The sequence below is a fragment of the Streptomyces sp. NPDC024555 genome (genome assembly GCF_055559335.1).
Genome location: NZ_JBVHKV010000005.1, coordinates 285,589 through 341,830 on the forward strand (window position 1 = coordinate 285,589; position 56,242 = coordinate 341,830).

Annotated in this window: 49 protein-coding genes and 1 riboswitch (1 of these 50 cut by a window edge); of the genes, 24 read left to right on the plus strand and 25 right to left on the minus strand. The window is 73.4% G+C overall.

Translation table 11 applies throughout. From position 1 onward, the window contains the following. A protein-coding gene (locus ACZ4FH_RS10875; protein WP_467303858.1) for a hypothetical protein crosses the window boundary here: on the plus strand, window positions 1–402 show its 3' portion. 57 nt of this gene lie to the left of the window's left edge; only the last 402 of its 459 coding nucleotides appear in the window; its start codon lies beyond the left edge, outside the window; it ends in the stop codon at window positions 400–402. Window positions 403–431: 29 nt separating this feature from the next. Here ACZ4FH_RS10875 and ACZ4FH_RS10880 read toward each other — a convergent pair whose 3' ends face one another. Then, window positions 432–2,507 (minus strand): SpoIIE family protein phosphatase, encoded by a 2,076-nt coding sequence (locus ACZ4FH_RS10880; RefSeq protein ID WP_467303859.1) that lies wholly within the window; start codon window positions 2,505–2,507, stop codon window positions 432–434. A gap of 282 nt (window positions 2,508–2,789) precedes the next feature. Between ACZ4FH_RS10880 and ACZ4FH_RS10885 the strand changes: the two genes are divergently transcribed. Continuing rightward, window positions 2,790–4,958, plus strand: coding sequence for a discoidin domain-containing protein (locus ACZ4FH_RS10885; protein ID WP_467303860.1), 2,169 nt, complete (start codon window positions 2,790–2,792; stop codon window positions 4,956–4,958). Between the two features lie 91 nt (window positions 4,959–5,049). Further along, the gene (locus tag ACZ4FH_RS10890) at window positions 5,050–5,568 is read left to right on the plus strand and encodes a mycothiol transferase (protein ID WP_467303861.1); all 519 of its coding nucleotides are present in this window, start codon (window positions 5,050–5,052) and stop codon (window positions 5,566–5,568) included. Here the strand turns inward: ACZ4FH_RS10890 and ACZ4FH_RS10895 are convergent, their stop codons facing one another. After that, a complete protein-coding gene (locus ACZ4FH_RS10895) occupies window positions 5,569–6,399 on the minus strand; it encodes an AraC family transcriptional regulator (RefSeq protein WP_467303862.1) in 831 nt (276 codons plus the stop codon). A gap of 96 nt (window positions 6,400–6,495) precedes the next feature. Here ACZ4FH_RS10895 and ACZ4FH_RS10900 point away from each other — a divergent pair, with 96 nt between their 5' ends. After that, complete coding sequence (locus ACZ4FH_RS10900) at window positions 6,496–6,927, plus strand: DUF2000 family protein (protein WP_467303863.1); 432 nt, start codon at window positions 6,496–6,498, stop codon at window positions 6,925–6,927. A gap of 27 nt (window positions 6,928–6,954) precedes the next feature. Here the strand turns inward: ACZ4FH_RS10900 and ACZ4FH_RS10905 are convergent, their stop codons facing one another. The 4 genes from ACZ4FH_RS10905 to ACZ4FH_RS10920 all read right to left on the minus strand — a co-directional run bounded on the left by ACZ4FH_RS10905 (window position 6,955) and on the right by ACZ4FH_RS10920 (window position 11,161). Beyond that, entirely contained in the window at window positions 6,955–7,989 is a 1,035-nt protein-coding gene (locus ACZ4FH_RS10905) for a polyprenyl synthetase family protein (protein ID WP_467303864.1), read from the minus strand. Further along, window positions 7,986–9,050, minus strand: coding sequence for a tetratricopeptide repeat protein (locus ACZ4FH_RS10910; RefSeq protein ID WP_467303865.1), 1,065 nt, complete (start codon window positions 9,048–9,050; stop codon window positions 7,986–7,988). The genes ACZ4FH_RS10905 and ACZ4FH_RS10910 overlap by 4 nt, the downstream gene beginning before the upstream one ends. Before the next feature lie 287 nt (window positions 9,051–9,337). Then, on the minus strand, window positions 9,338–10,618 hold the full coding sequence (locus tag ACZ4FH_RS10915) for a phosphoribosyltransferase family protein (RefSeq protein WP_467303866.1): 1,281 nt from the start codon (window positions 10,616–10,618) through the stop codon (window positions 9,338–9,340). A gap of 150 nt (window positions 10,619–10,768) precedes the next feature. Next, window positions 10,769–11,161, minus strand: coding sequence for a nuclear transport factor 2 family protein (locus tag ACZ4FH_RS10920; RefSeq protein ID WP_450887893.1), 393 nt, complete (start codon window positions 11,159–11,161; stop codon window positions 10,769–10,771). 70 nt (window positions 11,162–11,231) lie between these two features. Between ACZ4FH_RS10920 and ACZ4FH_RS10925 the strand changes: the two genes are divergently transcribed. After that, window positions 11,232–11,810: a PadR family transcriptional regulator gene (locus ACZ4FH_RS10925; RefSeq protein WP_467303867.1), complete on the plus strand. Its 579-nt coding sequence runs from the start codon at window positions 11,232–11,234 to the stop codon at window positions 11,808–11,810. 17 nt (window positions 11,811–11,827) lie between these two features. Here the strand turns inward: ACZ4FH_RS10925 and ACZ4FH_RS10930 are convergent, their stop codons facing one another. Both ACZ4FH_RS10930 and ACZ4FH_RS10935 read right to left on the minus strand, forming a co-directional pair. After that, complete coding sequence (locus ACZ4FH_RS10930; protein ID WP_467303868.1) at window positions 11,828–12,757, minus strand: DUF6807 domain-containing protein; 930 nt, start codon at window positions 12,755–12,757, stop codon at window positions 11,828–11,830. Then, entirely contained in the window at window positions 12,754–13,905 is a 1,152-nt protein-coding gene (locus tag ACZ4FH_RS10935) for a Gfo/Idh/MocA family protein (RefSeq protein WP_467303870.1), read from the minus strand. Before ACZ4FH_RS10935 ends, ACZ4FH_RS10930 begins: the two co-directional genes overlap by 4 nt. Window positions 13,906–14,148: 243 nt before the next feature. Between ACZ4FH_RS10935 and ACZ4FH_RS10940 the strand changes: the two genes are divergently transcribed. Then, the gene (locus ACZ4FH_RS10940) at window positions 14,149–15,444 is read left to right on the plus strand and encodes an alpha/beta fold hydrolase (protein WP_467303872.1); all 1,296 of its coding nucleotides are present in this window, start codon (window positions 14,149–14,151) and stop codon (window positions 15,442–15,444) included. A 48-nt stretch (window positions 15,445–15,492) separates the two neighbouring features. On the opposite strand, the gene ACZ4FH_RS10945 is transcribed toward ACZ4FH_RS10940, so the two are convergent. Next, window positions 15,493–16,065, minus strand: a complete 573-nt coding sequence (locus ACZ4FH_RS10945; protein ID WP_467303873.1) for a rhodanese-like domain-containing protein — start codon at window positions 16,063–16,065, stop codon at window positions 15,493–15,495. 167 nt (window positions 16,066–16,232) lie between these two features. Here ACZ4FH_RS10945 and ACZ4FH_RS10950 point away from each other — a divergent pair, with 167 nt between their 5' ends. From ACZ4FH_RS10950 to ACZ4FH_RS10960, 3 genes are all read left to right on the plus strand, one after another. Then, window positions 16,233–16,508, plus strand: a complete 276-nt coding sequence (locus ACZ4FH_RS10950) for a metal-sensitive transcriptional regulator (RefSeq protein WP_467303874.1) — start codon at window positions 16,233–16,235, stop codon at window positions 16,506–16,508. 89 nt (window positions 16,509–16,597) lie between these two features. Continuing rightward, entirely contained in the window at window positions 16,598–17,329 is a 732-nt protein-coding gene (locus ACZ4FH_RS10955) for a PIG-L deacetylase family protein (RefSeq protein WP_467303875.1), read from the plus strand. A 101-nt stretch (window positions 17,330–17,430) separates the two neighbouring features. Beyond that, window positions 17,431–18,264 (plus strand): enoyl-CoA hydratase/isomerase family protein, encoded by an 834-nt coding sequence (locus ACZ4FH_RS10960; protein WP_467303876.1) that lies wholly within the window; start codon window positions 17,431–17,433, stop codon window positions 18,262–18,264. A gap of 20 nt (window positions 18,265–18,284) precedes the next feature. On the opposite strand, the gene ACZ4FH_RS10965 is transcribed toward ACZ4FH_RS10960, so the two are convergent. Next, window positions 18,285–19,202, minus strand: a complete 918-nt coding sequence (locus ACZ4FH_RS10965) for an SDR family oxidoreductase (RefSeq protein ID WP_467303877.1) — start codon at window positions 19,200–19,202, stop codon at window positions 18,285–18,287. A 10-nt stretch (window positions 19,203–19,212) separates the two neighbouring features. Next, entirely contained in the window at window positions 19,213–19,359 is a 147-nt protein-coding gene (locus ACZ4FH_RS10970) for a hypothetical protein (RefSeq protein ID WP_467303878.1), read from the minus strand. Between the two features lie 10 nt (window positions 19,360–19,369). On the opposite strand from ACZ4FH_RS10970, the gene ACZ4FH_RS10975 reads away from it, so the two are divergent. The 8 genes from ACZ4FH_RS10975 (at window position 19,370) to ACZ4FH_RS11010 (ending at window position 29,658) form a co-directional block, all read left to right on the plus strand. Then, window positions 19,370–22,042 (plus strand): beta-N-acetylglucosaminidase domain-containing protein, encoded by a 2,673-nt coding sequence (locus ACZ4FH_RS10975; protein ID WP_467303879.1) that lies wholly within the window; start codon window positions 19,370–19,372, stop codon window positions 22,040–22,042. A gap of 173 nt (window positions 22,043–22,215) precedes the next feature. Further along, the gene (locus ACZ4FH_RS10980) at window positions 22,216–23,184 is read left to right on the plus strand and encodes an NADPH:quinone oxidoreductase family protein (protein WP_467303880.1); all 969 of its coding nucleotides are present in this window, start codon (window positions 22,216–22,218) and stop codon (window positions 23,182–23,184) included. Continuing rightward, a complete protein-coding gene (locus ACZ4FH_RS10985) occupies window positions 23,181–24,368 on the plus strand; it encodes an acyl-CoA dehydrogenase family protein (protein ID WP_467303882.1) in 1,188 nt (395 codons plus the stop codon). Before ACZ4FH_RS10980 ends, ACZ4FH_RS10985 begins: the two co-directional genes overlap by 4 nt. Continuing rightward, window positions 24,365–25,489, plus strand: coding sequence for an acyl-CoA dehydrogenase family protein (locus tag ACZ4FH_RS10990; RefSeq protein ID WP_467303884.1), 1,125 nt, complete (start codon window positions 24,365–24,367; stop codon window positions 25,487–25,489). The genes ACZ4FH_RS10985 and ACZ4FH_RS10990 overlap by 4 nt, the downstream gene beginning before the upstream one ends. A gap of 155 nt (window positions 25,490–25,644) precedes the next feature. Further along, window positions 25,645–26,529 carry a phosphatidylinositol-specific phospholipase C/glycerophosphodiester phosphodiesterase family protein gene (locus tag ACZ4FH_RS10995; protein WP_467303885.1) on the plus strand — a complete coding sequence of 295 codons (885 nt, stop codon included), beginning with the start codon at window positions 25,645–25,647 and terminating at the stop codon, window positions 26,527–26,529. A gap of 188 nt (window positions 26,530–26,717) precedes the next feature. Continuing rightward, entirely contained in the window at window positions 26,718–26,912 is a 195-nt protein-coding gene (locus ACZ4FH_RS11000) for a hypothetical protein (protein ID WP_383636109.1), read from the plus strand. A gap of 229 nt (window positions 26,913–27,141) precedes the next feature. Further along, entirely contained in the window at window positions 27,142–27,870 is a 729-nt protein-coding gene (locus tag ACZ4FH_RS11005; protein ID WP_467303886.1) for a hypothetical protein, read from the plus strand. A gap of 171 nt (window positions 27,871–28,041) precedes the next feature. Further along, window positions 28,042–29,658 carry a hypothetical protein gene (locus tag ACZ4FH_RS11010; RefSeq protein ID WP_467303888.1) on the plus strand — a complete coding sequence of 539 codons (1,617 nt, stop codon included), beginning with the start codon at window positions 28,042–28,044 and terminating at the stop codon, window positions 29,656–29,658. 85 nt (window positions 29,659–29,743) lie between these two features. Here the strand turns inward: ACZ4FH_RS11010 and ACZ4FH_RS11015 are convergent, their stop codons facing one another. Beyond that, a complete protein-coding gene (locus ACZ4FH_RS11015) occupies window positions 29,744–30,061 on the minus strand; it encodes a hypothetical protein (RefSeq protein WP_383636117.1) in 318 nt (105 codons plus the stop codon). Window positions 30,062–30,409: 348 nt separating this feature from the next. On the opposite strand from ACZ4FH_RS11015, the gene ACZ4FH_RS11020 reads away from it, so the two are divergent. After that, complete coding sequence (locus tag ACZ4FH_RS11020; RefSeq protein ID WP_467303890.1) at window positions 30,410–31,807, plus strand: APC family permease; 1,398 nt, start codon at window positions 30,410–30,412, stop codon at window positions 31,805–31,807. A 79-nt stretch (window positions 31,808–31,886) separates the two neighbouring features. Further along, window positions 31,887–32,711 carry a PepSY domain-containing protein gene (locus ACZ4FH_RS11025; RefSeq protein ID WP_467303892.1) on the plus strand — a complete coding sequence of 275 codons (825 nt, stop codon included), beginning with the start codon at window positions 31,887–31,889 and terminating at the stop codon, window positions 32,709–32,711. Between the two features lie 76 nt (window positions 32,712–32,787). On the opposite strand, the gene ACZ4FH_RS11030 is transcribed toward ACZ4FH_RS11025, so the two are convergent. The 3 genes from ACZ4FH_RS11030 to ACZ4FH_RS11040 form a co-directional block, all read right to left on the minus strand. Next, complete coding sequence (locus tag ACZ4FH_RS11030; RefSeq protein ID WP_467303894.1) at window positions 32,788–34,683, minus strand: ABC transporter ATP-binding protein; 1,896 nt, start codon at window positions 34,681–34,683, stop codon at window positions 32,788–32,790. A 91-nt stretch (window positions 34,684–34,774) separates the two neighbouring features. Beyond that, entirely contained in the window at window positions 34,775–36,235 is a 1,461-nt protein-coding gene (locus ACZ4FH_RS11035; protein ID WP_467303896.1) for an ATP-binding protein, read from the minus strand. Continuing rightward, entirely contained in the window at window positions 36,232–37,890 is a 1,659-nt protein-coding gene (locus ACZ4FH_RS11040; RefSeq protein ID WP_467303898.1) for an NAD(P)/FAD-dependent oxidoreductase, read from the minus strand. Before ACZ4FH_RS11040 ends, ACZ4FH_RS11035 begins: the two co-directional genes overlap by 4 nt. Window positions 37,891–38,077: 187 nt before the next feature. Here ACZ4FH_RS11040 and ACZ4FH_RS11045 point away from each other — a divergent pair, with 187 nt between their 5' ends. Further along, window positions 38,078–38,239, plus strand: a complete 162-nt coding sequence (locus ACZ4FH_RS11045; RefSeq protein WP_383636134.1) for a hypothetical protein — start codon at window positions 38,078–38,080, stop codon at window positions 38,237–38,239. A gap of 104 nt (window positions 38,240–38,343) precedes the next feature. Continuing rightward, window positions 38,344–40,218 carry an ATP-binding SpoIIE family protein phosphatase gene (locus ACZ4FH_RS11050; protein WP_467303899.1) on the plus strand — a complete coding sequence of 625 codons (1,875 nt, stop codon included), beginning with the start codon at window positions 38,344–38,346 and terminating at the stop codon, window positions 40,216–40,218. 19 nt (window positions 40,219–40,237) lie between these two features. Here the strand turns inward: ACZ4FH_RS11050 and ACZ4FH_RS11055 are convergent, their stop codons facing one another. From ACZ4FH_RS11055 to ACZ4FH_RS11070, 4 genes are read right to left on the minus strand one after another with little or no spacing between them, the layout of a single operon-like run. Further along, window positions 40,238–41,488, minus strand: a complete 1,251-nt coding sequence (locus ACZ4FH_RS11055) for a threonine/serine exporter family protein (RefSeq protein ID WP_467303900.1) — start codon at window positions 41,486–41,488, stop codon at window positions 40,238–40,240. Window positions 41,489–41,507: 19 nt separating this feature from the next. Beyond that, the gene (locus ACZ4FH_RS11060) at window positions 41,508–42,863 is read right to left on the minus strand and encodes a M20/M25/M40 family metallo-hydrolase (RefSeq protein ID WP_467303901.1); all 1,356 of its coding nucleotides are present in this window, start codon (window positions 42,861–42,863) and stop codon (window positions 41,508–41,510) included. Beyond that, window positions 42,863–43,300, minus strand: a complete 438-nt coding sequence (locus ACZ4FH_RS11065; protein ID WP_467303902.1) for a hypothetical protein — start codon at window positions 43,298–43,300, stop codon at window positions 42,863–42,865. The genes ACZ4FH_RS11060 and ACZ4FH_RS11065 overlap by 1 nt, the downstream gene beginning before the upstream one ends. Next, complete coding sequence (locus tag ACZ4FH_RS11070; RefSeq protein WP_467303903.1) at window positions 43,297–44,769, minus strand: APC family permease; 1,473 nt, start codon at window positions 44,767–44,769, stop codon at window positions 43,297–43,299. Before ACZ4FH_RS11070 ends, ACZ4FH_RS11065 begins: the two co-directional genes overlap by 4 nt. 304 nt (window positions 44,770–45,073) lie before the next feature. Here ACZ4FH_RS11070 and ACZ4FH_RS11075 point away from each other — a divergent pair, with 304 nt between their 5' ends. Then, a complete protein-coding gene (locus ACZ4FH_RS11075; protein ID WP_467303904.1) occupies window positions 45,074–47,473 on the plus strand; it encodes a glycoside hydrolase family 9 protein in 2,400 nt (799 codons plus the stop codon). Between the two features lie 133 nt (window positions 47,474–47,606). Next, the gene (gene manD, locus ACZ4FH_RS11080; RefSeq protein WP_467303905.1) at window positions 47,607–48,821 is read left to right on the plus strand and encodes a D-mannonate dehydratase ManD; all 1,215 of its coding nucleotides are present in this window, start codon (window positions 47,607–47,609) and stop codon (window positions 48,819–48,821) included. A 40-nt stretch (window positions 48,822–48,861) separates the two neighbouring features. Here manD and ACZ4FH_RS11085 read toward each other — a convergent pair whose 3' ends face one another. Both ACZ4FH_RS11085 and ACZ4FH_RS11090 read right to left on the minus strand, forming a co-directional pair. Then, window positions 48,862–50,649 carry an ABC transporter ATP-binding protein gene (locus ACZ4FH_RS11085; protein WP_467303906.1) on the minus strand — a complete coding sequence of 596 codons (1,788 nt, stop codon included), beginning with the start codon at window positions 50,647–50,649 and terminating at the stop codon, window positions 48,862–48,864. A gap of 56 nt (window positions 50,650–50,705) precedes the next feature. Continuing rightward, window positions 50,706–51,941: a benzoate/H(+) symporter BenE family transporter gene (locus ACZ4FH_RS11090; RefSeq protein WP_467303908.1), complete on the minus strand. Its 1,236-nt coding sequence runs from the start codon at window positions 51,939–51,941 to the stop codon at window positions 50,706–50,708. 146 nt (window positions 51,942–52,087) lie between these two features. Here ACZ4FH_RS11090 and ACZ4FH_RS11095 point away from each other — a divergent pair, with 146 nt between their 5' ends. Continuing rightward, complete coding sequence (locus ACZ4FH_RS11095; RefSeq protein WP_467303909.1) at window positions 52,088–52,648, plus strand: helix-turn-helix domain-containing protein; 561 nt, start codon at window positions 52,088–52,090, stop codon at window positions 52,646–52,648. Between the two features lie 8 nt (window positions 52,649–52,656). On the opposite strand, the gene ACZ4FH_RS11100 is transcribed toward ACZ4FH_RS11095, so the two are convergent. From ACZ4FH_RS11100 to ACZ4FH_RS11115, 4 genes are all read right to left on the minus strand, one after another. After that, the gene (locus ACZ4FH_RS11100; RefSeq protein WP_467303910.1) at window positions 52,657–53,436 is read right to left on the minus strand and encodes a glutathione S-transferase C-terminal domain-containing protein; all 780 of its coding nucleotides are present in this window, start codon (window positions 53,434–53,436) and stop codon (window positions 52,657–52,659) included. A gap of 220 nt (window positions 53,437–53,656) precedes the next feature. Continuing rightward, window positions 53,657–53,782, minus strand: a complete 126-nt coding sequence (locus tag ACZ4FH_RS11105) for a putative leader peptide (protein WP_467303911.1) — start codon at window positions 53,780–53,782, stop codon at window positions 53,657–53,659. Continuing rightward, window positions 53,760–53,903, minus strand: a riboswitch (SAM riboswitch). Its footprint overlaps the gene before it by 23 nt. A 114-nt stretch (window positions 53,904–54,017) precedes the next feature. Then, window positions 54,018–54,608: an N-acetylmuramoyl-L-alanine amidase gene (locus tag ACZ4FH_RS11110; protein ID WP_467303913.1), complete on the minus strand. Its 591-nt coding sequence runs from the start codon at window positions 54,606–54,608 to the stop codon at window positions 54,018–54,020. A gap of 215 nt (window positions 54,609–54,823) precedes the next feature. Continuing rightward, window positions 54,824–56,173 carry an esterase-like activity of phytase family protein gene (locus tag ACZ4FH_RS11115; RefSeq protein WP_467303914.1) on the minus strand — a complete coding sequence of 450 codons (1,350 nt, stop codon included), beginning with the start codon at window positions 56,171–56,173 and terminating at the stop codon, window positions 54,824–54,826. Window positions 56,174–56,242 lie beyond the last annotated feature (69 nt).

The window sequence follows — 56,242 nt, forward strand, 5'->3', positions numbered from 1 at the left end:
GTCAACTCCGGCCTCGGCAAGCTCAAGGCCGACGCGGAGACCGCCCAGGGGCTCCACGGAATGGCGTGCACGGCCTACCCGTTCCTGGAGAGGATCGAGGCGGAACGCTTCACCCGGCTGCTCGCCTGGTCCGAGATCGCCGTCGGCGGCAGCCTGCTCCTGCCGTTCGTGCCGACCCGGCTCGCCGGCCTCGCCCTGACCGGGTTCTCCGGCGGACTGCTCGGGCTGTACCTGCGGGTCCCCGGAATGCGCGAGAGCGGCAGCCTGCGCCCCACCCAGGCGGGCACCGCCCTGGCCAAGGACTCCTGGATGTTCGGCATCGGCCTGGGCTTCCTCGGCGCGGGCCCGCGCCGGGCGGCGGCCCGTCACTGCCACCGCCACCGCGGCTGCCGGCACCACTGACGCCCGCACCGGTGCCCCGGCCGGGCCCCTCACTCCCGTACGCGCGCCATCAGCAGCGCCACGTCGTCGGAGCCCGCCGGATCGCGCAGGGCCGCCAGCAGACGGTCGCAGGAGACCTCCAGCGAGGGATCGGGGTCGCCCAGCAGATCCAGCAGCGCCGCCAGCCGGCTGTCGATGTCGTCGTCGCGGGTCTCGACCAGACCGTCCGTGTACAGCACCAGCCGGTCACCGGGGCCCAGCGCCACCGTCACATCGCTGAACTCCACCCCGCCCACGCCCAGCGGCGCCCCGGCCGGCAGCGTCAGCAGCCGCGGCGGGGCACCGCGAGGGATCAGCACCGGCGGGAGATGACCGGCCGTGCCCAGCCGGCAGGTGTGCGCCTCCGGGTCGTACACGGCGTAGACACAGGTGGCGAAGCCCGGGTCGAGGTCCGCCGTGATCTCGTCCAGATGACCCAGCACCTCGGCGGGCGGCAGACTCAGCCGGGACAGCGTCTGCGTGGCGGTGCGCAGCCGGCCCATCGTGGTCGCCGCGTGGATCCCGCTGCCCATCACATCGCCCACCACCAGGGCCGTCCGGTCGCCCCGCAGCCCGATGACGTCGAACCAGTCCCCGCCGACCTCGTACCGCGAGGCGGCGGGCTCGTAGCGGGAGGCGACCTCCATGCCGACGGGATCGTGATGGTGCCGCGGCAGCATGCTGCGCTGGAGGGTCAGCGCGGTCTCCTGCTGCCGTCGGTACAGCCGCGCGTTGTCGATGCTGACCGCCGCCCGCGCCGCCAGCTCCGTGGCCAGCACCTCGTCGTCCTCGGTGAACGGCAGCGGATTGTCCGTCCGGAGGAAGTCGATCACGCCCAGCACCTCACCCCGGGCGATCAGCGGAACGGCCAGGTAGGAGTGCGCGCCCGCTGCCGCGAGCACGCGCGCCGACTGCTCGTCGGAGGCGATCCGGGAGAGCAGCTCGGCGTCCAGACGCGGCTCCCGCACGGGCCGCCCGGTGCGGACGCACCGGGCGGCGAGCCGGTCCTCGTCGTAGCGGACGGTGACCCCGAGCGCGTCCGCGGCGTGCACGGCCGGGGTGGGGCGGGCGGACAGCACGGCCAGCGGGCGGACGAAGAGGGGGCCGTCCGGCTCCCCGGGGCGGCCCCTCAGCACGCGCTCCAGGACGTCGACCGCGGCGAGGTCGGCGAGGACGGGGACGGTGACCTGCGCCAGCTCCCTGGCCGTGCGCTCCAGCTCCAGCGTCGTCCCGATGCGCACCGAGGCGTCGGCGATCAGCGCCAGCCGGCGCCGGGCCCGCTCCGCCTCGGCGGCGGCCCGGTTGCGGTCGGTCACGTCGATCACCGAGACGGCCACGCCGAGGACCCGCCCGCCGGAGTCCTCCAGCCGGTACAACGACACCGACCAGGCCCGTTCGGTGTCCGGATCGGCCACGGTCCGGCCCGTCACCTCGCGGGCGACCTGCGGCACCCCCGTCGTCAGGACCTCCCGCAGCTCGGATTCGACGGCGTGGGGGTCCAGGAAGGGCAGGACCTCGTCCACCCGGCGGCCCAGCAGCGCGGTCGCGTCGAGCCCGCTCATCCGCTCCAGCGCCGGATTGGCGGCCAGACACCGCAGATCGCGGCCGAGGACGGCCAGACCGATCGGCGACTGCTCGACCAGCCGCACGAAGAGCGCGAGATCGCGCTCGATCTGCTGGAGGGTGTCCCCGTCGGCGGCCAGCCCGAGCGCGTAGTAGCCGCCGCGGTCGTTCTGCAGCCGCATGTTGCGGAACTCCAGCAGCCGCGAGGAGCCGTCCTTGTGCCGGATGGGGAAGACCCCCGCCCACACCTCGCCGCTGTTCATCACCTGCGAGAACAGCGTCAGCACCAGCTCGAAGTGGGCCTCGTCCACCAGGATCCGGGCGGCGTACCGGCCCAGCGCCTCCTGCGCCGTGTAGCCGAACAACTGCTCCGCGCGCGGGCTCCAGAGCACGATGCGGCCCTGCGGATCCAGGGCCAGCGCCGCCACCCCGAGCACATCCATCAGACCGTCGTCGGGGGAGCGGCGCAGGCCCTCGCGGCGCGCCGTGCCCCAGCCCGTCCGGATGTCCTCTGTGCCGCCCACGGCCCGATCCTTCCCATGCCGCCACCCGCCGCCCGGACCCACGTCCGCCGCCCTCCATGGTCGCCCCGAAGCCGTCCGGTCCGCAGCTCCGGGGGAGCCGGTCCGGGCTGTTTCGCACCGCCGGGCGGCGTGCGCCGTCCGGAATGCGGGGCTTCCGGGACCGGCGGAAACCGGAACCGTCACGATCGTTGACAGGTGAACGGGTACCCGTCACTCTCCTGGGAGAGCGCTCTCCCATCCGGTTCGGGACACCGGTCCCCCACTCCTCTGCCAGGAGAGAATGTGCACAGAGCCAGCGCAGTGCTGCCCGCGCGACCACGTCCGGGCACGCTGCTCATCACCCTTCTCGCCCTTCTGGCGTCGTCGCTCGTGATGCTGACGTCACCCCCCGCCCGCGCCGCCGAGACCCTGCTCTCCCAGGGCCGGCCCGCCACCGACTCGTCCCACGAGGGCGCCGGACTCACCGCCGCGGCCGCGGTGGACGGCGACCCCGGCACCCGCTGGGCCAGCGAGTGGAGCGATCCGCAGTGGATCCAGGTGGATCTGGGCGCCACCGCCGACCTCGGCCGGGTGGTGCTGAACTGGGAGTCCGCCTACGGCAAGGCGTACGAGATCCAGGCCTCCGACAACGGCTCCGACTGGCGCACCCTGAAGACCGTCACCGACGGCGACGGCGGAACCGACGATCTGGCCGTCACCGGCTCCGGCCGGTACGTCCGGATGTACGGCACCGCCCGCCCCGGCGGATACGGCTACTCCCTCTGGGAGTTCCAGGTGTACGGCACCTCCGGCTCCACGCCCCCGGCGACCGGCGGAGCCGTCCGCGTCACCGGCTCGCAGGGCGACTGGCAGCTGACCGTCGACGGAAAGCCGTACCAGGTCAAGGGGTTGACCTGGGGCCCGTCCGTCAACGACGCGACGCGCTATCTGCCCGATCTGAAGGCGATGGGCGTCAACACCATCCGTACCTGGGGCACCGACGGCACCTCCAAGCCGCTGCTCGACGCGGCGGCGGCCAACGGCATCCGGGTGGTCAGCGGCTTCTGGCTCCAGCCGGGCGGCGGGCCGGGCAGCGGCGGCTGCGTCGACTACGTGACGGACGAGGCGTACAAGTCCTCCTCGCTCACCGAGTTCGCCAAATGGGTCGAGACCTACAGGAGCCACCCCGGCGTGCTGATGTGGAACGTCGGCAACGAGTCGGTGCTCGGACTGCAGAACTGCTACAGCGGCGACGCGCTGGAGAAGCAGCGCGACGCGTACACCACCTTCGTCAACGATGTGGCCAAGCGCATCCACAGCATCGACCCCGACCACCCCGTCACCTCGACCGACGCCTGGACGGGCGCCTGGCCGTACTACAAGCGCAACGCCCCCGACCTCGACCTCTACTCCGTCAACTCCTACGGCGACATCTGCGCGGTGCGCGGCACCTGGGAGGCCGGCGGCTACACCAAGCCGTATCTGATCACCGAGGGCGGGCCCGCCGGTGAGTGGGAGGTCCCCGACGACGCCAACGGGGTCCCGGACGAGCCCACCGACGTACAGAAGGCCGAGGGGTACACCAAGGCCTGGAACTGCGTCACGGCCCACCGGGGCGTCGCGCTCGGCGCCACCCTCTTCCACTACGGCACCGAGCACGACTTCGGCGGCGTCTGGTTCAACCTCGTGCCGGACGGGAAGAAGCGGCTCTCCTACTACGCGCTGAAGAAGGCGTACAGCGGCTCCACCGCCGGCGACAACACCCCGCCGGTCATCACCGGCATGACCGTCCAGAACGCCGGAGGCACCCCCGCCGGAAGGGAGTTCACCGTCGGCGCGGACATCCGCGATCCCGACAACGACGCGCTGACGTACAAGATCTATCTCAGCGGCAACTACGCCACCGGCGACAAGGGACTCGTGGAGGCCGCCTGGCGGTCCACCGGCAACGGCACGTTCGCGGTCACCGCGCCCGAGCGGCTCGGGGTGTGGAAGGTCTACATCCAGGCCGAGGACGGCCACGGCAACGCGGGCATCGAGACCAAGTCCGTCAAGGTCGTGGTCCCGCCCGTCACCGGCACCGATCTGGCGCAGGGCCGTCCCACCACCGCCGGCTCCGAACAGGCCGGCAGCAGCGGCTGCCCCTGCACGGCGGCGATGGCCACCGACGGCCGGCTCGACACCCGCTGGGCGAGCGACTGGAGCGACCCGCAGTGGATCCAGGTCGACCTCGGTGAGCGGAAGTCCTTCCGCCACATCCAGCTCGTCTGGGACCCGGCCTACGCCAAGGCGTACGAGGTGCTGGTCTCCGACGACGGTGCCAACTGGCGCTCGGTGTACACCACGACGAGCGGCAACGGCGACGCCGACGACCTCGACATCGCACAGACCGCCCGCTACGTGAAGCTCAACCTCACACAGCGCGGCACCGCCTGGGGCTACTCCCTCTGGCAGTTCGGGATCTACAGCTGAACGACCGCGCCGGCGGGGCCCTTTCCCCGCCGGCGCCGTCCGGCGCGTGTCGGTGGCCGGAGCCGGAGCCGGAAGCGGCCAGGGTGAGGGAATGAATGTCGCAGACCTCCTCGCCGAGGGATACAGCCGCATCCGGGAGACCGTCCACGAGGCCGTCGAGGGCCTCGGCCCCGACGACCTCCGCACCCGCCTCGACGACGGGGCCAATTCCATCGCCTGGCTCGTCTGGCATCTGAGCCGGGTCCAGGACGACCACATCGCCGACGCCGCCGGAACCGAGCAGGTCTGGTTCACCGGCGACTGGGTCTCCCGCTTCCGCCTCCCCTTCGCCGCCGAGGCCACCGGCTACGGCCAGAACAGCCACGAGGTCGACGCCCTCGGCTCGGCATCGGAGGAGCTGCTCCTCGGCTACTACGACGCCGTGCACGAACGGACCTCCGAGTTCCTGCGGGGACTGGACGGCCGGGCGCTGGACCGGATCGTCGACGAGTCCTGGACCCCGGCCGTCACCCTCGGCGTACGGCTGGTCAGCGTGCTCTCGGACGACCTCCAGCACGCCGGTCAGGCGGCCTTCGTCCGGGGCTGTCTGGAGCGCCGCGCGCCCCGCTGATCAGGTCCGGGCCGTACGGCGGGGCCGGCCGGCCCCGCCACCGGTGTGGGCGTAGTGCCCCGGAGCCGTGCCCACGACGCGCTTGAAGTGGCGGGTCAGATGCGACTGGTCGTAGAACCCGGCCGCACCCGCCACCTCCGCCACCGGCATGCCCCCGAGCAGCAGCCCGCGGGCGAGATCGACCCGGCGCCCGGTCACGTACTGGTGCGGCGCCATCCCGAACTCCCGGCCGAACGCCCGTACCAGATGCGTGTGATGGGCCCCGAGCCGTGCCGCCGCCTCCTGGAGCCCGATCCCCGTCACGAACCGCTCGTCGAGCAGATCCCGCAGCCGGTGGGCGACCCGGGGGTCGTGGACGGGGGCGACCGGGCCGGTGCGGCCGCGCAGATGCCCCTCCAGCCGTTCGGAGACCAGCGCGAGACGGCTCGCGGCCTCCAGTTCGTCGCCGGGCCCGGCGAGCGCGGAGTGCAGGGAGTCGATCCGGCGGCGCAGCAGCGGGTCGTTCAGCACCGGCCGGTCCACGGCGGTGCCGATCAGCGCGTCGTCGACCTGGCCCGCGTCCAGGTACAGCACCCGCTTGCGGAAACCGGCGGCCGTGGCGGCGTTGCCGTTGTGCGGGACGTGCGGCGGCAGCAGGGACACCGTGTCGGTGAGTGCCCCGTGCTCGTGGCGGTCCAGGTCGTAGCGGACCATGCCCTCGTCCAGGATCAGCAGCGTCCAGGCGTCGTGCGTGTGCATCGGGTAGGCGTGGTCCGTGAAGTGGGCGTGGAACACCTCCGCGATGCCCGCCACACGCGGACGCCACGCGGTGATGTCGGGACGGCCTGCCATGCGCCCGATCGTACGTCCGGCCCGCCGGCCGGTCGTGGGGCGCCGTGCAAACTTCGTACAAGACGCCCCGGCCCGTCGCCCGGCAGGCTCGGGGCCATGACAGACGCAACCGCCCCCGTCCGCTTCGACACCAAGATCGCCGTGCTGCTCCGGGACGACCTGGAGACCTGGCAGCGGCTGAACGTGACCGCCTTCCTGGTCAGCGGCATCGGCACCGCCGTCCCCGAGGTGGTCGGGGAGCCCTACGCCGACGCCGACGACACCCCCTACCTGCCGATGTTCCGCCAGCCGGTCATGGTCTTCGAGGGCTCCAAGGAACAGCTCACCACGGCCCACACCCGCGCGGTCGGGCGCGGGGTGGCGCTCGCGGTGTTCACCTCCGACCTCTTCGCGACCGGCAACGACCGCGACAACCGGGCCGCCGTCCGCGCGGTGCGCCGCGACGGGCTCGACCTGGTCGGGCTCGCCGTGCACGGCCCCCGCAACGCCGTGGACAAGATCCTCAAGGGCGCCTCGATGCACCCCTGATCCGGTGCGGGGGCCGCGCGGACCGGCTCAGCCGGTCCGGGAGGCGGCGTACGCCAGCAGCGACAGCAGCTCCGCGAGGGGTTCCGGGGCGAGCGCGGCACTCTCCAGACAGGCGCGGGCGCTCTCCAGCTGCCGGGCGGCCTCCGCCGCCGCGGCCTCGCGTCCCCCGGCCTCCTCGATCAGCCCGGCCGCCCGCCGGGCCGCCCCGTCGTCCGGCACGTCCCCGGAGCGCAGCAGCGCGCCGAGCCGCCCGGCGGCGGGGCCGCCGTCCGCGAGGGCGACGAGCACCGGGTACGTCTTCTTGCCCCGGCGCAGATCGCTGTGGACCGGCTTGCCCGTGACCTCGGGATCGCCCCAGATCCCGAGCATGTCGTCCACGACCTGGAACGCCACCCCGAGATGGCGCCCCGCCGCCGTCAGCGCGTCGGTCCGCGACCGCCCCGCGCCCCCGAGCACCGCGCCGAGCCCGGCGGCGCAGCCCAGCAGCGCCCCCGTCTTCCGCTCGGCCATCAGCCGGTACTCGTGCGGCTCCACCGCATCGGGCCCGGTCCAGGGCCGCCCCTCGAAGAGCAGGTCGTCGGCCTGGCCGCGCACCAGGTCGTCCAGGGCCGCCGCCAGCAGCCGGACGGCCGCGGGGCCCGCGCTGCCCGGTGTCCGGGCCAGAATGCGCACGGCCAGCGCGAACAGGGCGTCCCCCGCGAGGACGGCGGGTCCCGTCCCGTACGCCTTCCACGCCGTCGCACGCTGCCGGCGGGTCTCGTCGCCGTCCATGATGTCGTCGTGCAGCAGGGAGAAGGTGTGGATCAGCTCCACGGCGACCGCTCCGGCCACCGCCTCCCGGGCGGGCGCGCCGACGGCCTCGGCCCCGAGCACGGCGAGCGCCTGCCGGACCCCCTTGCCCTGCCCGCCGCCGTTCCCGTCCCAGCCGAAGGAGTACGCGGTGATCTCCGCGTGCCACGGATGCAGCTCCCGCACCGCCCGGCCGAGGGCGGGCCGGACGAGGTCGCGGCAGCGGGCGAGGATCCGGGGCGCGTCGCTCCGGCGGACGGGGGAGGGCGTCATCGGCGGTCCTCCGCCGGGACCGCGGCGTCCCCGGCCGGCCGGACATCCAGTTCGGCGTAGGCCCGGTCGACCATCTCCCGGGCGTTGAGGAGCCCGATCCGGTCCAGGGTGCCGCGCAGCCCGTCCAGATCGGCGGCGGTCGCGGCCCGGTCCCGGCCCAGCCGGGCGAGGGTCTTGACCAGCCCGAGCCGGGCGAGCGCCGTCCCGCGCGGCTCCTGCATCTCCCGGAACTCCTCCAGCGCCCGCGCGTACACCTCCCGCGCCTCCTCGTACCGCCCGGCGCGGTAGAGGACATTGCCCCGCATCTTGTGGTTGTAGGCCAGGGCGCTCGACAGGTTCATCGCGCGGCAGACGGTCTCGGCCTCGGACAGCAGGGCGAGCGCGCGTCCGGTGTCGCCGTCCCGTACGGAGACGATGTCGGCCATGCCCCGCAGCGCCCAGGCGCGGCCGCGCCGGTCGTCGGCCTCGCCGGCCAGCACGGCCGCCTCCTCGAACATCTCCAGCGCGGTGTCGAAGGAGCCGGTGTTGCGGTGGATCTGGGCGATGCCCTCCAGGGCCCACACGGTGTGCCGGGCCTCGCCCCGGGCCCGCGCCTCGGCGAGGAGCTGCTCGTGCAGGGCGGCGACCGTCGCGTAGTCGCCCTGGATGCGTCCGGTCTCCGCGAGCCCGGCGAGCGAGTAGCCGCGCGCCACGACGTCCCCGCCCTCCTTGCCGAGCCGGGCGGCCAGTTCCAGCAGCCGTAAGGCGAGGCGCAGACGTCCGCACTGCCGGGCGAGGGTCCCGCCGCTCCACAGCGCCCAGGCACGGGCGCCCGTGTCGCCCGCGGTGCGCGCGGCCCGGTAACTGGCCTTCCAGGCCCGGTCGGCCTCGCCCACCTGACCCAGCCTGCGGTGCGCCTCGGCGACGGCGAGCCCGGCGCGGGCGACCTCCTGGGCGGATCCGGCGCGTTCGGCCTCCGCCAGATGGCGCCGCCCCTCGGCCAGCACATCGGTGAGCGAGGCGTTCACGGACATCCTGGTCAGGGCGCCCTGGTACTCGGGTGCCCTTGCTCTGCTCTGCATGGAGGCCTTTCGTGCGAGACGGGGCGATGCGCACTATGCGCCGGATGTATACATGACGTGTATACGTGGAGTGCATAGTGTGAGGCGGTGCTGCCCCGTGCGCTGAGGTGTGGGTGGACGAGAGTGCTCGGGCGGGGTGCCGCCCTGATGTGGATCAAGACGCGGGACGCGCGTGAGGGGTTGCCTCGCACCGGAACGAAGTCCCGGACGACGGGAGCGGCGGCGGTTGCGGCCCCGGCGGATTCCGCCGCGAACGCGCTTGCCGCGCAAGGGAGTCGGACGCGGCGTCAGCCGCCGGGCGAGGTCAGGTGCGTGGTGAACCAGTCGCCGGCCAGTGCGGCGACCCGGTCCAGGGCGCCCGGCTCCTCGAAGAGATGGGTGGCCCCGGGGACGACCTCCAGCCGGTTCTCGCAGCGCAGTTCGGCCTGGGCGCGCCGGTTCAGGTCCAGCACCCGGCCGTCCGCGCCGCCCACCACGAGCAGGGTCGGGGCCCGTACGTCCGCGAGCACCGGCCCCGCGAGGTCGGGGCGGCCGCCCCGGGAGACGACGGCGCCGATCCCCGCGCCGGGCTCGGCGGCGGCCCGCAACGCGGCGGCCGCCCCGGTGCTCGCCCCGAAGAGGCCGACGGAGGCCGGGGAGCGCTGCCGCACCCAGGCGACGGTGTCCACCAGCCGCCCGGCCAGGGTCGCGATGTCGAAGACATGGGCCCGGCCCCCGTCCTCGGCGCCGGTCAGCAGGTCGAGGAGCAGCGTGCCGAGACCCGCCCGGTTCAGCGCCGCCGCCACGGCCCGGTTGCGGGGGCTGTGGCGGCTGCTGCCCGAGCCGTGGGCGAACACGACGAGCGCATGGCCGTCCCCGGCACGCGTCAGCTCACCGGGGAGCACGACGCCGCCGGCCTCCACCTCGACCTCGGCCCCGATGCCCGGCGGCTCCGGGGCCGTGGCCCGTGCCAGCAGCGCCACGACCTCCTCGTCCGGGGTCTGCCCGAAGTCGCGGTACCACTCGCCGACCGCCGCGAACCCCGCCGGTTCGTCCAGGCAGACCAGTTCGTCGACCGTTCCGCGCAGCCGCCGCGCCGCGTCCGGGGCGGCCACCGGCACGGCCAGCACCACACGCCGGGCGCCCGCACCGCGCACCACGTCGCACGCGGCGAGCGCCGTCGCGCCGGTCGCCACGCCGTCGTCGACCACGACGGCCGTGCGTCCGGCCAGCGGGACGCGGGGCCGATCGCCGCGGAACGCCCGTGCGCGGCGCAGCAGTTCGTCCTCCTCGGCCCTTTCGACCTCGGTCATCCGCGCGGGCGTCACCCCGGCCCGGCGCACGATGTCCTCGCTGATCACCCGGACCCCGCCCTCCCCGAGGGCGCCGAAGGCCACTTCGGGACGGGAGGGGACGCCGAGCTTGCGCACCACGATCACATCGAGGGGGGCGCCCAGCACCCGGGCGACCTCGAAGGCCACGGGAACGCCGCCGCGCGGCAGCCCCAGGACGACGGGGTTCTCGGCGGCCAGCGGGCGGAGGGCTTCGGCGAGGCGCCGGCCCGCGTCGGCGCGGTCGGTGAAGAGCACGGGGTGTCACCCCCACGGTCGGGGAGGCGGAGACGGCCCGGACATCCGCCCTTCGAATCAACCGCACGCTCCGCGGCCCCGCAACCGCCGGAACGGCCCGGCCCGCCCGGAAGCGCACCCGCGAAGCCGGGGCCCGGTCCGGCCGGCGGCTCAGCCCGCCGCGGCCTCCCGGCCGATCTGCTCGAACCGCTCGCCCATGGCCGCCGCGAGCGCCTGCGCGGCCGACAGCGGGCGCACCATCACCTTCAGCGCGTCGATCTCGCCCGCCTCGTTCATGTGGAGGAAGTCGCAGCCGTTGATCTCGCGGTCGCCCACCCTGGCCACGAACTCCAGCGCGTGGTCGCGGCCGTCGGCGCTCGCCATCTCGCGCACATAGCGCAGATCCGTGAAGACCTGGGAGACCGCGCGCAGGATGGCCGCGGTGAGCGGACGGCCCGCGTACGGCGTGAACGCCACCGGGCTCGTGAAGACCACGTCCTCGGCCAGCATCGCCTCGATCGCCCCGAGGTCGTCCGCCTCGGCGGCCCTGCGGAAGGGGTGCATCTGCGCTCCATTGGTCAACTAATTGAATAGGTGTGCATGAGATTAATCGTGCCGCTGATAGCCTGTCCAGATGTCTCTGAAGTACGCGGTCCTGGCGGCGCTGCTGGAGGGCGAGGCCTCGGGCTACGACCTGGCGAAGGTCTTCGACGTCTCCGTGGCGAACTTCTGGTCGGCCACCCCGCAGCAGCTCTACCGCGAACTGGACCGGCTGGCCGAGGACGGTCTCATCAGCGCCCGCGTCGTCGAGCAGGAGCGCAGACCCAACAAGCGGGTCTTCACCCTCACCGGGGCCGGACGCGGCGATCTGGCCGCCTTCACCTCCCGCGCGCCCCGCCCGACGGCCATCCGCGACGAACTCATGGTCATGACCCAGGCCCTGGACGGCGGGGACCCCGAGGCGGTCCGCGCCTCGATCGGGGAGCGCATGGAGTGGTCGCGCGCCAAGCTCGCCCGCTACGACCGGCTGCGGGAGCGGCTGCTCGACGGCCGCGACGAGGAGACGTACCTCGCGGGGGCGGACCGTGTCGGCCCCTATCTCACGCTGATGCGCGGACGCGCCTTCGAACAGGAGAACCTGCGCTGGGGCGAACGCGCCCTGGCGGTCCTGGAGCGCCGCGCGGCCGCGGACGCCGGAGCGCCCCGGGGCTGAACCCCGGGGCCCGCCGTTCACCAGGCGAGCGCGGCCAGCCCGCTCGCGATCCGCTCCCGGTCCCAGGCCGCGTCCGCGACCACCACCCGGTAGCGCCGGGTCAGCGTGGCGCCCGGCGCCAGCACGAGCGTGTCGTGGAACGCGAAGGACGGGGCCACCGCGGCGAACGGGTCGTTGCGGACGAACCAGTGCGCGGGATGCTCCCCGCCGGCCCCCGTGTGGTCGTTCTCCGGGGCGTGCGCGAACACCAGCGTCGCGTGCCCGTCCGCCCCGTCGAGCTCACCCCGGAACGCCAGCCACGGCGCCTGCGCGCCCATCACCCCCGGCCCCTCGCCGTCCGGCGTCAGGACCGTTCCGTCCCGGAAGGCGCGCGGACCGCGCCAGAACAGCCCGGTGTACCCCGCCGCGCTCCGCCCCTCCGTGGTCGGACTGCCGAACCGCAGCGGCTCGGCCCGACGGTTGGTGACCGAGAACGACCAGGTCAGGGCCCAGCACCCGGATTCCGGACGCACATCGTGCACCTCGATCCGCCGGGTCTCCTCCGCCCACAGCGCGCCGTCGTGCGGATGCCAGGTCAGCCGCTCGGCGACCGTGGCCCGGTCCGCCGTCACCATCACCTCGTCGAAACCGCGGTGCGCCATGGAGCCGACCCGCTCGGGCAGCGGCAGATACCCCTCGCCCCGCACATAGGTGTTGCCGCCCCACAGGTTCTGCCCCGACAGCTGCGAGGCGGTCATCTGGAGCCCCTTGTGCCAGCGGTGGTCGTGGGGGCGGTAGCCGGTCACCGTGTGGCCGGCGAGGGTGCGCAGCGGATGGATGTACGGCTTCGGCGCCTCCCAGGCCGTCTCGGGCCGGTACACGTACCGCAGGAGTTCCACCCCGGTGTCCGCGCACGCCACCGCGAGATGGTCGCCGTGCCGGTGCGTGAGCTCCAGCCGGGCCGTCACGCCTCCGCCCCCGCCGTGCCGGGCGCCCAGCCGGGCGCGTTTCCGTGCAGGGCGCTGTAGTACGGGTCGCCGGGGCCGATCTCGCCCGCCCGTACGGTCCCTCCGGTGAACGCGGCCTTGTACAGCGCCGCCACCAGCTCCAGGCTGGTCCGGCCGTCGGCGCCGCTGCTGCGGGGGCGGCGTCCGGACCGGAAGTCGGCCAGCAGGCCGCGCAGTTGCGCCTCGTGCGAGCTGGGCACATCGGTCCCGAAGTCCTGCCAGCGGGCCGCCTCCGCGGGAGCGACCCCGGGGGCCGGGGTGATCCGCCAGTCCGCGTTGCGATGGCCGTACAGATGCGTCAGCTCCACCGTGGCCCGCTCGCAGTCGATCCGGATCCGGCTGACCTCGTCCGGGCTGAGGACGCTGTTGACGACGGTGGCGAGCGCGCCGCTCTCGAACCGGACCAGCGCCGTGGAGACGTCCTCCGTCTCGATGGCGTGGACCAGCCGGCCGGCCATCGCCCGGATCTCCGTCCACGGGCCGAGCAGGTCCAGCAGCAGATCCGTCTGGTGGATGCCGTGGCCCATCGCCGGGCCGCCGCCCTCGGTCTCCCAGCGCCCGCGCCACGGCACCGCGTAGTACGCCTCGTCGCGGTACCAGGTGGTCTGGCAGTGCACGACCAGCGGCCGGCCGAGCGCCCCCTGCGCGAGCAGCGCCCGCACATGGTCGGAACCCGATCCGAACCGGTGCTGGAACACGATCGCCGCGAACGGGCCGCCGCTGTCCGCGCCCTCCGCCGCCTCGATGGCGTCGAAGTCCTCCAGCGAGGGGCACGGCGGCTTCTCGCACCACACCCAGGCCCCGGCCCGCAGCGCGGCGATGGTCTGGTCCCGGTGGAAACGCGGCGGGGTGCCGAGCGTGACCAGATCGGGGCGCTCGCGCGCCAGCATCCTCTCCAGATCCGTGTACGGGCGGCCGGAGGCGGCCTCCGCGCAGAACGACTCCGCGGAGGCGGCGTCGACGTCGACCCCCGCGACGATCTCCAGCGGGTACTCGGCCGACAGCGCGCGGAGCGCCGGCAGATGGCTGACGCGCGCGATGGCCCCGGTCCCGACGACCGCGACCCGGACCGGCCCGCTGGGGGAAGCCTGGCTGGGCGTGGCAAACACCTCCACGGTGAAGGGGGCGCCCACCGGATAGCAAGCGCTTTCTCCCGGGGGAAACCTAGGCTCTGGCCATCGGTCCGGTCAAGGTTCGCCCTGGCCGGCGGCGGCGCCGCGCGGTCCGGGGGCCTGGCCGGCGGGTACTCCGGTGCGCCGGGGAGGGAGCCGGACGCGGGTGACCGGCCCGGGGCCGCCCCGCCCGGGGGCATGTGCTGAACTGTCGGGGAACCATCGATCCAGGAGCACCCCGTGAACAGCTACCGCCAGCCCGGCCTCGTCCTCACCGACCGGCACTTCACCGTGCCGCTCGACCACGCCGACCCCGGCGGTGAGCAGATCGAGCTGTACGGCCGCCAGGTGGTGTCCTCCTCCCGGGTCTCCGAGGACCTGCCGTGGCTGCTGTACCTGGAGGGCGGGCCGGGCTTCGGCGCCCGCCGGTTCAGCGGCGCGGAGGCGTGGCTGGGGCGGGCGGTGCGGGAGTTCCGCGTCCTGCTCCTGGACCAGCGCGGCACCGGCCGGTCCACGCCGGCCAACCGCCAGACGCTCCCGCTGCGCGGCGGCCCGCGCGAGCAGGCCGACTACCTCGCGCACTTCCGGGCCGACAGCATCGTCCGCGACTGCGAGCTGATCCGGCCGCAGCTGACCGGCGGCGCCCCGTGGACCGTCCTCGGCCAGTCCTTCGGCGGGTTCTGCGCGGTCCGCTACCTCTCGGCCGCGCCCGAGGGCCTCAGCACCGTCCTGATCACTGGCGGTCTGCCCTCGCTCGACGCCCACGCCGACGACGTCTACCGGGCCGCGTACCCGAGGATCGAGCGCAAGGTCGCCGCCCACTACGCCCGCTACCCCCAGGACGTCGAGCGCGCCCGCGCCATCACCGCGCACCTCGCCGAGCACCGCCCCGAGAGCGCCGGACACCGGCTGACGCCCGAGGCCTTCCAGTCGCTCGGCATCCTGCTCGGCGGCGGCAGCGGAAGCCACCAGTTGCACTACCTGATGGAGAACGCCTTCGTCACCACCCCGCACGGCACCGAGCTGTCCGACGCCTTCCAGGAAGCCGTGCGCACCGCCACCTCGTTCGCCGGCCACCCGCTCTACGCGCTGCTGCACGAGGCCATCTACGGACAGGACGAGCGGCCCACCGGATGGGCGGCCGAGCGGGTGCGCGCGGAGTTCCCGCAGTTCGACGCGGAGGCCGCGCTCCGGGGCGACGGACCCGTGCTGTTCACCGGCGAGAGCATCCACCCCTGGCACTTCGACGTCGACCCGGCCCTGCGTCCGCTGCGCGAGACCGCCGGACTGCTCGCCGACCGCACCGGCTGGGAGCCGCTGTACGACGCCGGACGCCTCGCGGCCAACGAGGTGCCGGTGGCCGCCGCCGTCTACCACGACGACATGTACGTGGACACCGCCCACGCCCTGCGCACCGCCTCCGCGATCCGGGGGCTGCGCACCTGGGTCACCGACGAGTTCGAGCACGACGGGCTGCGGGCCGGCGGGCAGAGGGTGCTGGACCGGCTGCTCGCCCTGGTCCGCGACGAGATCTGAGACGGACACCCCCGGGACGCCGTCCCGGGGGCGGGTCCGCCGGAATGCTCAGCCCTGGAGGGCGAGCAGCGTTGCGTCCAGGTCGCCCGCCGTACGCGGGGCCCGGTTGTGCGGCAGCTTCGACAGGGCCGCGGCCATTCCGCAGGTGTTGGTCACGGCGGAGAAGACGAGACCGGAGCCGATCCCGGCCGCCAGCCAGCGTGCGGCCGGGTAGCGCGTGCCCGCCAGCAGTCCGGCCACCACGAGGGAGCCGGCCGCGAGCCGCACCTGGCGCTCCATCGGCCAGGTGGCCCGTGCCCCGGCCGGGCGGTGCAGGTCGTGGCCGTCGCCCTCCCACGCCGAGGTGCCGCCGTGCAGCGTCACCGCGTCGATGTCGGCGGCCGAGAGGATGTCGCAGGCGCGCGTGGAGCGCACACCCGAGGCGCACACCACGAGCAGCGAGCCGCGGGCCGAGGCCGACTTGAGCGCCGGCACCGCCTCGTGCAGCCGGTCGAGCGGGATGTTCAGGGCGCCGGGGACATGCCCCGAGGCGTACTCGCCGGGGGCGCGCACGTCGATCACGGTGAACTCCGCGAGACGGGCGGCGGCCTGGGCGGGGGAGAGGGACACGGGGCTGGGCACGTGCGGTGATTCCTTTCTGCTCCGGTGGGGGACGGAGTCGCGGCCCGCGGCGCGGATCACGCCCCGCGAGCGGGTCCGGGGGTCCGGCCCGATCGGGACGAAAGGCCCTGGGCCGGTTCTGTCCCGCACGGGCTAGAATACCCCTTGGGGTATGAAATGGAGGATGTGTGGAACTCGACATGGCGGCGGCCGAACTCAAATCGGTGCTCAACCGTCTGCGCCGCGCACAGGGCCAGCTCACCGGCATCATCAGGATGATCGAGGAGGGCCGGGACTGCGAGGACGTCATCACGCAGATGGCGGCCGTCTCGCGGGCGCTCGACCGGGCCGGCTTCGCGATCATCGCGACGGGGCTCCAGCAGTGCATGGCCGACGGCGCGGAGCCGGCGGACCAGGACCAGATGCGGGCGCGGCTGGAGAAGCTCTTCCTCTCGCTGGCCTGAGGCGGCGGGCGGCCGTCCTGTCCTACGGCACCGCGACCGGCGTGCGCGCCACCCGCCCCGCGCCCGGTCACGGTACTAGCGTGCCGTGCATGACCGAGCAGCTGAAGCCCATGCCCGAGGACTGGCAGCGCGCCCTTGCCGTCGTCGCCCATCCCGACGATCTGGAGTACGGCTGTGCCGCGGCCGTCGCGCACTGGACGGACGGCGGGCGCGAGATCACGTACCTCCTGGCCACCCGGGGCGAGGCCGGGATCGACACCCTCGATCCGGAGCGCTGCGGGCCGCTGCGCGAACAGGAGCAGCGCGCGAGCGCGGCGGTCGTCGGCGTTTCCCGGGTGGAGTTCCTGGACCACCGCGACGGGGTGATCGAATACGGCGTCGGGCTGCGCCGCGACATCGCGGCGGCCGTGCGCCGGCACCGCCCGGAGCTGGTGATCACGCTCAACCACCGCGACACCTGGGGCGGTGTCGCCTGGAACACCCCCGACCACCGCGCGGTCGGCCGCGCCACCCTGGACGCGGCGGGCGACGCGGGGAACCGCTGGATCTTCCCGGAGCTGGCCGAGCAGGGTCTCGAACCCTGGGACGGGGTGCGCTGGGTGGCGGTCGCCGGATCCTCGACGCCCACCCACGCAGTCGACGCCACCGACGGCCTGGAACGGTCCGTGCGCTCGCTCCTCGCCCACCGCACCTACATCGAGGTGCTCACCGACGAGGAGCCCGAGACGTACTGCCGGACGTTCCTCACCGGCACCGCGCAGGCGGCCGCCGAACGCTTCGGGGGCCGTCCGGCCGTCACCTTCGAACTCTTCGCCCGCTGACCCCGCCGGACTCGCAGCCCTCTGGCCCCCGTCGCGCCCCGGTCGTACGCTGAGCGGCACACCAGGACCTGACGGGGTGTCAGGAGGGCGGGAGGGGTGGCGTGCTGGACATCCTCGACCACGAGATCCCGGAGGGGGAGGAGCGTCTCACCCTGCGGGTGGAGAACGGGATCGGGCTGCTGACGCTCTGCCGGCCCGACCGGCTCAACGGCTGGAGCTGGGAGTCCAGCCGGCAGCTCGGCATCATGGCCGACCGCATCCGTTTCGACGACGCGATCCGGGTGGTCCTGCTGCGGGGCGAGGGCCGGGCGTTCTGCGCCGGGATCGATGTCACCGCGCCCGGCGGCGGCATCACCGGCCGCTCCCCGGCCGAACGCACCCAGCGCTTCTACGAGGGCATCCGCTGGGTGCACGAAAGGTTCGCCGCCTTCGCCGGGCTTCCGCAGCCGGTGATCGCCGCCGTACAGGGCTACTGCCTCGGATTCGGCTTCGAACTCGCCCTGATGGCGGATGTGCGCATCGCGGCCGACGACGCGGTGTTCGCCCTGCCCGAGGCCGGGATCGGGGTCGCCGTGGACGCGGGCGGCGATCTGCGGATCGCCCGCGACGCGGGAGCCGGCTGGGCGAAGTACCTCGCGCTCACCGGCCGCCGGATCGACGCGCCGACCGCCGAACGGATCGGCCTGCTCCAGGGAGTCACCCCGCCCGGGGAGCTGGAGTCCACCGCCCGCGCCCTCGCCGAGGAGGTGGCCGCCAACGCTCCGCTCGCCGTGCGCCAGATCAAGCGCTCCGTCGACGCGTACGCGGACGACGGCATCGCCCGGACCCTGGACCGCACGGCCCTGGCCGCCGCCCTCACCCTCACCTCGCGCGACGCGGCCGAGGGCTACGCCGCGAAGGCGGCCCGCCGGCCCCCGCGCTTCGAGGGCACCTGACGCCGCCGGTTCGCGCACCCCTACGCGTCACCGGGCGGTGCGAACGGACCCCGCCCCAGCTGTTCGCGCACCGGCACCACGGGCGGGGCGACCAGGGAGCGGCGTTGCCAGTTCGCGCCGTCGACCACCAGCGAATGACCGGAGACGAATCCGGCGTACCGGGAGGCCAGGAAGGTCGCCGCCCAGCCGAGCTCCCTCGGCAGGCCCACGCGCAGGGCGGGCTGCCGGGCGCCGAGGGCGTCCTCGCCGCCGTCGTCGCGGTCGAGGTGGGAGCGGATCGCGCTCGGCATGTCCGCGTGCGGCATCAGCCCCGGCACCAGGCCGTTGACCCGGATGCCGTACGGACCCCACTCCACGGCCAGGGTCTCCACCAGGTTCTTCACCCCGGCCTTGGCCGCCGCCGAGTGCGCGTACCCGGGGCCGCCCGTCCAGGCGTACGAGGCGCCGACGCAGACGACCGACCCCGGGGTCCCCGCCGCCAGATGGCGGCGGCCGAACTCCCGGCTCATGAACCAGGTGCCGGTCAGCGTGATGTCGAGCACCGCCCGCCAGGCGTTCGGGGACAGGTCCTCGGCTGGGGAGGGGAAGTTGGCCGCCGCGTTGTTCACCAGCACATCGGGCGTGCCGAGGGCCGCGCCGGCCTCGTCGAACACCTCCGTGATGCGGTCCGGGTCGCGGATGTCGGCGCGCGCGGTGAGGACCCGGCCGGAGGTGAGCGGCTCCAGCTCGCTCCGCGCGGCGGCCAGCCGGCCGGTGTCGCGGCCCACGAGGACGAGATCCGCGCCGAGCCGGGCGAACTCCGCCGCGACGGCCTTGCCGAGGCCCGATCCGCCGCCGGTCACCAGGACGACGCTGCCTTCGTACGTCCCGGCCGGCAGGGCGCTCGCACCGAGCGGGGGAGGGGCGGGGAGTCCGGGCGTGCGCATGCGCTCCGTCATGGCCGTATCCCTACTCCATCCGCTGGCAGAACACCAGGACTTCGCGGCAAAAGACCAGGTCGGCGCGCTGATGTTGTCCAGACCATTGACATGCAAGCGCCAGGATGTTGAATTCGGTGTCGTTGTGTTGCGCGTCTCTGGTGACTTCAGTGCCCATGGAGGATTCTGTGACACCTCGCCCACCCCGACTCACCGCCACCGCCCTGGCGGCGGCCCTCCTCGCCGGAGGTCTCCTGGCCGCCGGACCCCCTGCCCTGGCGGCCGGCCCCGCCGCACCCGCGACGGCGGACGCCGCCGCCCGCACCACCCCGGACATCGCCCCCACCCCGCGGTCCGTCACGCACCGATCCGACACGGTCACCCTCACCCCCACCGTCACCCTGGTGACGGGGGCCTCGCCCGACGGCCCGACGCTCGACGTGGTGACCGCGGCCCTCCGCGCGGCCGGTGCCCAGCGCGTCGTGCGCGCGACGAGGCCGGCCCCGGGCGGGCTCAACGTGTACATCGGCGACCCCGCCGCCCTCGGCGCCCTGGACCTCGAAGGCCCCGGATCCCTGCCCGCCGAGGGGTACGTCCTCGGCATCGGCGCCGGGCGCGTCGTCCTCGCGGGCAAGGACACCACCGGTACGTACTACGCCGCCCAGACGCTCCGCCAGGTGCTGCCGCACCGCCGGACGCCCGGCGCGCGGATCGCCGGACTCGCCGTGCGCGACTGGCCGGGCACCGCGCTGCGCGGCGTCATCGAGGGCTTCTACGGCACGCCCTGGTCCCACGAGGCGCGCCTGGACCAGCTCGACTACTACGCCGAGCACAAGATGAACATCTACGTCTACTCCCCGAAGGACGACGCCTACCTCCGCGAGAAGTGGCGCGACGCCTACCCCGCCGACGCCCTGGCACGGATCGAGGACCTCACCGACCGGGCCACCCGCCGCCACGTGGAGTTCACCTACGCGCTCTCGCCCGGACTCTCGGTCTGCTACAGCTCCGACGCCGATGCCCAGGCGCTGGTCGACAAGTTCCAGTCGATGTGGGACATCGGCGTACGCACCTTCGCGGTGCCGCTCGACGACATCAGCTACACCGACTGGAACTGCGAGGCCGACCGGGCGAAGTGGGGGACCGGCGGCGGTGCGGCCGGAGCCGCCCAGGCCCATCTGCTCAACCGCGTCAACCAGGAGTTCATCGCCACCCACCCCGGTGCCGAACCGCTCCAGATGGTCCCCACCGAGTACTACAACGTCTCCCCGTCCCCGTACAAGGCGGCCCTGTCCGAGCAGCTCGACCCCGATGTGCTCGTGGAGTGGACCGGGGTCGGAGTGGTCGCCCCGACTATGACGGTCGCTCAGGCCGACGCCGCCCGCTCGGTGTTCGGGCACCCCATCCTCACCTGGGACAACTACCCGGTGAACGACTACGCCACCAACCGGCTGCTGCTCGGCCCGTTCAACGGCCGCGAGAAGGGGCTGCCGGGCCGGCTGGCCGGGATCACGGCCAATCCGATGATCCAGCCCTACGCCTCCAAGCTCTCGCTGTACACCGTCGCGGACTACTCCTGGAACGACGCCGCGTACGACCCGCGCACCTCTTGGGGCAAGGGCCTGAAGGAGTACGCCGGCGGCGACGCCCGCACCGAGAAGGCCCTGCGCGCCTTCGCCGACGCCGGCTACAGCTCGGCGCTGAACACGCAGAAGGCGCCCGAGCTCTCCGCGGAGATCGCCGCCTACTGGAAGTCCGGAGACGCGGGCCGGCTCTCCTCCGTCCTGAACACGCTCGGCTCCGCACCCGCCGTGCTCCGCGCCGGACTCGCCGACCGAGGCTTCCTCGCCGACGCCGGGCCGTGGCTGGACGCCACCCGGGCCTGGGCGACGGCCTCGGACACCGCCCTGCGCATGGTCGAGGCGGCCCGCGCGGGACAGGGCTCCCGCGCCTGGCAGCTCCGCCAGGAGCTGCCGGCACAGGTCGAGCGCGCCGAGTCCTTCACGTACACCGGACTCGACGGGCGCGCGGTGCCCGTCCTCGTCGGGGACGGGCAGCTCGACGGCTTCGTCACGGCGGCCCTCGCCGAGCACGACCGGATCCTGGGGGTGAGCGGGCGGCCCACCGCGTCGACGAACCTCGGCACGTACCAGACCAACACCGTCGGCCGGATGCTCGACGGCGACGACTCCACGTACTTCTGGAGCGACGGCGCGCCCGGCGTGGGCTCGCAGATCACCGTCGACCTCGGGCGCGTCCGGGAGTTCGGCGGCGTCACCCTCGCCATGGGCAAGCCCGGCAGCACGGAGGACTATCTGCACGCCGGAGTGCTGGAGTACTCGGCCGACGGACGGGAGTGGACGGCCCTCACCGACTTCTCCGGCCGCCCCGAGGTCACCGCGACCGTGCCCGGGGGCACCGAGGCCCGCTATGTACGGGCCCGGTCCACCGCTGCGCAGGACAACTGGCTCGTCGTCCGCGAGTTCCGCGTGGCCACCGCCGACGGCGCCGTCACCGGCAACCCGCCGGCCGCCGCCGGATCCGCGCTGAAGGCGGCCGCCGACGGTGATCCTGCCACCGTGTACACGGCGGCCCGACCGCCCGAGGAGGGCGAGTTCCTGGACGTCGGTCTCGCCGGGGCGCGGCCGGTCGGCTCCGTCACCGTGCTGCGGCCCGCCGGAAGCGGGGCCGCCGCCGACATCCAGCTGCGCGGCGCCGACGGCGGCTGGACGACCGTCGGCCCGCTCGGCGGCGCGTACACGAAGGTCGCCACGCCGGGCCGGAGCGCGGACGCGGTCCGGCTGCTCTGGCACGGCGGATCCGCGGCACCCCGGATCGCGGAGATCGTGGTCGCCGAGTAGCGCCCGCACCGCCTCCGCGCGCCCGGTCCCGCCCCGCCTCCACGGGGCGGGGCCGGGCGCACCCGTGTGCGGATGGGCCGAATCGATGGCCGCGGGTTGTTCCCACAGAGGCAAGCGACCGCTTAGTATGCGCCGGAGCAGTGGTAATGCCGACAGTGTTGTGGAGGCCCCTCATGCAGGCATGGCGAGTGCACCGGAACGGTGAGCCGAGCGAGGTGATGACCCTGGAGGAGACGGAACGCCCGGTGCCCGGCGACGGCCAGGTGCGCGTCGACGTCCTCGCGGCGAACATCAACTTCCCCGACGCGCTGCTCTGCCGCGGCCAGTACCAGGTACGCCCGCCGCTGCCCTTCACCCCCGGTGTGGAGATCTGCGGACGCACGGAGGACGGGCGCCGGGTGCTCGCCACCCCCGCCCTGCCGCACGGCGGATTCGCCGAGGCCGTCGTCGTGGACGAGGCGGCCCTGCTGCCCGCCCCCGAAGCCCTCGACGACGCCCAGGCGGCGGCGATGCACATCGGCTACCAGACCGCCTGGTTCGGCCTGCACCGCAGGGCCCGGATCCAGCCCGGCGAGACCCTGCTCGTCCACGCGGCGGCGGGCGGCACCGGAAGCGCCGCCGTCCAGCTCGGCAAGGCCGCCGGCGCCACCGTCATCGGCGTCGTCGGCGGCCCGGAGAAGGCGAAGGCCGCCGCCGAGCTCGGCTGCGACCTCGTCATCGACCGGCGCACCGAGGACATCGTCGCCGTCGTCAAGGAGTCCACCGGCGGACGCGGCGCCGACGTCGTCTACGACCCCGTCGGCGGCGACGCCTACGCCAAGTCCGTGAAGTGCATCGCCTTCGAGGGCCGCGTGGTCGTCGTCGGCTTCGCCAGCGGCCACATCCCGGCCCCGGCCCTCAACCACGCCCTCGTGAAGAACTACTCCGTCCTCGGACTCCACTGGGGCCTCTACAACACCAGGGACCCGCAGGCGGTCCGCGACTGCCACCGCGAACTGAGCCGGCTCGCCGACGAGGGCGTGGTCATCCCCCTCGTCAGCGAACGGGTCCCCATGGCCGGGGCGGCGGCCGCCGTCCAGCGCGTCGCCGACGGCACCAGCACCGGCCGCATCGTCGTCCTCCCGTCAGGAGCCGCCCGATGACCGCACCCGACGCCGCCGGACTGCGCCGCCGCACCCGCGAACTGCTGGCCGCACACCCCCCGGCCACCACCGAACGCACCGACTTCCTCAAGGCGCGCTTCGACGCCGGACTCGCCTGGGTCCACTACCCCGCCGGACTCGGCGGACTCGACGCGCCGCGCTCGCTCCAGCCCGTCGTCGACGCCGAACTCGCCGCGGCCGGAGCCCCGGACAACGACCCGCGCCGCATCGGCATCGGACTTGGCATGGCCGCGCCCACGATCCTCGGCTTCGGCACCGACGAACAGAAGCGGCGCTTCCTGCGCCCCCTCTGGGTCGGCGAGGAGGTCTGGTGCCAGCTCTTCAGCGAACCGGGAGCCGGCTCCGACCTCGCCGCCCTCGGCACCCGCGCGGTGCGCGACGGCGAGGACTGGGTGGTCGACGGACAGAAGGTCTGGACGTCCAGCGCCCATCTGGCCCGCTGGGCGATCCTGATCGCCCGCACCGACCCGGACGTGCCCAAGCACCGCGGCATCAGCTACTTCGTCTGCGACATGACCGACCCCGGCGTCGAGGTGCGCCCGCTCCGCCAGATCACCGGCGAGGCCGAGTTCAACGAGGTGTTCCTGACCGGGGTCCGCATCCCCGACAGCCACCGGCTCGGCCCGGTCGGCGAGGGCTGGAAGGTCGCGCAGACCACCCTCATGAACGAACGCGTCTCCATCGGCGGAGCCCGCATCCCGCGCGAGGGCGGCATGATCGGCCCCGTCGCCCGCACCTGGCGCGAACGCCCCGAACTGCGCACCCACGACCTGCACCAGCGGCTGCTGAACCTCTGGGTCGACGCCGAGGTCGCCCGCCTCACCGGGGAACGGCTGCGCCAGCAGCTCGTCGCCGGACAGCCCGGTCCCGAGGGCTCCGGCATGAAGCTCGCCTTCGCCCGGCTCAACCAGGAGATCAGCGGACTGGAGGTCGAACTCCTCGGCGACGAAGGGCTGCTGTACGGCGACTGGACGATGCGCCGGCCCGAACTCGTCGACTTCACCGGCCGCGACGCCGGCTACCGCTACCTCCGCTCCAAGGGCAACTCCATCGAGGGCGGCACCAGCGAGGTACTGCTCAACATCGTCGCCGAACGCGTGCTCGGCCTCCCCGCCGAACCGCGCAACGACAAGGACGTCGCCTGGAAGGACCTCTCCCGATGACCGCACCGACCGCACCCCACGCGGCGCCCGACCTCCTCTACTCCGAGACGGAGGAGGACCTGCGGGCCGCCGTCCGGGCGCTGCTCGCCGACCGGTGCGACGCGCCCGGGGTCATCGCCCGCACCGAGACCGACACGCCGTACGACCCCGCGCTGTGGAAGGCCCTCGCCTCCGACATCGGCGTCGCGGGACTGCTGGTCCCCGAGGAACGGGGCGGCCAGGGTGCCGGCCCCCGCGAGGCCGCCGTGGTCCTGGAGGAACTCGGACGCGCCGTCGCCCCCGTCCCGTACCTGACCAGCTCCGTCGTCGCCACCGGGATCCTGCTGGCGCTCGACACCGCGGACGGCCCCGCGGCAGCGCTCCTCGCCGACCTCGCCGAGGGCCGGCGCACCGCCGCGCTCGCCGTCCCGTTCTCCACCGCACCGGCCGACACGCCGATGTGGGACGCGCCCCTCGACGGAACACGCGGACCGGTCGCCGACGCGGCCACCGCCGACGTCCTCCTGGTGCCCGCCGCCGACGGCCTCCACGCCGTGGCCACCGACGCGGCCGGCGTCACCGTCACCCCGCTCGTCCCGCTCGACCTGACCCGCCCGCTCGCCGAGGTCACGCTCGACGGGGCCGCCGGAACGCTGCTCGCGGACACCGCGACCGCACGCGCCGCGGTGGAACGCGGGCTCCTGGCCGGAGCCGGACTGCTGGCCTCGGAACAGCTCGGACTCGCCGAGTGGTGCCTGACCGAGACGGTCCGCCACACCCGGGAACGCCACCAGTTCAACCGCCCCGTCGGCTCCTTCCAGGCGCTCAAGCACCGGATGGCGCAGCTCTGGCTGGAGGTCGTCTCGGCCCGCGCCGCGGCGCGCAACGCCGCCGACGCCCTGGCCACGAACAGCCCCGACACACCGCTCGCGGTGGCCGTGGCCCAGGCGTACTGCTCCCGCGTCGCCGTCCACGCGGCCGAGGAGTGCGTGCAGCTGCACGGCGGCATCGGCATGACCTGGGAGCACCCCGCCCACCTCTACCTGAAGCGGGCCAAGGCCGACGCCACCGCCTTCGGCACGGCCGGCCGCCACCGCGCCGCGGTCGCCGCGCTGACGGACCTCCCGGCCCCCACCGCGTAGCCGGACCGGGGAACCGGCCACGACGGACGGAACGCGAAGGGAAGCACGGGCGGCGAACCGGACAACTCTCCCCGGTTCGCCGCCCGACGGCGCGGCGGCGCTCCCATACTCGGTCGCGTCCGCCCGTCCGGCACGCCTCGCAACCGGGAGAGTCCATGGCGTTCCCCACTCGTCGTCACCTCGTCACCACCGCACTGGCCACCGCCGCCGCGGGCGCCGTCGTACCGCTGTCGGCGGCCACCGCCGGCGCGGCGCCCGCGCTCCCGTACACCCCCGGGCCGCGGCCGCTCCGGCGCGCGCACGCCCACAACGACTATCTGCACCCCCACCCCCTCCACGACGCCCTGGACCAGGGGTTCACCAGCGTGGAGGCCGACATCTTCCTCGTGGACGGGGAACTGCTCGTCGCCCACGAGGCCACCGGGCTCGACCCGGCCCGCACCCTGCGCGCGCTCTACCTCGACCCGCTCCTCGCCCGTGTCGCGGCCCGGCACGGGAGCGTCTTCCCGGGCGCCCGCACCCCGCTCCAGCTGCTCATCGACATCAAGACGGACGGCGCCGCCGCCTACCGTGAACTCGACCGCCAACTGCGTTCCTACCAGCGCATCCTGACGGGCTATCGGAACGGCCGGGTGCGCCCCGGCGCCGTCACCGCCGTCATCTCGGGGGACCGGACCGCCCGCGCGCCGATGGAGGCCCAGCGGGTCCGCCACGCCTTCTACGACGGCCGGCCCGAGGACCTCGGAACCGCCGCCCCGGCCTCGTTCATCCCGCTGATCAGCACCAGTTGGACCGGAGCGTTCGGCTGGCAGGGCGACGGCCCGATCCCGCCCGCCGAACGGGCCGCGCTGCGGGACTTCACCGACCGGGCGCACCGCGCCGGACAGCGCGTCCGCTTCTGGGCCACGCCCGACGCGCCCGGACCCCAGCGGGAGGCGGTCTGGAGCGAACTGCTGGCGGCCGGGGTCGACCACCTCAACTCCGACGACCTCGCCGGGCTGGCCCGCTTCCTGCGCACCCACGAGGGCCCCGCGCGCTAGAACACCTGTGCGTCGGGCGAGCCCGCTTCCGGACCGCCCGGCGCACGCGGCCGCACCCCTACCCACCGGGCCCCACATCCCTCGCAGCCTTACCCGTTTGGCGTACACGCCAGTGCGCCGGATGGCCCCTCCGCTCCGCCACACTGGCGCCGAATGCCGCAATTCCGGCGCGGCGAAGGAGGTTGGCCATGGCCATTTCGATCTCAGTGGTGCTGCTTCTGCTGATCCTCGCGGTGATCTTCCTGCGCAACGGCGGGCTGAAGTTCTCCCATGCCCTGGTCTGCGCCCTCCTCGGGTTCTTCCTCGCGGGCACGAGCATGGCGCCCACCATCCACGAGGGGATCACGGCCACCGCGGACCTGGTCAGCGGCATCCGGCCCTGACTCCACGGCCGGTCGGTTCCCGCTACGGGAACGGGCGGAACCGGCCAATCCCGTTCGGCCGGTGGATCATTACGGCCGGGAGTGCTGCTCATCCGGTCGCACCGGGACGCGGGACGGAATGGTGTGCCACGGTCCGGCGGGGGCGCGGGCCGGACCGGACCGCGCCCCCGCCCGGTGGGACGACACGGCCGCCGGCGACGCACCGAAGCCGGTCCCGGAGCACACGGCCATGTCCTTCTCCCTACCCGGACGCGGTCCGGGCGCCGCCCACCACGAGCACTGCGTGAGCAGCCGCTGCTGCCGCTGCCAGCAGCGGCCCTGGACGACCGACGCCGGCGGCGAGCGGCTGTGCGGACTCTGCGCCTCCTGCTGCCGGGAGTGCGGCCGGGCGCCCGCCCCGCATCTGGACGGCCTCGACAACGGACTCTGCGGCGACTGCCGCGGACTGTGCGTCCGCTGCGGAGCCCGCCTCCCGGCCGACGGGGACTGCCCCTGTCCGCGCCGGCGGCTCCCGGGCGCCGATCCGGTCGGTTACGTCCTGCGCGCGCTGCCGCCCTCCCTGGCAAGGGAGTTCCGGGGCCGCTTCCCGAACGAGATCGTCGGCCTGGTCCGCCACCAACTCGGCCGGCGCACCCCGGACCAGCTCCTCGACCGCGTCGAACGCCGATGGAACGCCCGCTGGTCCCACGCGCTCCGGGAGACGGACGACGCCGGGCACCGCCGTTGGCGGCCGCTCGACATCGCCGAACAACTGCTCCGGCCGGGACTGTGCCCCGAACCGGCCTGCGAGGACGGCCGGCTGCTCACCGCCGACGCCCCCTGCCCGCGCTGCGCGATCCCCCTGCACCGCTTCGTGCCGGGACAGGCCGACCGCAGGGCCGGAGCGGAGCGGGCGCGCACGACCGCGGCCGCGATCCGGCGCGAGATGCTCGACCGCCGTACGGGACGGCCGCGTTGAGGCACCAGCCCCGGGCGGATCGCGTGGCGGGCCGCCGGGACGGTCGACGGTCCGGACGCGTTGCACCCCCGTGAAGCGCCCATGAAACCTGCCGCGTTTCCATGGACACCTCACGGGGTCGGTTCTAGCGTCGGGCGCCGGTGCGACCCAGCCCCCCGACCGAGGAGTCCGATGCCCGCGCTGCCCCAGCCGCCCCGGCTGTCCCCGCCGTCCCGCAGCAGATCCTTCCGCGCCACCGCCCTGGTGCTCGCGCTGTGCGCCTGGGCCTTCACGATGTCCGGTGTCCCGGCCGGTGCGGCCGACATCCCACGGGCCCCCGGACACCGGCTCGTCAGCGACTACGAGGGCGCCCCGGCGACCGCCGCGCCGGTGCCCGGACGCCCCGCGCCGCAGCACCCCTTCCTCGCCCCGAACGGCCGCAACGGCATGCACGCCGACGCGGCGGGCAGCGGGACCCACCCGTACTCCGGTCCGCTCGGCCGGTCCCCCCAGGTGGACAGCGAACAGATCGCGCCCCTGGGCGGGGAGTGCGCCACCGCCACCTTCGACGCGGCGGGACGGCTGATCACGGTCTGCGGCACGTTCACGGGATTCCTGCTCAAACTGCTCGACCCGCGTACCCTCGACACCCTCGCCGAGTACAAACTGCCGCAGCGTTCCTCGACCGTCGAGGCCATCACCCGGCTGGACTTCTCGAAGATCTTCAAGGACACCTCGGGCGGCGCCTACTTCTACCTGGACGACCGGGACCGGGTGGTGCTGGCCGACTCCCGCCAGCACATCCAGCGCATCGCCCACGAGCAGGCGGCCGACGGCAGCTGGCGGTTCACCGTCACCGACGACTGGGACCTCACCGGACAGGTGCCCCACGACTGCGTCAGCTGGACCAACCTCTACCCGAGCGGCACCTGCGACCCCGTCACCTCGGTCATGCCCGACTGGCAGGGCCGCGTCTGGTGGGTGACCAGGCTCGGCCGCGTCGGCACCGTCGACCCGAGCACCGGAACCGTCCGCTCGGTCCGGCTCACCGGCGAGGAGATCCAGAACTCCTTCTCCGTGGCCGAGGACGGGGTGTCCATCGTCACCGACCACGCCCTCTACAGCTTCGCCGCGACGGACGACGGCACCCCGCGCGTCCAGTGGCGGGAGACGTACGACCGGGGGACCGGCACCAAACCCGGCTCGGTGAACCAGGGCTCGGGCACCACCCCCGACCTCTTCGGCGACGGTGACGCCTATGTCGCGATCACCGACAACGCCGACGACCGGATGAACGTCCTCGTCTACCGCCGCGCGCCCGGGATCCCCGAGGGCGAGCGGCTCGTCTGCAAGGTCCCCGTCTTCGGCTCCGGCGCCTCCACCACGGACAACTCCATGATCAGCTGGGGCAACAGCCTCGTCGTCGAGAACAACTACGGCTACGAGGACGTCACCACCCTCCTGCTCGGCCGCAGCGTCGTCGGCGGCGTGGCCAGGATCGACGTACGGCCCGACGGCAGCGGCTGCGACACGGTGTGGGAGAGCGCCGTCCGCTCGCCCTCCACCGTGCCCAAGCTCTCCACCGCCAACGGACTCCTCTACTTCTACGAGAAGCAGCCCAACGCCCTCGGCATCGACGCCTGGTACCTGACCGCCGTCGACTACCGCACCGGAGCCCGCCGCTGGTCCAAGCTGACCGGCACCGGACTCGCCTACGACAACAACTGGGCGCCGGTGACCATCGGCCCCGACGGGACGGCGTACGTCGGCGTCTTCAACGGCATCGTGGCGGTCCGCGACAGCGGGTGATCCCGCGCGGACCACGCACGGGTGCCCGTACGCGACCGCGTACGGGCACCCGTGCATTGTGCGGGGGCCGGGGGAGTCCCGGCGGCTACTCCGCGGCCGGTTCCCCGGCAGGGAGATCGGGGCCGGGCCGGGCGAAGGGGCCCGTGGCCCGGTCGCCCTGTCTGACGGCTTCCACCGCCGCCTCGTGCAGCGTCCGGCTGGCCTCCTCCGACGGACACGCCACCGGGCTGCCCGCCATCGTGAACCAGTCGGCCGCTCCGGTGTACTGCACGGTGATCTGCGCGGAGCCGTCGGCCCACGTGGTGTGGACGGTCAGGTCGCCCGAGAGCGGCCCGACCTCTTCGGTCAGCACGCCGCCGTGCCCCGAATACACTCCGCGCGTCGTCCAGGAGGCCCAGGTCATGCATCCAGGCTCGCACCGATGACCGCATACCGCGACCCGCCGGAGCGGATTGCCCTCCATCACGCGGGCGGGTGCGAGGAGCGGGTGGAACCGGAGGAAACTTTTGCCCGGCGGGCGCTGCGGTTCCCGCAGTGGCCGATCCCTTTGTGTCCACCCGATCTTGGCCGCAAACCGTCGACGGCGGCGATCTTGACGACGGATTCCGAAGGAAAACCCCTATTGACCTGCGGAACGCGTCGGTATTGCATGGCGCGACGGGAGCCCCGGAACCCATCCCTCACACCGTTGTCCGGAGGCGATACCGCTCCCGCGCTCAGTCACCGCACCTGTTGATCGGAACCCCGCTCGATGACCGACACGCTCAGCGCTCCCCAGGCGCTCGCCCCCGCGACCGGCCCCACCCCGCAGAAGCTCAGGCGTTCCATCGGCGTCGTCGGAGGAACCCTGCTCACGCTCTCGTGCGTGACCCCCGCCTCCACGCTCTTCGTCGTGGTGCCCGACCTCTTCTCCACCCTGGGCACGTACACCGCGCTGACGATCGCCATAGGCTCGCTGCTCTGCGTCGCGGTCGCCTTCTGCTACTCGGAACTGGGCACGCTGATCCCCAGCGCGGGCGGCGAGTACGCCATGGTCTCGACGATGGCCGGACGGCTGGCCGGCTGGCTCGTGTTCGTGCTCTCGCTGCTCGTCGTGATGATCGTGCCCCCGGTCATCGCCATGGGCACCGCCGACTACCTGGCCCCCCTCGTCCACATTCCCGCCGCCCCGGCCGGTGCCGGCGTCATGCTGCTCGCCACCCTCGCCGGACTGCTCGACCTGCGCGCCAACGCCTGGATCACCGGCGTCTTCCTGGTGCTGGAGGTCATCGCGGCGGCCGTCGTCGCCGTCCTCGGCTTCGCCCACACCGAACGCGGCGCCTCCGCGCTCGTCCACGGAACGGTCGCCTCCGAGCACGGCACGACCTCCACGGTCACCGCGATGATGGTCGTCTCCGGTCTCGCCATCGCCCTCTTCATCACCCAGGGCTTCTCCACCGCCGTCTATCTGTCCGAGGAACTGGAGAACCCGCGCCGCACCGTGGCCCGCACCGTGCTCGCCACCCTCGCCATCTCCAGCGCCGTCATCCTCGTCCCGGTCATCGCCCTCACCCTGGGCGCCCCCGACCTCGCGGCGCTGACCTCCGGCGACCTCGGCTCCATGGTCGAGGCCTGGTCCAACTCGGCGGTCGGCACCTTCGTCAGCCTCTGCGTCGCCCTCGCCATCATCAACGCGGGCATCGTGATGGTCATCCAGAACTCCCGCGTGCTGTTCGCCTCCGCCCGCGACAAGGCTTGGCCCGCCCCCGTCAACACGGCCCTGTCCCGGCTCGGCCGCTTCGGCTCGCCCTGGGTGGCGACCCTCCTCGTCGGCGTCCCGGGCGCCGCCCTCTGCTTCGTCAACCTGGACACCCTGTACGGCGTCACCGGTGTCTCCGTCACCGCGATGTACCTGCTGGTGGCGGTCGCCGCCCTGCTCTGCCGGCGCGGCGCCCACCGCACCGCCCCCGCCTGGCGCATGCCCCTGTGGCCGGCCGTGCCGGTGCTGCTCATCCTCGTCCTCGGTTACGTTCTGACGCAGCAGGACGCCGTGTACCTGCTCTGGACGGGCGGGATCACCGCCGCCGCCACGCTGTACTGGGCCCTGTACCTGAGGCCCCGCCGCGCCACCCGGTGGCTGGTGAGCATCCCCGACGACACCCGCGGATGAGCGCCCTCGCGCGGTTGATCGGGTGACTCCGGGCGGTGATGCGTCATGACGGACCGCCACGGCGGTTAGGCATCCCGGCATGACACGTCACTCCCCACCGAAGACCACCGGGACCCCGCGCCGCCACCGCCTCCGGGCGGCCGGAGCCGCGGGCGTCCTGCTGGCCGCGGCCCTGCTGACCGGCTGCGGCCAGGACAGCGGCGGCTCCTCGTCCACCGGCACCGCGACCTCGGAGGCCGCCCGCGCCGTCCCGGAGCGGACCGCCACGGCCTCGATCAGCGCGAAGGCCTCGGCCGCCGCCTCGATGACCAAGGACATGAAGGACCGCAAGACCCTGCTCGACTCCACCAAGGTCACCTTCGACACCGCGGTGACCACGGCCGAGGGCGCCGTCTCCGGCGGCAAGGTCGTCGAGCTGGACCTGCGCGGTCCCGGCAAGTCCGACGACGACACCGACCGCGAGCAGAGCCCGTCCCCCGGGACGACCGCCAGCCCCTCGCCCACCGGCACCGCGGCCTCACCGACCGGCGCCAGCCCCTCGCCCGCCCCCACGGGCCCGGAATGGGTCGCCACCGTCGCGGTCAAGGACGGCACCGAGCACATGGTCCGCATCGACGCGGTCTCCGGCAAGGTGATCCAGAACGTCGAGGAGCCCGGCCAGGACGCCGCCGAGAAGAGCCGCACCGCCGAGCGGCTCACCCAGGCCAAGCAGACCGTCCAGCAGGCGGTCAAGGCGGCCACGGACAAGCAGAAGGGCACGGTCACCTCCGCCGAGCTCGACGAGAACGACAAGAACGTCCTCGTCTGGTCCGTGGACGTCGTGGACAAGGCCTGGCGCGAGCACACGCTCGACATCGACGCCGCCACCGGCGCCGTGACCTCGGAGAAGACCGACGACGACTGACCCCCGCCGTCCGTACGCACCCCGATGCCCCCGGTACGCACGGACCGGGGGCATCGGCACGGGCGGGACCGTCCGCTCAGACGGTCCCGGCAGACTCCTGCCGCACCGTCTCCGGCCCCTCGAACTGGGTCCGGTACAACTCCTCGTACCGGCCGCCCGCCGCCAGCAGCTCCTCGTGCGTTCCGCGCTCGACCACCCGGCCCTCCTCGATCACCAGGATCAGATCGGCGGCCCGCACGGTGGACAGCCGGTGCGCGATCACCACCGCCGTACGCCCCTCGAGCGCCTCGGCCAGCGCCTCCTGCACCGCCGCCTCCGAGGTGGAGTCCAGGTGCGCGGTCGCCTCGTCGAGGATGACGACCCGCTGCCGGGCCAGCAGCAGCCGGGCGATGGTCAGCCGCTGCCGCTCGCCGCCGGAGAGACGGTAGCCGCGCTCGCCCACCACCGTGTCCAGCCCGTCCGGCAGCGAGGCCACCAGCCCGTCGAGCCGCGCGCGGCGCAGCGCGTCCCAGATCTCCTCCTCGCCCGCGCCCGGCCGGGCCAGGGTCAGATTGGACCGGACGGACTCGTGGAAGAGGTGCCCGTCCTGGGTGACCATGCCGAGCGTCTCGCGGATCGACTCGGCCGTCAGATCGCGCACGTCCACCCCGCCGAGCCGCACCACGCCCTCCTCGGCGTCGTACAGCCGCGGCAGCAACTGGGCGATCGTCGACTTGCCCGCGCCGGAGGATCCGACCAGGGCGACCATCCGGCCGGGCTCGGCGCGGAAGGACACCTCGTGCAGCACCCGCGTCCCGCCGCGCGAATCGAGCGTCGCGACCTCCTCCAGCGAGGCGAGCGAGACCTTGTCGGCGGCCGGGTAGCCGAAGGAGACGCCGTCGAACTCCACGGAGACCGGACCGTCCGGAACCGTGCGCGCGTCCGGCTTCTCGGCGATCAGCGGCTTCAGATCCAGGATCTCGAAGACCCGCTCGAAGCTGACCAGCGCGCTCATCACCTCGACCCGGGCCCCGGCCAGCGCCGTCAGCGGGGCGTAGAGCCGGGTCAGCAGCAGTGCGAGCGCGACCACCGCGCCCGCCTCCAGGGTGCCCCGCAGCGCGTAATAGCCGCCGAGTCCGTAGACCAGCGCCAGGGCCAGCGCGGAGACCAGGGTGAGCGCCGTGATGAACGTGGACTGCGCCATGGCCGTACGGACACCGATGTCGCGGACGCGCGAGGCGCGGGCGGCGAACTCGGCCGACTCGTCCGCCGGCCGGCCGAAGAGCTTGACCAGCGTGGCGCCCGGGGCGGAGAAGCGCTCCGTCATCTGCGTGCCCATCGCGGCGTTGTGCGCGGCCGCCTCGCGCTGCAGACGCGCCATCCGCGAGCCCGTCCGCCGGGCCGGCACGACGAACACCGGCAGCAGCACGAGCGCCAGCAGGGTGATCTGCCAGGAGATGGTCAGCATCACCGACAGCGTCAGCACCAGCGTCACCAGATTGGAGACCACCCCGGACAGGGTGTTGCTGAACGCCCGCTGCGCGCCGATGACGTCGTTGTTGAGCCGGCTGACCAGCGCACCGGTCCGGGTCCGGGTGAAGAAGGCGACCGGCATCCGCTGGACGTGGTCGAAGACGGCCGTCCGCAGATCGAGGATCAGCCCCTCGCCCAGCCGGGCCGACAGCAGCCGGGTCAGCAGACCCAGCCCCGCCTCGGCCACGGCGATCACCGCGATCAGCAGCGCGAGCCGGGTGACCGTGCCCGAGTCCTTGCCCTGGACGATCGCGTCGACCACCTTGCCGGCCAGGACCGGGGTGGCCACCGCGAGCAGGGCCATGACGACGCTCAGCAGCAGATAGCGGTACAGCTCGCCCTGCCGAGGCCGGGCGAACGCCGCGATCCGGCGCACCGTGGCCCGCGAGAACGGTCTGCGGTCCTGCTGCGCGTTCATCGCGCTGTGCATCGACGACCAGGCGGTGACTTCCATGCTCATACGTGCCTCCGGGGGCGGACGTGACGGCCCCCGGAGGCCGGAACCGGACCGGGGCGTGGGACAAACGCTATGAGCTCAAGCGGACTTGAGGTCAACCGTTCGCCCGGACCGGTCCCGGATCGGGCGGCTGAGCGGGTGTCCCGATCGGCAGACAGACCCGGAACCGGGTGTCGCCCGGCTCCGAGTCGACCCGGATGTCGCCCCGGTGCTTGTTCACCACGATGCGGTACGAGATGTCCAGACCCAGCCCCGTGCCCTCACCGACCGGTTTGGTCGTGAAGAACGGCTCGAAGATCCGGGGCCGGATCGCGTCCGGCACCCCGGTCCCGGTGTCGGCCACCTCGACGAACAGCCGGTCCTCCGCACGCCAGGTGCGGATCGTCAGCGTCCCCCCGTCCGGCATCGCGTCCACCGCGTTGACGATCAGGTTCGTCCACACCTGGTTCAGCTCGGCCCCGTACGCGGTGATGCGCGGCAGTCCGGGGTCGTACTCCCGGACCACTCGGACCCCGGCCGGGATCTTCGCCTGAAGCATCGTCAGCGTCGCGTCCAGCAGCGTGTGCACGTCGACGGTCTGCTGCGGGGCCCGGTCCAGTTGCGCGTACTGCTGGGCGGCGCCCACCAGACCGGAGATCCGGGTCACCGCGTCGTCGATCTCGCCCATCAGCAGCTCCGCGTCCACGGTGTACGCCAGCCAGCGCACCGTGGAGCCGAGATTGTCCGCGCCCACGGCCGAGGCCGCCGCCTCCAGCCAGCCGGTGCCGATGTCCGCCGAGACCAGCGTGGGCGCCAGCTCCCAGCCGCCGGTCACCCCGTGCTCCTCCAGCCAGTCGCCGACCTCGTCCTCGGCGTCCGCCGCCGCCAGCGCGGAGAGCGGCGGTGCCGCGCCCGCCCGCCGGACCGCCTCGTCCTGGAGCTCCACCAGCCGGTGCAGCTCGGAACCGTCGAGCCGGCCGTCCGCGATCAGGGCCAGTTTGTGGCGCATCCCCGCGACGCGCTCGCGCAGCGCGGCGGTCGCCCGCACCGCGGCCGCCGCCGGATTGTTCAGCTCATGGGTGAGCCCCGCCGACAGCGCGGCCAGCGCGAGCAGCCGCTCCCGCTCGCTGACGATGGCGTTGGCGGCCCGTGAACCGAAGAACAGCCCCTCCAGCAGATGCAGCGCCATCGGGAACCAGGTCCGCACCGCGTGCGCGAAGTCCTCGGCGGGCAGTACGAAGAACTCGGTGTCCGTGACCGCGCGCAGCGTGTGGGCGTACCGCTGCTCGACACGGTCGCCCAGATAGGCGCGCGTCGCGCCGGCGTACACCCCGCGCTGATCGGTGCGGCTCACCTCGATGTCGTCGCCGTGCAGCACCCGGCTCAGCGCGATCGCCCCGCCCAGCAGCACGAAGAAGCAGGTGGCGGGGGCGCCCTCCTCGTACACGACGGAGCCCGCGGACCGCTGTTCCGTACGGCCCCGCCCGGCGAGCCAGGCCAGTTGCTCCTCGTCCAGCTCCTCGAAGAGGAAGAGCGTCCGCAGCCGCTCCGGAGACGGCCGGTCCGGTGTGTTCACTGCGCCTCCAGGTAGCGGTGGACCAGCGAGACCGCCATGGCCCCCTCGCCGACGGCCGAGGCGACCCGCTTGACGGACGAGGACCGCACGTCGCCCGCCGCGAAGACACCCGGGACGCTCGATTCCAGGTGGTACGGATCCCTCGGCAGCCGCCAGCCCGCCGGGCGTCCCCCCGAGGCCACCAGATCCGGCCCGGTCAGCACGAAGCCGCGGGAGTCGCGTGCCACCACCCCGTCCAGCCAGCCGGTGCGCGGTTCGGCGCCGATGAAGACGAACAGCCAGGAGGCGGGCACGGTCCGCTCCGCACCGGTCCGGTTGTCGCGCAGCGTGAGCTCCATCAGATGACCGTCGCCCGCGCCGCCGCTCACCTCCGTCCACGGATGGACCTCGATCGTGTCGACGGCGTCGATCTGGTCGATCAGGTAGCGCGACATGGACCGCGCCAGATCGCCCTGGCGGACGAGGAGATGGACCCGGCGCGCGTACCGCGCGAAGTGCACCGCCGCCTGGCCCGCGGAGTTCGCCCCGCCCACGATGTACACGTCCTCGCCGGAGCAGCTCGGTGCCTCGGTGACCGCCGAGCCGTAGAAGACCCCCGCCCCGGCGAACGCGTCCAGCCCGGGGGCGGTCAGCAGCCGGTACGACACCCCGGTCGCCAGCACCACCGTGTGCGCCGAGACCGTGTGCTCCGGGCCGAGCCGCAGCATCCGTCCCGCCCCCGCGGCCTCCAGGGCCACGGCCCGCCGCGCGCTCAGGATCTCCGCCCCGAACTTCAGCGCCTGGCGGCGGGCCCGGTCGGTGAGCTGGGAGCCGGACACCCCGTCGGGGAAGCCGAGGTAGTTCTCGATCCGGCTGCTCTGCCCCGCCTGGCCGCCGGTCGCGGTCTCCTCCACCAGGACCGTCCGCAGCCCCTCGGACGCGCCGTAGACCGCCGCCCCCAGTCCGGCGGGCCCGCCGCCGACCACCACCAGGTCGTAGAAGTCCGAGGAGGGGGCGGTGCTCAGCCCGACCCGCTGGGCCAGCTCCTGCTCCGAGGGGCGGACCAGCGGCTTTCCGTCCGGGGTGACGACCACCGGCACGTCCGCCGCCGACAGCCCCGCCGCGTCCAGCAGGCCCCGCCCCTCGGGCTCGTCGGACAGCAGCCACCGGTAGGGGACCAGGTTCCGGGTCAGGAAGTCGCGGACCGCGAACGACGGCGCCGACCAGCGGTGCCCGACCACCCGCGTCTGCGTCTCGCCCGGATCGGGGGTGGCGTGCCAGGACTCCAGCAGTCCGTCGATCACCGGGTAGAGGTGCTCCTCCGGCGGGCTCCACGGCTTCAGCAGGTAGTGGTCCAGATCCACCACGTTGATCGCGTCGATGGCCGCCTCGGTGTCCGAGTACGCCGTCAGCAGCACCCGGCGGGCGAGCGGGAACAGATCCATCGCCCGCTCCAGGAACTCGATCCCGTTCATCTCCGGCATCCGGTAGTCGGCGAGCACGACCGCCACCCGGTCGCCGCGCAGCCTGATCTCGCGCAGCGCCTCCAGCGCGTCGGCCCCGGAGAGCGACCGCACCACCCGGTACCGCTCGCCGTACCGACGCCGCAGGTCGCGGGCGACCGCGCGGGAGACCGCCGGGTCGTCGTCGACGGTCAGGATCGTCGGATTCGCCATGACTCCCATCATGGCCGCCCGTACGTCCGCGCGTCGGCCGAAAGATCGAATACGGCGCTCACAGCACCGATTCGCCCTGCGTACGGCCACATCGCGGGGCGGTCCGCGACGCCCGGAACGACCACGTAGAATCGGCCCCTGTTTCCGCCCGAACGATGGCACACACAACCGATTGAGGCAGTGCGACGTGAGTTTCACCGACAGAACCGATGCGCCGATCTACGCCGGACTCGTGGAGGAACACGGGGACGTACCGGCAGAGGTGCGCCGGGTGGCCGAGGAGACGATGCGCGAGGCCGACCGGGCCATCGACTTCAGTGATGTGCGCAGGTCAGCGGCGTACCGCTAGGACCTCCGGCCCTCCGGCACCCCTCCGCGCGGCGGGGCACCCCACCCCGCGTCCCGCCCCCTCGGCACCGTCTCGTTCTGCGGACCCGGCTCTCCCGTCGGAGCATGGAACGAGCAGTCGGTGACGACACCGGGACGAAGGGATGCCGGATGGGTGGTGAGCGGCAGGAGCCGTCGCCGGGGGCGTTCGCGTCCGAACTGGAACAGATCGACGCCCTCAACCGTATGGAGCCCGCCCCGCCGGATACGCCGGACGGACGGGCGGCCGCCGACCGGACCGGCACCGGCGGCGAGGAGGCCCGACGCCGTGACGCCCTGCTGCTCCCGGCCGGTCACGCACTCGCCGAGGCGGACTCGCTCGACGAGGCGCTGAAGCTGGTCGCGGGACTCTACGCACCGGACTTCCCCCTCGACGGCCAGTGCGTCTTCGGCACCGACGAGAGCAACCTGGTCGTGCTCGGGCAGTACGGATTCCGCCCCGGCGGCGCCGACCGCGGCTTCCGGATGCCCCTGACCACCGGCTACCCGGCCGCCGAGGTGGCCAGGACCGGGCGGTCCGTCTTCCTGCCCACCCCCGAGGAGTACCGCCGCCGCTTCCCGGCGACCTGGCACCTCTCCGCCCGCAAGAACCGCGAGGCCTGGGCCTTCGTCCCGCTCGTCACCGCGGGCCGCGTCACCGGCGTCTGGCTCACCGCCTACCGCGCCCCCGTGGCCTTCACCGACGCCGAACGGGCCCTGCTGACCACGACCGCGCGCATCCTCGCCCAGGTCCTCGAACGGGCCCGCGCCAGCCGCGCCGAACTCGAACTCTCCCGGGGCCTGCGCCGCAGCATGCGCACCGCCGACCCCGCCCTCACCGGACTGAGCGTGGCCACCCGCTACGTACCCACCGGGGGAGGGCTCATGGTCGGCGGCGACTGGTACGACAGCATCGACCTGCCCAACGGCCGCCTCGCCCTCGTCATCGGCGACGTCCAGGGGCACGACGTGCACGCCGCGGGGCTGATGGCCCAGCTGCGCACCGCCGTGCACGCCTACGCCGCCGAGGGCCACGGCCCCGACGCCGTCCTGGCCCGCGCCTCCCGGTTCCTGACCACGCTCGACGAGGACCGCTTCGCCACCTGTCTCTACATCGAGGCCGACCCCTCCACCGGCGATCTGCACATCGCCCGCGCCGGCCACCCCCACCCCGTCCTGCGCACCCCGGACGGCACCTGTCTGATCAAGCACATCAGCGGCGGACTGCCGCTCGGACTGATGCCCGGCGAGGAGGACTACCCGGTCGACATCGTGCGCCTGCACGACGGCGAGATCCTGATGCTCTGTACCGACGGCTTCATCGAGAACGGCGGGCACGACATGTACAGCGGCTGGGTCCGGGTGCGCGACGCGTTCTCGCCCGGCCCCGCCGACGACCTGGAGGGCATGGCCGACCGGCTGATGGGCACGGTGCTCGACCCCGGCCCCGACGGACGGGACGCGGCCGCCGCCCACGACGGCGACGACATGGCGCTCCTCCTGGTGCGCCGCGACTCCGGGCGCGCCCACACCGAGATCAGCCCGCGCCGCCTGATGCTGACCGTCGGCCAGCACGAGGGGGAGGGGCTCGCCGAGGCCCGCGCCCAGCTCAAGGCGCTGCTGCACGACTGGGCCCGCCCGGACCAGGTGGACACCGCGGTGCTGCTCGCCACCGAACTGCTCGGCAACGTCCTCGTCCACACCGACCAGGACGGCGCCATGAACGCCTCCGTGACCGGGGAGACCGGCCGGCGCCGTCTCCTCGTCGAGGTCATGGACCGGGGCGACGAACTGCCCCACCAGCGGGCACCGGGCGAACTCGCCTCGTCGGGCCGGGGCCTGATGCTGCTCGACATCCTCGCCGACCAGTGGGGGGTGCGCCCCGAGCCGGAGGGGAAGACCGCCTGGTTCGCCCTGGCCGAGTCGTCCCCGGCCGACGGCACGGACCGGGGCGCCGACTGACCGGACCGGACCGGCGGGCTCAGCCCTCCGGGCCGGGGCGCCGCGCCACCACGGCGCCCAGCAGCAGCCCCAGGCCGATCGCCGTCACCAGCGTGACGAGATCGCCGAGATCGCGGAAGCCCTCCACGGGACGGCCGCCCGCGAGCGCGGTGAGCCCGCGCATCCCCAGCGAACCGACGGTCAGCGTGAAGAAGCCCGGCAGCACCAGCACGATGCGCGGCGGCTGACCGGGACGGCGTGCCAGCCAGGTGGTCACCGCCCCCAGCACGACCGCAGCCGTGAACGTTCCGCCCAGATCCCCCAGCAGCGCGGTGAACCCCGTCTGCACCCCCACCGTCATGTACACCAGCACCAGCAGCCGGCCCAGCATCCGCGCGGGCACCGCGAACGCCAGCAGCGCCCCGACGGTGAAGACGATCCACCCGAGGAACAGCGCCCAGCGTGGCAGATCGCCCCGCGCCGCCACGTCGAACAGCGCGTCGCGCGGCCGGCCGGTGATCACCAGGCCCAGCACCACCCCCACGTACAGCTGCACGAGCAGCGCCACCGCGTAGACCAGCCGGATCGCGCCGGTGGTGAGATGGCCCGCCGCCAGTTCGGCCGCCGCCGCGCTGAGGTAGTCGCCGGGGACGAAGAAGAACAGGGCCGGGAGCATCAGCAGCACCGGCCCGCCGTGCTCCGGGGTCCGGGCGAACACCTCCAGGGTGAGCAGCGAGACCGTGACGGCCACGACCAGCGGGAGCACCTTGGCGAGCCGGGGCAGCCGGTCCGCCGCGGCCACCAGGCACGCGGCGACCGTCGCCAGGACCGCCGTGCTCCCCACCTCGTACCAGGTCGGCTGCATCAGCGGGGCGAAGCCCACCGAGAACAGCACCACACCGGCGAGCTTGGCCCACCACGGGTACGGGGGAGGGGCGCCGCTGATCGCGGTCAGCCGGCGATCCGCCGCCGCCACGTCCAGCCGGCCGGCCGCCACGTCGGCCAGGAGCGGCTTCAGCGCCGTCACCCGGTCCATCCGGAACACCTCGGGGAAACCCCGCACCACCCGGGTGGAGTGGTGGCCGTCGAAGGTCACCGCGAGCGTCGCGGCGTCCGGGAGCACGGCGAGCGTCACCTCGGCGCCCAGACCCCGGGCGGCCGCGGTGACCGCGTGCTCGATCTGCTCGGCCCCCTCGCCGCTGGACCGGAGCAGCCCGCGGGTCAGCCGGGCGAGGAAGCCGGCCACCTCGTCGTGGCCGGCCTCCCGCGCCGTCCGGGCCCCGGAGGTCATGCGCTCCCCGCCGTCCCGGTCAGCGGTACGTCCGGGCGTACCGCTGGAGGAACAGCGCCTCCACGTGCGCCATGTGCTCGATCTCGGAGGGGTCCACGCTCTCGTTCGGCGCGTGGATGAGGCACCGCGGTTCCTCGACGCCCATCAGAATGATCTCGGCGGAGGGGTAGGCGTCCGCGAGGACGTTGCACAGCGGGATGGAGCCGCCCTGCCCCAGGTACGTCATCTCCTTGCCGTAGACCTCGCGCATCGCCTCGCCCAGCGCCCCGTAGGCCGGACCGTCGGTGGCCGCCCGGAACGGCGAACCGCTCGACTCCGGCTCCACCTTCACCCGCACCCCCCACGGCGCCGCCCGCGTCAGATGGCCGGTCAGCGCGGTCCGGGCGGCGGCCGCGTCGGTCCCCGGCGGAATGCGCAGACTGACCCGGGCCGCCGCGGACGGCGGCACCGCGGCCGCCGAACCGACCACGGGCGGGCAGTCGATGCCGAGCACGGTGACGGCCGGACGGGCCCACAGCCGGTCGGCGACGCTGCCGTCCCCGGTGAGCGGCACCCCGTCGAGGACGCCCGCGTCGGCCCGGAACCGCTCCTCGTCGTAGCCCGCGCCCTCCCAGTGGCCCGTGGCGTCCAGGCCCTCGATCCGGGTGGCGCCGGTCGCGGGATCGCGCAGCGTGGACAGCAACTGGACCAGCGCGGCCAGGGCGTCCGGCGCGGGACCGCCGAACATGCCGGAGTGCACCTCACCGGCCAGCGTGTCGACGGTCACCACGACATTGACCAGCCCCCGCAGCGAGGTGGTCGCGGTGCCGGTGCCCACCGCCGCGTTGCCCGTGTCGCAGACCAGCAGGGCATCGGCCGTGAACACGTCGCGGTGCGCCTCGACGTACGCCTCCAGTCCGCCGGTGCCCTGTTCCTCCGAGCCCTCGGCGACGAACTTCAGCCCGACCGGGATGTCGTCGCCGAGCGCCCGCAGGGCGGTGAGGTGCATGACGATGTTGCCCTTGCAGTCGGCCGTGCCGCGCCCGTACCAGCGGCCGTCCCGCTCGGTCAGGGTGAACGGCGGGGTCGTCCAGGCGTCGTCGTCGAGCGGCGGCTGCACGTCGTAGTGGCAGTACAGCAGCACGGTCGGGGCGCCGGGCGGGGCGGGCCGGTGACCGAGGACGGCGTTGCTGCCGTCCGGGGTCTCGGCCAGGTGCACATCGCGCAGCCCGGCTTCGGTGAAGGCGTCGGCCACCCACTGGGCGGCCCTGCGGCACTCCTCGGGCGGATACTGCCGGGGGTCGGCCACCGAGGGGATCGACACCAGTTCGGTGAGGTCCGCCCGCGCCCGGGTCATCAGACCGGCGATCCGGCCGGCGAGGGGGTCGGTGCTCATCAGCGCCTCACCGTGTCGTCGGTCCTGAGGTCGTCGATCTTGTCCTGGATCCGGTCCAGCTTGTCCGGGCAGTAGATCTCCAGGATCTTCGCCTCGGCGCGCACCGCCTGGGTGTCCTCGATGCCGGGACGCATGCCGGGACCGGCGGCCCCGTTGCCCAGGTTGATCTTCCACAGCGCGGTCTTGAGCGCGGAGGCGGGCTGGTCGCAGACCTGGCCGCCGTCGTCGCCCAGGACCCGCTTGAGGGTGTTGACGTCCGGCCGGGGAAGGCCGGCGTCGACCGCCGCGTCGGCCAGCTCCTCGGCCTTGCGCTGGGCCTCGTTGCCGCTCCTGGCCGTCTCGTAGCGGATGACGCCGGTGACGGCGAGCGCGACGAGGACGACGACGGTGCCGATGTACAGCCACTTGTGTTCCGAAGCGAACCTGGTGGGGCTCATGAGGTGACCTCCTCGCCGGACGAGGCCGCTTCCGTACGCCACGAGGGCTTGCGCAGGCGCAGGAACAGCCACGGGATGAGCAGCCCCAGGATCAGCAGACCGCCGCCGATGACGGCGATGTACGCGCCGACGCTTCCGTTGCCGAACTGCGAGGGCGGCACGAAGCCGATCACCAGAGCGGCGACCGAGGCCAGCAGACCGACCGCCGCGAGGACGGGCAGGGCGGGGACGCGGTAGCCGCGCGGGTGGTCGGGCTGTGTCTTCCGCAGCCGGACGACGGCCACGAACATCAGCAGGTACACGATGAGATAGACCTGCGTGGTGATGGTGGAGAAGATCCAGTAGACGCTGGAGACGTTCGGGATCAGCGCGTACAGCAGGGCGATGACGGTGGTCACCACCCCCTGGGTGACCAGGATGTTCTGCTGGATGCCGTACTTGTTGAGGCGCTGGAGGTAGGGCGGGAGGTAGCCCTCGCTGCGGGAGATCTCCAGCAGGCCCTTGGACGGGCCGGCGAGCCAGGTCAGCATGCCGCCCAGCGAGGCCGAGATCAGCATCACCGCCGCGATGGGCGTCATCCAGCCGACGTGGAAGTGGCCGAAGAACGCGTCGAAGGCCTGCATCACCCCGGCCGTCAGGCTCAGCTGACTGGCCGGCACCACCCAGCTGATCGCCAGCGCGGGGAGGATGAAGATCAGCAGCACCAGCCCCATCGCCAGGAACATCGACCGCGGGTACTCCTTCGCCGGGTTCTTCAGCGAGGAGACGTGGACCGCGTTCATCTCCATGCCGGAGTACGACAGGAAGTTGTTGACGATCAGTACGAGGCTGGCGAGCCCGGCCCACTGGGGGAGCAGGTGCGAGGAGGTCATCGGTGCGGCGGAGGCGTTGCCCTGGCCGAGGAAGACCATGCCCATCACGACCAGCACGGTGCCGGGGACCAGGGTGCCGATGACGAGCCCCCAGGACGACAGACCGGCCAGGGCCTTGGTGCCGCGCGAGGAGATCCAGACCCCGGTCCAGTAGAGGACCATGATCACGATCGCGGTGTAGACGCCGTTGGAGGCCAGCGAGGGATCGATGACGTACGCGATCGTGGAGGCGACGAACGCCAGCAGGCTCGGATAGTAGAAGATCGTCATCGCGAACTGGCACCAGACCGCGAGGAATCCGAGCGGTTTGGAGAGCCCCTCGCTCACCCAGCGGTACACCCCGCCCGGCCAGCCCGACGCCAGTTCGGCGGAGACCAGGGCGGTCGGCAGGAGGAAGACGATCGCGGGGATCAGATAGAGGAAGACACAGGCCAGTCCGTAGACGGCCATGGTGGGCGCGGCGCGCAGGCTGGCCACCGAGGCCGTGGTCATCAGTGCCAGTGTCACCCAGCTCAGCCGTGGGGCCGCGGGTCGGTCCCTCGCCACCGGCCGCGCCGCGTCCTTCGGCAGCTCGGCCGGCATGTCCATCGCGCTCATGCGTACCTCCGGTCGGGACGCCGGGTGTGGGACGACGTCCGAAACGCCAGCTTCCGGCGCCGCGCGCCGGGTCGCGCGCCCAAATCACCCGAACGGGTGGCCGCGTGGGGGCGGGGCCAGGGGAGCGAGACGCCCGTGTCCGACGGCGGAACCCCTGCATCTGAGGTGTTCCTGTCAGAAGTGTTGACAGGCCATCCGGTGGCTGGCTTCATGGGCTCGGTTCATGGGAGCGCTCCCATGAACCGAGCGCATCCAGATCCCCGCACCGTCCCCACCTCACCGACGTCCGGAAGGGACCGTTCCGTTGCGCCTGTTCACCCTCCCCGTGCCGCGAAGACGGCCCCGGCCGTCCGGCAGCCGCCCGTCCCCGCGCCGCCTCCGCCGCCCCGGTGTCGTCGCCACGGTCCTCGCCCTCGGCGCCGGCCTCCTGCTGCCGCTGTCCCTCACCGGCCACGCCTCCGCCGCCCCCGCCTTCGCCTACGGCGAGGCGCTCCAGAAGTCCCTGCTCTTCTACGAGGCGCAGCAGTCCGGCACGCTCCCCGACACCAACCGGGTCGGCTGGCGCGGCGACTCCGCGCTCGACGACGGCAAGGACGTGGGCCTCGACCTGACCGGCGGCTGGTACGACGCCGGTGACCACGTCAAGTTCGGTCTCCCGATGGCCTTCTCCGCCACCATGCTCGCCTGGGGCGGCGGCGAGCAGGAGGACGCGTACGCGGCGTCCGGCCAGCTGACGTACCTGCGGAACAACCTGCGCTTCGTCAACGACTACTTCATCAAGGCGCACCCCTCGCCCGACGTCCTGTACGGACAGGTGGGCAACGGCGGCGAGGACCACAAGTGGTGGGGCCCCGCCGAGGTGATGCCGATGGCGCGGCCCGCGTACCGGATCGACGCCTCCTGCCCCGGCAGCGACCTGGCCGGGCAGACCGCCGCCGCCATGGCCTCCTCGTCGATGGTCTTCGCCGGCAGCGACCCGGCGTACGCCGCGAAGCTCCTCACCCACGCCAAGCAGCTGTACGCCTTCGCCGACACCCACCGCGGAAAGTACAGCGACTGCATCACCGACGCCCAGGGCTACTACAACTCCTGGAGCGGCTACGCGGACGAGCTGGTCTGGGGCGCGATCTGGCTCTACAAGGCGACCGGTGACGCCACGTACCTGGCCAAGGCCGAAGCGGCGTACGACGGCCTCTCGACCGAACCGCAGAGCAGCACCCGTTCCTACCGCTGGACCCTGTCCTGGGACGACAGCTCCTACGGCGCCTATGTGCTGCTCGCCCAGCTCACGGGCAAGCAGAAGTACGTCGACGACGCCGAGCGCTGGCTCGACTGGTGGACCGTGGGCGTCGGCGGGCAGCGGGTGCCGTACTCGCCGGGCGGCCAGGCCGTGCTGGACAGCTGGGGCTCCCTGCGCTACGCCGCCAACACCGCGTTCGCGGCGCTCAGCTACTCCGACTGGCTCACCGGGGACAGCGTCCGCAAGGCCCGCTACCACGACTTCGCGGTCCGCCAGATCGACTACGCGCTCGGCGACAACCCGCGCGGATCGAGCTATGTCGTGGGCTTCGGCGAGAACCCGCCGACCAAACCCCACCACCGCACCGCCCACGGTTCCTGGACCGACCAGATGAACAACCCCGTCGAGAGCCGGCACACGCTCTACGGCGCACTGGTCGGCGGCCCGAGCGCGGCGGACGACTCCTACACCGACGACCGCGCCAACTACGTCAACAACGAGGTCGCGACCGACTACAACGCCGCCTTCACGGGGGCGCTGGCCCGGCTCTACAAGGAGTACGGCGGAGCCCCGCTGGCCGGCTTCCCGGAGCCGGAGAACCCCGACGGTCCGGAGATGTCCGTCCAGGCCTCGGTCAACGCCTCGGGCGGCACGTTCACCGAGATCAAGGCCTATGTCCTCAACCGGTCCGCGTGGCCGGCCCGCGCCCTGACCGACGCGTCCGTGCGCTACTACTTCACGCTGGAGCCGGGCGTCACGCCCGACATGATCAGCCTCACCACCAACTACAACCAGTGCGGCACGGTCACCGGCCCCACCCACGACCAGGGCGACGTCTACCACGTCACGGTGGACTGCTCCGGAACGGACATCGCGCCGGCCGGCCAGTCCGCGTACCGCAAGGAGGTGCAGTTCCGGATCACCTCCGCCGGGGCCTGGGACCCGGCGAACGACTGGTCCTACCCCAGCACCGCCACGACCCCCGGCACCACCCCGGTCGACGCCCCGCACATGGTGCTGCTGGAGGGCGCCGCCCCGCAGTGGGGCAGCGCACCGGACGGCAGCGGCCCCGGCCCCGATCCGACGCCCGACCCCACCACGACGCCCGACCCGACCCCGACGCCGGATCCCACGGACACCCCCGGACCGGCCGGTTCCTGCGCGGTCGCCTACCGGGTGAGCCAGGCCTGGGGCAGCGGCTTCACCGCCGACGTCTCGGTCCGCAACACCGGGACGGACCCGCTCGACGGCTGGGACCTGGGCTTCGACTTCGCCGGCGGCGAGAAGGTCGCCAACGCCTGGAACGCCACGGTCACCCAGACCGGCACCCGGGTGACGGCGAAGAACGCCGGGCACAACGGAGCCGTGCCCCCGGGCGGCACCGTCTCGTTCGGCTTCCAGGCCACCGGCGCGCCGGGCACCGACCCGGACGCCTTCACCCTCAACGGAACGACCTGCGGCTGACGCCGCGCGAGACGCCGCCCCGGCCCGTCCGGGCCGGGGCGGCGTCCGGGGCGGGCTTGATAGCTTGACCGTCGCACGACGGCGGCACGGGCCGATCCGGGAACCGGCCGCCCGCCCACGAAAGAGAACACGCATGAAGATCGTCGACGCGAAGGTCGTCGTCACCGGCCCCGGACGCAACTTCGTCACCCTGAAGCTGACGACCGACGACGGCCTCACCGGACTCGGCGACGCCACCCTCAACGGCCGGGAGCTGGCGGTCGTCGGCTATCTGACCGAACATGTGGCGCCCCTGCTCACCGGTCTCGACCCGCACCGCATCGAGGACACCTGGCAGTACCTCTACCGCGGCGCCTACTGGCGGCGCGGCCCGGTGACCATGGCCGCGATCGCCGCCGTCGACGTCGCCCTGTGGGACATCAAGGCGAAGGCCGCCGGACTGCCGCTCTACCAGCTGCTGGGCGGGGCGAGCCGCGACCGGATCGCCACGTACGGCCACGCCAACGGCCGCGACATCCCCGAACTCCTCGACTCCGTACGCGCCAGGCTGGCCGAGGGCTACCCCGCCGTGCGCATCCAGACCGGCATCCCCGGACTCAAGGCCGTGTACGGGGTGTACCAGCAGGACGACAGCGGCGCCGCCGTCGCCCACCAGCAGACCCGGCCGCTGGTGGAGGACTGGGACACCGACGCCTATCTGCGGCACACACCCGCTGTCTTCGAGGCCGTCCGCGCGGAGTTCGGCGCCGGACTGCCGCTCCTCCACGACGCCCACCACCGCCTCACCCCGATCCAGGCCGCCCGGCTCGGCAAGGACCTGGAGCCCTACCGCCCCTTCTGGCTGGAGGACTGCACGCCCGCCGAGAACCAGGAGGCGCTGCGGCTCGTCCGCCGGCACACCACGACCCCGCTGGCCGTCGGCGAGGTCTTCAACACGGTGTACGACTACCAGACGCTGATCACCGAGCAGCTGATCGACTACGTGCGCTCCGCCGTCACCCACTTCGGCGGGGTCACGCCGCTGCGCAAGCTCTTCGACTTCGCCGCGCAGTACCAGATCAGGAGCGCCGTCCACGGTCCCGAGGACATCTCGCCGGTGGGCATGGCCGCCGCCGTCCACCTCGATCTGGCGATCCACAACTTCGGCATCCAGGAGTACTCCGGCCACAACGCCCTGACCGAGCGGGTGTTCCGGCACGCCTACACCTTCACCGACGGGCATCTGCACCCCGGCGAGGAGCCCGGCATCGGGGTGGAACTGGACGAGGAGCTGGCCGCCGCGCACCCGTACGAGCGGGCTTATCTGCCCGTCAACCGCCTCCGGGACGGCAGCGTCCACGACTGGTGAGCCGCGGCGCCGGCCGTCCCGGCGCGGTGGGGGAGAGGCGTCACGCGGGCTGGAGTCCCGCGTAGACGCCGTCCCGGCCGATGAGTTCGGCGTGGGTGCCCACCTCGGCTATCCGGCCGCCCTGCATCGCGACGATGCGGTCGGCGCCCTGGATGGTGGAGAGCCGGTGCGCGACGACGAAGACGGTCCGGCCGTGCACCAGCCGGGACAGGGCCTCCTGGACCAGCGCCTCGGAACGGTTGTCCAGCGCCGAGGTCGCCTCGTCCAGCACGAGCACCCGCGGATCGCGGATCAGCGCGCGGGCGATCGCCAGCCGCTGCTTCTGGCCGCCGGAGAGCCGGGCGCCCCGCTCGCCGACCACCGTGTCCAGGCCGAGCGGCAGCTTCTCCACGAACTCCAGGGCGTTGGCGTCCGCCAGCGCGCGCATCAGCGTCGCCTCGTCGGTGTCGCCCATGCCGTAGGTGACGTTGTCGCGGATGGTGCCCTCGAAGAGGATCGACTCCTGCGGCACGACCGACAGGAACCGCCGGTAGCTGCGCAGGTCCAGTCCGGCCATGTCGGTGCCGTCCAGCAGGATGCGGCCCGAGGTCGGCCGGATGAACCCGATCAGGAGGTTGAGGACGGTGGACTTGCCCGCGCCCGAGGCGCCGACCAGCGCGATGGTCTCGCCGGGGCGCGCGGAGAGGGTGAACCCGCTGACGGCCGGTTCGGCGTCCTCGTAGGCGAAGCCGACGTCCTCGAAGTCGATCCGGCCGGTGACCCGGTCGACCTGCGCCTTGCCGGCGTTCTGTTCCAGGTCCGGTGCCTGGAGGACCTCGCCCGCCGAACGGACCGACTCCAGGCCCTTGGTGAGGATCGGGGCGAGCCCCAGCAGCGTCGTCACGGAGCCGGTGAGCACGGTGAAGAAGGCGCTGAGCATGACGACGTCACCGGGGGTGACCGGCATCCAGCCGTGGTAGGCGACCAGCGCGGACCCGGTCAGGCACAGCACCCCCAGGGTGTTGAGGATGACCCAGGCCAGGGAGCCGAACCGTCCGTTGACCATGTCGAGGCGCAGCCCGGCCACGAAGACCTGGCGCAGCGAGCCGTCCACCCGGCCGAGCGCGGTGCGCTCCAGCCCGTGCGCCCGGGTGATCGGGATCAGCGTGGTCATCTCACCGACGCGCGAGGAGAGTTGCTCGACCTCGCGGCGGAACGACTCGTTGTGGCTGCGCAGCCGGGCGCGCAGTTTCATCACCAGGAATCCGGCCGCGGGGACGACGACGAGGAAGACCGGCAGGAAGGCGGGGACGCGGATGCCGATGACGACGAGGCCGCCGATCAGCGTGACGACGGCGCCGAGCCCCATGTCGGCGCTCTGCTGCATCATCTGCTCCACCGACTCCACGTCGCGGACCACCTTGGCCTGCAGCACGCTGGAGCTGACCCGGGCGTGGTAGCCGATGGAGAGCTGCTGCATCCGCCGGCAGAGCGCCGAGCGCAGGGTGATGCCCATGCGCCGGATGCTGCCGCCGAGGCAGCGTACGTACCACTGGTGCAGCGGGTAGTTGATGACCAGGATGAAGAGCAGTACGCCGGTGGACTTCCACAGTCCGGACTCCGGTCCGTGCTGCACCACGACGTCCAGGACGGTCGCGGTGATCAGCGGAAGCAGCCAGATCGGGCTGTGCTTGACGACGAAGAGGGCGACCGCGAGGGCGAGCCGCCCCCGGTCGGGCCGCAGGAGATGGCCGAGGGTGCGGACCGGGTTCTCGCCGCGGTAGCGGTGGTCGAGGTGGTCGAAGGGTGCCAGGGGGTCGGACGAGAGGGTGGAAACCGCTTTCTGCATGGGGTCATCCCATCGCGCTGCCGCCGTGCGGTGCAACTCCGTTCCACGGTTGCCCGCTAGCGGGCAACGGCCTTGTCCGGGACCGGGTCCGGGGTCGTCGTCCGTCCCGTGCGGCGGGGGCGTCCGGCCGTGGCGACGACCGTGGTGACCAGGCCGGCCAGCAGACCCCAGAACGCCGAGCCGATGCCGAGCAGGGTCACTCCGGAGGCGGTGGCGAGGAAGGTGACCACGGCCGCCTCGCGGGAGGAGGGATCGGACAGCGCCGAGACGAGTGAGGCCTCGATGGTGGCGAGGAGGCCGATCCCCGCGATGGCCAGGACGAGTTCGTGGGGCATGGCGGCCAGCAGGGAGGCGACGGTCGCCCCGAGCAGTCCCACGCAGAGGTAGAACACACCGGCCCAGACGGCGGCCAGGAAGCGGCGTTCGCGGTCGGGGTGGGCCTCCTCGCCGGTGCAGATGGCGGCGGTGATCGCGGCGAGGTTGAGGCCGAAGGCCCCGAAGGGCGCCAGGACCGCGTTGGCCGCGCCGGTCCAGCTCATCAGCGGGGACACCGGGACGTCGTAGCCCGAGCCCCGGAGCACGGCGACGCCGGGCAGGTTCTGGGAGGCCATCGTGACCACGAAGAGCGGGGCGCCGACGCTGACGAGGACCTTCCAGTCGAACTCCGGGGCGGTGAACACCGGGGTGGCCAGGGCGAGCCGGACCGTGCCGAGCTTCCAGCCGCCGGTGAACAGGGTGGCCGCCACCCCCGCGGCGAGCGCCACCAGCACCGCGTACCGGGGCAGCAGCCGGCGGGCCAGCAGATAGGCCACGAACATGGGGAACGCGACCGCGAAGCTGCCGTGCATCGTGCTGAACAGCCCGGTGCCGAACCGGAACAGCACTCCGGCCAGCAGGGCGGCCGCCAGCGGCACGGGGATCCGGCTCATCAGCCGGCTGAACCACCCCGTCACGCCGCTCGCGAGGATGAGCAGCCCGGAGAAGACGAACGCGCCGATGGCCTGCGGCATCGACACCCCGCTCAGACCGGTCGTCAGCAGTGCGGCCCCGGGCGTCGACCAGGCGGTCACGACGGGTGCGCGGAAGCGCAGCGACAGGCCGATGCTGGTGCAGGCGAGTCCGATGCCGAGGGCGAGCATCCACGACGAGAGTTCGCGCTCGTCGGCACCGGCCGCCTTCGCGGCGGTGAAGACCAGCGCGGCGGAGCTGGTGACCCCGACCATGACGGCGATCAGTCCGGCGGCCACGGCCGAGGGCGGCGCGGCCGAGCGGATACGGGCGAGCGCGAGCATGAGTGAGCCGCTTTCCTGGGTCGGGAGGGGGCCGGGCCCGGCAGGGGCGCCGACAGCCGTTCCGTATACGGAACGTTCTGTTTGTGGAACACTAGAGAGGCGGGCCGACGCCCGTCAACCGGGAACTGCGGAGCGGATACGGGCCGATGGGGCTGAACGAGGACGTGGGGCGCAGGCTCCGGGCGCTGCGGCGTGAGCGGGAGCTGTCCCTGTCGGAGCTGGCCCGCCGGTCCGGCGTGGGGAAGGGGACGCTCTCCGAGCTGGAGAGCGGCACCCGCAACCCCACCCTGGAGACGCTGTACGCGCTGACCACCGCGCTCGGCCTGCCCCTCAGCGCCGCCCTGGGCGACCCGCCCGCGACGGCCGGCCCCGGCCCCGTCCGCACCGGCGTGTCCGGCAGCGCGGTCACCGCCGTCCTGCTGGAGCGCTACGAGGACGAGGACGGATCGGCCGTCACCGACGTCTTCCGCGTCAGTATCCGCGCGGGCGCCGTCCAGGAGTCCCGGGCCCATGTCCCCGGCACCCGGGAGAGCCTGATGGTCCTGAGCGGCACCGCCGTCGTCGGCCCGCCGGACGCCACCCGCACCGTCGGTCCCGGTGCGAGCGTCCGCTGGCGGGCCGATGTGCCTCATGTCTACGGCGCGCCCGACGGCGCGGTGGAGGGTGTCCTCTTCGTCCGCTATCCCTCGGCGGCCGGGACCGGCTGACGCACCGCTCACGCGGCGGCGAGCAGGGTCCCGTACGCCCGCCGGAACGCCGGATGCCCGCCGAGCCGGCGGACGTACGCCTGGAGCCGGGGATACGCCCCCGGCGCACCGGAGGCGCCCGGCTGGACGAGGGCCGTCCAGAGGTCGACATCGGCGGCCGTGAGCCCGTCGCCCAGCGCGTACGGCCGCAGCGGGAGCCGGCGCTCCAGCGCGCCGAGCACCGCCGCCCGTCCGCCGGCGTCGGCGAGACCGTGCTCCAGCAGTTCGCGGAGCGCCTCGATGTCGAGGGCCAGGGCGGGAGGGGTGAGCGCGCCGGGGCGGTCCGTGTCCCGGCCGGACACCAGCCCGGCGAGATCGCGCAGGATGTCCGGGGTGTGGTTGCTGACGATGCGTCCGCTCCACCGGTCGCGCAGCGCGGGGACGGTCAGCGGGCCGTCGTAGTGGTGCACCGTCGCCTCGTAGGCGGCGCGCAGCGAGGCGAAGCCCTCCGGAGAGGCGGCGGGGTGGGTCAGCAGGGTGGTGGTGACGCTCCGCCCCGGGCCGAGCAGGTCCAGGGTGATCGAGACGCGCAGTGAGCGCGGACAGCCGGCGGACAGGAAGAGTTCGTAGCGGTGCGGAGCGGGATAGAAGCCGCCCGCGAGACCGACGCCGATCCGGCTGAGGAAGCGCGGCGAGGCGATGCCCGACGGAGGGCGCAGGCCCAGCGCACGGGCGGGGGAGACGGAGGGGGCGGGGGAGTGCGGGGGCGTTCCGGTCGTACCGGGGCCGGGCGAGACTGTTTCGGGCATGACTCTCCTGTGGGATCCCTGGAGGAACGGCGGAGCCGCCGCCGCGTTCCGGGCGGCGGGACGGGGAGGGGGCGATGGCGCCCGCGCGAGGGTGTGCGGGGCGCGGGGGACCGGCCGGTGGCCGTCCGCTCACGGAGCGGGCCGGCGGGTGCGGGGGCGGATCGGTGGCGGTCCGGCCGGCCGTCGACGGCGGGCCGGGCGGACCCCGGGGAGCGGGCGCCTACGCGGCGCCGGCGACGCGCAGCAGATCGATGTGCAGACGCCTCGTCAATCCGATCCTGGGCACTTCCCACCGGTCCTGCCGTCGGGGCCCGCGGGAGGCGGGGCCGCGCTTGTCCTGTCGCACCGACAGGACCCGGTCGTCACCCGGAGCACCCCATCGCGGCCGAAGGGTTGCCCGTCAGCGGGCCGGGGCCGATGACCGCGCGGACGGGGAGCCCGTGCGCGCGGCGCTGACAGTCGTGACCGTCCCCGTCAGTCTCGGCCCGCCCGGTGGCGCCGTCAAGGACACCGCCGCCGCCGTCTCGACTGGTGGTCGGTTCCCGTACGGCGCAGGGGCGTTCGTGGCGTGTGCGGCGGGCTCAGCCCGCGCTCAGCAGGTTGACCAGCCGGATGTAGCGCACCCAGTCCCAGTGGCTGCCCGGGTCCGTGTGGTCGGAGCCCGGCACCTGGGAGTGGGCCAGGATGTGCGCGCGGTCCTTGGGAATGCCGTAGCGGTCGCAGATCGAGGCGGTCAGCAGGGCCGACTTCTCGTACAGGGCGTTGGTGAAGTACGAGGGCTGGTCCACGTACCCCTCGTGCTCGATGCCGATGCTGCGGGTGTTGTAGTCCCAGTTCCCCGCGTGCCAGGCGATGTTCTTCTCCCGGACGCACTGGTCGATGTAGCCGTCCGAGGAGCGCACCACATAGTGCGCGGACACCTGCTTCGCCGGGTTCTGGAAGATGGCCACGGCGTCGGAGAACGTCTCCTGGGTGACATGGATGACCACGTACTGGACGGGATACGCCGAAGGGCGCGAGGAGACCGTGTAGTTGGAGGCCGACGCCGGGACCCAGTGCGCCGTCGGGTAGTCCGTGTCGCCGGCCTCGGCCGCGCTGGCCCGGACGGACGAGGGGAGCAGCGCCGCGGCGACGGTGGCCGCGGTGCCCTGGATGATCCTTCTGCGGTCCATGTGTGTACTCCTGGCGGTGGGGGGACGGAGGAACACGGTTCGCACACACGTCCGTTGACCGGATCCCCGTGTCCGGTGTCCGGCCGGGCGGTGTGCGCGCCCACCGTACGGGTGCGGCGCGGGCGGCGGAAGACGGCGGGGCGCGAAACGGGGCGCGCGGACGCGACCGGGCCGCCGGGCGGGGAGCCCGGCGGCCCGAGGGACATGACCGGGTGTCAGTGCGTCAGCGGCCGGGGCAGCTCGATGGTCGTCACGGTCGTCCTGATCCCGGAGTCGACCAGCCGCCCGTGCGCGTCGAAGGCGCCGGCCCCGTCCGTCATCCCGAAGTCGTTGTCGTTGACGAGGGTCAGGGTGCTGCGGCCCGTCACCGCCACGCCCTCGATCTTGCCGGGCACGCCCGGCACCGTCCCGAGGTCGACGACGAGGCTCTTGCGGAGCACCGGGACACCGGAGGCCGCCGGGTCCGTCAGCTCCTCGTACGACGGGGAGGAGGCCGGGGCGTCCCAGCGCGACCCCAGGATCCCGGCGCCGCGCGGCAGCGTGACGCGGTGCAGCCGTGCCGTGCGGTCGGTGCGCTCCTCGACGAGCAGGGTGTCGCGGCCGATCGCGACGACGGACGAGACCTTCAGCTCCGAGGTGTCGTCCTCGCCCGGGTCCACGACGCCCACCGGGTCGAAGCGGTAGGCGTATTCGGCGGTGACGGCCTTCTTCTTCGTCGAGAACCGCAGCAGCCGGATGTTGCGCGAGGACTCGCCCGCGTCCTGGTCGGGGAGCGAGAGCGGGCTCTGGACCGCCAGCACCAGATCGCCGCCGGGCAGCAGCGCCAGCCCCTCGAAGCCCCGGTTGATCTTCCGGTGCAGCAGGATGCCGGGCAGCGCCTCCACCACGGGGTAGTCGGCGCCCCGCAGATCCAGCCCCTCGGGAACGTAGCGCGTCAGCACCCGTCCCCGCTCCGAAACGTGCACGAGTGACGGCCCGTACTCGTCCACCAGCCAGAACGATCCGTCCGGCGCCCGCACGATCCCCTCGGTGTCCAGCCCGTTCGGGTTGTACGGGAGCGGCGTGCCCGCGTCGTAGGTGTACGGCGCCTCGTCGCGCCCGGACTGGTTCGACAGTCCGGTGACGGGGGCACCCGACCGCGTGGTCAGGGGGATCGAGCGCACCACCTCGACCTGCCCGCCCGTCACCCGGATCCGGACGATCGCCGGGTCGAAGCCGGGCACCGGGAAGGTGCGCCGCTTGCTGCCGTCGACCTTGATCTGGCCGTTGGGGCCCCGGTCCGTGACGGTCCAGAACTCGCCCTTGCGCCCCGCCGGGTAGATGTCGCTGCCGATGCCGCCGAGCAGGACGCCGCGGTCGTCGTCGACCGTCCCGGGCAGCAGGGCGTTGCTGAAGCCGCCGAGCGGGACGGCGCCGAGGGTGGCGCTCGCCGTGACCCGGGCGGTGGTGCCGGGGCGGTGGTGGCGGTCCTGCGCGCCGGTCGCGGTGCCCGCGGCACACAGGGTGCCGAGCAGGGCGAGCGGCAGCCCGGCGGCCAGGGATCGACGGACAACACGCGAGGACATGGGGCCTCCTGAGGGGCAAGGAACGTTTCGCCCGTCAGGTTCCGCGCCGTGCCTCAACGGCCGGTGACA

What these genes read in the sequence shown, in the direction of transcription:
- ACZ4FH_RS10890 (WP_467303861.1), top strand. Translation starts at nt 5,050, where the DNA reads ATGAATGTCGCAGACCTCCTCGCCGAGGGATACAGCCGCATCCGGGAG.
- ACZ4FH_RS10895 (WP_467303862.1), bottom strand. Translation starts at nt 6,399, where the DNA reads ATGGCAGGCCGTCCCGACATCACCGCGTGGCGTCCGCGTGTGGCGGGC.
- ACZ4FH_RS10900 (WP_467303863.1), top strand. Translation starts at nt 6,496, where the DNA reads ATGACAGACGCAACCGCCCCCGTCCGCTTCGACACCAAGATCGCCGTG.
- ACZ4FH_RS10905 (WP_467303864.1), bottom strand. Translation starts at nt 7,989, where the DNA reads ATGACGCCCTCCCCCGTCCGCCGGAGCGACGCGCCCCGGATCCTCGCC.
- ACZ4FH_RS10910 (WP_467303865.1), bottom strand. Translation starts at nt 9,050, where the DNA reads ATGCAGAGCAGAGCAAGGGCACCCGAGTACCAGGGCGCCCTGACCAGG.
- ACZ4FH_RS10920 (WP_450887893.1), bottom strand. Translation starts at nt 11,161, where the DNA reads ATGCACCCCTTCCGCAGGGCCGCCGAGGCGGACGACCTCGGGGCGATC.
- ACZ4FH_RS10925 (WP_467303867.1), top strand. Translation starts at nt 11,232, where the DNA reads ATGTCTCTGAAGTACGCGGTCCTGGCGGCGCTGCTGGAGGGCGAGGCC.
- ACZ4FH_RS10955 (WP_467303875.1), top strand. Translation starts at nt 16,598, where the DNA reads ATGACCGAGCAGCTGAAGCCCATGCCCGAGGACTGGCAGCGCGCCCTT.
- ACZ4FH_RS10965 (WP_467303877.1), bottom strand. Translation starts at nt 19,202, where the DNA reads ATGACGGAGCGCATGCGCACGCCCGGACTCCCCGCCCCTCCCCCGCTC.
- ACZ4FH_RS10970 (WP_467303878.1), bottom strand. Translation starts at nt 19,359, where the DNA reads ATGGGCACTGAAGTCACCAGAGACGCGCAACACAACGACACCGAATTC.
- ACZ4FH_RS10980 (WP_467303880.1), top strand. Translation starts at nt 22,216, where the DNA reads ATGCAGGCATGGCGAGTGCACCGGAACGGTGAGCCGAGCGAGGTGATG.
- ACZ4FH_RS10985 (WP_467303882.1), top strand. Translation starts at nt 23,181, where the DNA reads ATGACCGCACCCGACGCCGCCGGACTGCGCCGCCGCACCCGCGAACTG.
- ACZ4FH_RS10990 (WP_467303884.1), top strand. Translation starts at nt 24,365, where the DNA reads ATGACCGCACCGACCGCACCCCACGCGGCGCCCGACCTCCTCTACTCC.
- ACZ4FH_RS10995 (WP_467303885.1), top strand. Translation starts at nt 25,645, where the DNA reads ATGGCGTTCCCCACTCGTCGTCACCTCGTCACCACCGCACTGGCCACC.
- ACZ4FH_RS11000 (WP_383636109.1), top strand. Translation starts at nt 26,718, where the DNA reads ATGGCCATTTCGATCTCAGTGGTGCTGCTTCTGCTGATCCTCGCGGTG.
- ACZ4FH_RS11005 (WP_467303886.1), top strand. Translation starts at nt 27,142, where the DNA reads ATGTCCTTCTCCCTACCCGGACGCGGTCCGGGCGCCGCCCACCACGAG.
- ACZ4FH_RS11010 (WP_467303888.1), top strand. Translation starts at nt 28,042, where the DNA reads ATGCCCGCGCTGCCCCAGCCGCCCCGGCTGTCCCCGCCGTCCCGCAGC.
- ACZ4FH_RS11015 (WP_383636117.1), bottom strand. Translation starts at nt 30,061, where the DNA reads ATGACCTGGGCCTCCTGGACGACGCGCGGAGTGTATTCGGGGCACGGC.
- ACZ4FH_RS11020 (WP_467303890.1), top strand. Translation starts at nt 30,410, where the DNA reads ATGACCGACACGCTCAGCGCTCCCCAGGCGCTCGCCCCCGCGACCGGC.
- ACZ4FH_RS11025 (WP_467303892.1), top strand. Translation starts at nt 31,887, where the DNA reads ATGACACGTCACTCCCCACCGAAGACCACCGGGACCCCGCGCCGCCAC.
- ACZ4FH_RS11030 (WP_467303894.1), bottom strand. Translation starts at nt 34,683, where the DNA reads ATGAGCATGGAAGTCACCGCCTGGTCGTCGATGCACAGCGCGATGAAC.
- ACZ4FH_RS11040 (WP_467303898.1), bottom strand. Translation starts at nt 37,890, where the DNA reads ATGGCGAATCCGACGATCCTGACCGTCGACGACGACCCGGCGGTCTCC.
- ACZ4FH_RS11050 (WP_467303899.1), top strand. Translation starts at nt 38,344, where the DNA reads ATGGAACGAGCAGTCGGTGACGACACCGGGACGAAGGGATGCCGGATG.
- ACZ4FH_RS11055 (WP_467303900.1), bottom strand. Translation starts at nt 41,488, where the DNA reads ATGACCTCCGGGGCCCGGACGGCGCGGGAGGCCGGCCACGACGAGGTG.
- ACZ4FH_RS11060 (WP_467303901.1), bottom strand. Translation starts at nt 42,863, where the DNA reads ATGAGCACCGACCCCCTCGCCGGCCGGATCGCCGGTCTGATGACCCGG.
- ACZ4FH_RS11065 (WP_467303902.1), bottom strand. Translation starts at nt 43,300, where the DNA reads ATGAGCCCCACCAGGTTCGCTTCGGAACACAAGTGGCTGTACATCGGC.
- ACZ4FH_RS11070 (WP_467303903.1), bottom strand. Translation starts at nt 44,769, where the DNA reads ATGAGCGCGATGGACATGCCGGCCGAGCTGCCGAAGGACGCGGCGCGG.
- manD (WP_467303905.1), top strand. Translation starts at nt 47,607, where the DNA reads ATGAAGATCGTCGACGCGAAGGTCGTCGTCACCGGCCCCGGACGCAAC.
- ACZ4FH_RS11085 (WP_467303906.1), bottom strand. Translation starts at nt 50,649, where the DNA reads ATGCAGAAAGCGGTTTCCACCCTCTCGTCCGACCCCCTGGCACCCTTC.
- ACZ4FH_RS11090 (WP_467303908.1), bottom strand. Translation starts at nt 51,941, where the DNA reads ATGCTCGCGCTCGCCCGTATCCGCTCGGCCGCGCCGCCCTCGGCCGTG.
- ACZ4FH_RS11095 (WP_467303909.1), top strand. Translation starts at nt 52,088, where the DNA reads ATGGGGCTGAACGAGGACGTGGGGCGCAGGCTCCGGGCGCTGCGGCGT.
- ACZ4FH_RS11100 (WP_467303910.1), bottom strand. Translation starts at nt 53,436, where the DNA reads ATGCCCGAAACAGTCTCGCCCGGCCCCGGTACGACCGGAACGCCCCCG.
- ACZ4FH_RS11110 (WP_467303913.1), bottom strand. Translation starts at nt 54,608, where the DNA reads ATGGACCGCAGAAGGATCATCCAGGGCACCGCGGCCACCGTCGCCGCG.
- ACZ4FH_RS11115 (WP_467303914.1), bottom strand. Translation starts at nt 56,173, where the DNA reads ATGTCCTCGCGTGTTGTCCGTCGATCCCTGGCCGCCGGGCTGCCGCTC.